Below are 55,341 nucleotides of genomic sequence, written 5' to 3' on the forward strand. Positions count from 1 at the left end.
CTCTGTCTGTGGCCTTCCCAGGCAGAAAATCCGCTATGCGTGACCACTGGTCATCGGTGAGCATTCGGCGATCCATGTCTTGTATCCAAAAGACAGGATGTAAACACAATTCCGCAAATGTGAACAGACCCTAGTGGCAGACCGCAGAATCGCGGGTACTTGAGCGACTCGAATCGACCCAGAGCGGTAGTTGGCGGGTTGGGGCAATCTGTCGTTCAGGAATGTTCGAGTTCAGGGGCGCGCGCCCTGCAACGAAGGGTCAGCCACCACGGCCGCTCCTTCCATCAAGAATTTCTCCCGGCTTGAATCGCTCACAGTAGACCTCGATCCCAAGCTTCATTAGAAGCGCGGTTGCGGGCACTGCTACGACCTTAGCAGCGAAGCCGATGTCTACGAGAGCAGCTGTAACGGCCATCGCATAGTATTTCTTGCTCAGGATGTGTGCCATCCCGTTTGTATACCATGCCTTGTATATTTCGCTCTGTGGGTCGCACAACGCCTTCCAAATGACCAGTTTTAACGATGCAAAGAAACTGCGACCGTGTTCAACCTTCTTTTCAATAGCAGCCGGCGATGGAAGAAAACGAACTTCTTTCATCGTAAGTTGCTTCCGGGCCGCGCGATCTACGCGATAGACGACCTCAATAACTTCTCTTGGAATCGCAGAGGCAATCTGGGTATAGAGTTCATCGTCGGATTTTGTCTTTACTGCTTCAATTGCAGCGGCATCGATTTCGTCAACGTCCAGTGACTCGTGAGCGAGATCGCGCACGGAGGATATATAGCTTTCGAGTTGATACCTGGCCGCAACGCTTTCAATGAAGTGACGTCGACGGTCGGCATCCTTGATGGCTTTGCCTTCGAGAACCTTGGCAATTAGAGGTTCTGCTTCAGAAACCTTTTGTTGTCGCAGAAGACAGACAGCAAGTAATGCAGTCGCTTCAAGGTGCACGCGGGTACTTACCGCTGTTTTGGAACGCACACCGCGAAACCCAAGCTCTGCTGTATTTAACTCACCAGCGTTTAAGGCTGCTTCAAACAGCCAGTTCTTTGAGCGCATAAGGCGCGTTTCGTGGCCTGTCGAACGAAGCAGAGATTGGATGTCGGTAGCAAAAGCTTTCGCACGTCGGTAGTCCGCAGCGTAAACGGCTGCTCTCAACGCCGGCTCCAGAACGGCTAACCGATTCTTCTGTGCTTGCGTCAGTGGTGGGGGCGTCGACATTTGTAGTGGTGGCTAGCAGTTATTCACGAGCAGAAACGTTCGGGTCATTGCTAATAATACGGACACGATTGGATCACTCGTAAGGTTCTGAATGACATCGAGATTATCTGATGCCGGTCTCCTTATCAATCAGCAATCATACGGACAGAGCCAACGTCCGCTATGCGACGCTTTCTTGAGAGACCGCTTCTGGCCGATTGCTACCAGCCGCCTCCTGGGCAACACGTCGATATCGTCTGGTCAGATGAAATGGGATTCCGTGGTCAAGGCAAGGCTGGCGGCGGTCGATGCCCAGACCTGGCGCCAGGCGCTGCGTCTGGCGGAAATGTTCCATACCCGGATTGGCGAATGCAGCAGCTTTCCCGCCCGTTTTTCTCCCTGCATCGTGGCGTTGCGCCGGCACATCGACGAGGCAAGCGCGCGCATCGCCCGTCTCACGGATTGGCCAGCGCGGCCAGGAAACGTTCGGCGGCAACGCTGGCCGGCCAGGGTTCCCAGGGTGTGCCGCCGTATTCGGCGAGCAGCGGGTCGGTGGCGAGCGGCCGGCTGGTAATACCGAGTACCGCGCGCACTTCTTCGGGCGACCAACCGGCGACGTGCACCGCTTCGCTGGCGGCGGCGAGGCGGTCGGCTTCCTTGTGGCGGCGCTTTTCCTCGTCGCTCCAGGCGGGCAGGCCGTAGCGCAGGAAGACCGCCTGCGTCAGGCGTTCGGTCAGCGCCGCGAAGGCGTCGCCGAGGATGGGTTTGAGCGGCGAGATGGGGTCGAAGCCGATCAAGCCTTCTTCGGCGTCGTGCAGCAGTTCGCGCAGGGCGACGGCGGGGGCGAGCGGTTCGGGCGACATCTGGCGGCGCAGCGTCAGGACCAGGATGCTGTGCTGGGCGACCGACAGGGGGCGCGGCCAGACCGAATGGCCGCCCCAGCGGAAGGTCCGCGCCAGGCCGATGGCCAGGTCGCGGTCGTCCCAGTCGAAGGGCGTGGGGTCGAGCAGGTCGAGCCGCTTTCCGGAGGGTTGGCGGACCCAGGCGCGGGGGGCTTGCTGACGGCTCATCTCGATGCGTACGGCGGGGCGGTTTTTACGTTGGAGCAGCGACTTTAACACCGGCCGCGCCGACTTCACCCTCGCTTCATGCTCTGCTCACCCGGCCGGTCGACAGTGGTGGCGTGTTCTTCAGGAGACCGCCATGAACCGCAACGCCAAGATTCTGCTGCTCAATCCGCCGCATACCGCCATCGGTAGCCGCGTTCCCGACGACCATCTGCCGCCGCTCGGCCTGCTCGCCATCGGCGGGCCGCTGATTGATGCCGGCTTTGCAGTCGAACTGCTCGATGCCGATTACGACCCGCTTTCGCCGGAAGAGATCGTCCGCCGCGTGCGGGCGGCGGCGCCGCGCATCGTCATGGTCGGCCACGCCGGCTCGTCGACCGCGCACGCGACCATTCTTGAACTGGCGACCCGCATCAAGGCGGCGCTGCCCGAGGTCTGCATCGTCTATGGCGGTGTCCATCCGACCTATCACTGGCGCGAGACGCTGACCCAGTGCCCGGCCATCGACCTGGTCGTGCGCGGCGAGGGCGAGCGCACGGCGCTGCTGCTGGCGCAGGCCATCGTCAGCCACGGCCTGGTCGCCACCGTGCCCGGCGTCGCTTTCCGCCAGGACGGGCGGGTGTGGGCGACGCGGCAGGCGAAGCCGATAGCGAATCTGGACGATTACCGCGTCGGCTGGGAGTTGATCGACTTTGCCCGCTATTCCTACTGGGGCGGCCGCCGGGCGGTGGTCGTACAGTTCTCGCGCGGCTGTCCCTACCTGTGCAGCTACTGCGGCCAGCGCGGCTTCTGGCGCAGCTGGCGGCATCGCGATCCGCTCCGTTTTGCCCGCGAACTGGCCTGGCTGCACCGCGAACACGGCGTCGAGGTGATCAACTTCGCCGACGAACTGCCGACCGCTTCGCGCGCCGCCTGGCAGGCCTTCCTCGAAGCGCTGATCGCCGAGAACGTCAATTTGACCCTGGTTGGCTCGACGCGCGCCGGCGACATCGTGCGCGATGCCGACATCCTGCATCTCTACCGCCGCGCCGGCGTCATCCGCTTCCTGCTCGGTATCGAGAGCTACGATCCGGCGACACTGGAAGCCATCCGCAAGGACGCGACGCCGCGCGAGGACACCGAGGCGATTCGCCTGCTGCGCCGGCACGGCATCGTTTCGATGGCGACCTACGTGGTCGGCTTCGGCGCCGAGACCGACCACGATTACTGGCAGTCGTTGAAACACCTGCTGCGCTACGACCCCGACCAGATCCAGTTGCTCTACGCGACGCCGCACCAATGGACGCGTTTCTTCGAGACGGTCGCCCAGCGCGAGGTGGTGCAGACCGATACGCGCCTGTGGGATTACAAGCATCAAGTGCTGGCGACGCCGGGCATGCCGCCCTGGCGCCTGCTGCTCTGGGTCAAGGGCATCGAGGTGGCGCTGCAGTTACGGCCGCGTGCCTTGCTGCGTACTTACTTCAGCCGCGACCCGGAGTTCCGCCACGCGATGCGCTGGTATGTGCAGATGGGGCGGCGCGTCTGGTTGCGCGAGGTCGGCGAATTCCTGTTCGGCAAGCGGCCGCGGCCGAGCGGTCTGAGTCTGGCCGAGTTTGCGCGGCAGCAGCGCGAATCGGTGCAAGGCTTGGCTCAGGGTTTGGCTCGGGCACCGGCGCAAGTGGTGCTGCCGGCAGCCGTGAGGGGGCGTTTGTCGGGTACTTGAACGGGGCCGCCCGTCGGTCTAGGCGCGCGGGAAACGGACGGGCTGCGGCCCGCGCGTTTTGGCTCGGACTACCACCGTACTCGCCAGCTTGTCGTGCCAGCCCTGTTTCCGGCTGTCGAAGCCGACCCAGAACAGGCCGAGTCCGAAGGGAATCGTCGAAACGAAATAGGCCAGGTAACGCCCGATGCTCTGGGCGAGCGACAGCGGGCTGCCGCTCTCGGCGTCGACCACGCGCAGCGCCAGCGCCGCCTTGCCTGGTGTGGCCTGGCGTTGCATCCAGAACCAGATCACGGCGACGGCCGGCAGCACCCAGGTGATCAGGAAGTCGGCCGGTCCGGCGAGCAGTTCTTCGGAATCGAAGTATTCCCAGCCGTAGAGGGAAACGAGCAAGGGGAAGGTGATGATCACGATCAATAGCGAGTCGATCAGGCTGGCGCCGACCCTGACCCAGAAACCCGCGTATTCGACATCCGATTCGTCCATGGCAACCCCCCTGAGATTGGCGACAGCGCCGCAATGGCTTTGTCATGGCGTGATCCTGCCCGCATTCGCCGGTCGCGGCAAGCCGCCCGCTGCCTTTGCGGCAGCGGGCGGTGGGGGGGGGAGGCTCAGCCCAGGTCGAAGCGGTCGGCGTTCATCACCTTGCTCCAGGCGGCGACGAAATCGCGCACGAACTTCTCGCGGTTGTCGTCCTGCGCGTAGTGCTCGGCGTAGGCGCGCAGCACCGAGTTGGAACCGAAGACGAGATCGACGCGGGTCGCAGTCCACTTGGTCGCGCCGCTCTGCCGGTCGACGATGGCGTAGCTGTTGCGGCCGGTCGGCTGCCAGGCGTAGGCCATGTCGGTCAGGTTGACGAAGAAGTCGTTGGAGAGGACGCCGACGCGCTCGGTGAATACGCCGTGCGCGCTGCCGCCGTGGTTGGTGCCGAGGACGCGCAGGCCGCCGATGAGCACGGTCATTTCGCGGGCGGTGAGGCGCATCAGCTGGGCGCGGTCGAGCAGCATTTCCTCCGGCGTGACGACGTAAGCCTGCTTCTGCCAGTTGCGGAAGCCGTCAGCCAGCGGTTCGAGGACTTCGAAAGATTCAACGTCGGTCATTTCCTGGCTGGCATCGCCGCGTCCCGGGGCAAAGGGCACCGCGATGTCGAGCCCGGCGGCCTTGATCGCCTGTTCGATGCCGAGGTTGCCGGCGAGCACGATGACGTCGGCGACGCTGGCGCCGGTTTCGCCGGCGATCCGCTCATAGACCGCCAGTACCTTGGCCAGCCGGGCCGGCTCGTTGCCTGCCCAGTCCTTTTGCGGGGCGAGGCGGATGCGGGCGCCGTTGGCGCCGCCGCGCTTGTCCGAACCGCGGAAGGTGCGGGCGCTGTCCCAGGCGGTGGCGACCATCTCGGCCAGCGGCAGGCCGCTGGCGGCGATCTGCGCCTTGACGGCGGCGACGTCGTAGTCGCTGCGGCCGGCCGGCACCGGGTCCTGCCAGATGAGGTCTTCGGCCGGCACGTCGGGGCCGATGTAGCGCGCCTTCGGGCCCATGTCGCGGTGCGTCAGCTTGAACCAGGCGCGGGCGAAGGTTTCCGAGAAGTAGGCCGGGTCGGCGCGGAAGCGTTCGGCGATCTTGCGGTACTCGGGGTCGAACTTGAGCGCCATGTCGGCGTCGGTCATGATCGGCTTGCGACGGATGCTCGGATCTTCGACGTCGACCGGCATGTCTTCCTCGGCGATGTTGATCGGTTCCCACTGGTGGGCGCCGGCCGGCGACTTCTGCAGCCACCAGTCGTACTTGAACAGCAGGTCGAAGTAGCCGTTGTCCCATTTTGTCGGGTGCGTCGTCCACGCGCCTTCGATGCCGCTGGTCACGGTGTCGCGGCCGATGCCGCGGCTCGTGTGGTTGTTCCAGCCGAGGCCCTGCTCGTCGACGTCGGCGGCTTCCGGCGCGGCGCCCAGGTTGGCGGCGCTGCCGTTGCCGTGCGCCTTGCCGACGGTGTGACCGCCGGCCGTGAGGGCGACGGTTTCCTCGTCGTCCATCGCCATGCGGGCGAAGGTGACGCGCATGTCCTGCGCCGTCTTCAGCGGGTCGGGCTGGCCGTCGACGCCTTCCGGGTTGACGTAGATGAGGCCCATCATCACCGCGGCGAGCGGGTTTTCCAGGTCGCGTTCGCCGGAATAGCGGCTGCCTTCGCTGCCGGTCGGGGCCAGCCACTGCTTTTCCGAACCCCAGTAGATGTCCTTTTCCGGATGCCAGATGTCCTCGCGGCCGAAGGCGAAGCCAAAGGTCTTCAGGCCCATCGACTCGTAGGCCACGTTGCCGGCGAGGATCATCAGGTCGGCCCAGCTGAGCTTGTTGCCGTATTTTTTCTTGATCGGCCACAGCAGGCGGCGCGCCTTGTCGAGGTTGACGTTATCCGGCCACGAGTTGAGCGGGGCGAAGCGCTGGTTGCCGGTGCCGCCGCCGCCGCGCCCGTCGGCGATGCGGTAGGTGCCGGCCGAGTGCCAGGCCATGCGGATCATCAGGCCGCCGTAGTGGCCCCAGTCGGCCGGCCACCAGGGCTGGCTGTCGGTCATCAGCGCCTTGAGGTCGGCCTTCAGGGCTTCGACGTCGAGCGTCTTCACTTCCTCGCGGTAGTTGAACCCGGCGCCCAGCGGGTCGGTCTTGCTGTCGTGCTGGTGCAGGATGTCGAGGTTGAGCGCCTGCGGCCACCAGGCCATGTTCGAATTGCCGCTGGCGGTGTTGCCGCCGTGCATTACCGGGCACTGGCCGGTGGATTTCGGGGAATTACCTTCCATGGTCGTCTCTCCTGTCAGGGTGAATTGTCGATCGCCGGTGGGTGTCGGCGATCTGCTGTGAACTCAGGTTAGCACCGGATTTGTTAATTGAAAGTTTTGTGGCAATGACTTTTCGCTATCGACTGTATTGGTTTTTCCCGCTTGCGCGTGTCGTCGCGCCGGGAGAACGCCCTTCGCCAGCCGGGAGTTTCGGGAAGTCGCTGCGTTTCGGGTAAAATCCGGTTTTTTCAGCAATTTGCCTCTGCCTACCATGACCCAGAATACCCCGCTTTCCTACCGCGACGCCGGTGTCGACATCGATGCCGGCGATGCGCTTGTCGACCGCATCAAGCCGCTGGCCAAGAAGACGCTGCGCGATGGCGTGCTCGGCGGCATCGGCGGTTTCGGCGCGCTGTTCGAAGTGCCGAAGCGCTACCAGGAACCGGTGCTGGTGTCCGGTACCGACGGCGTCGGCACCAAGCTCAAGCTGGCCTTCCAGCTGAACCGCCACGATACCGTCGGCCAGGATCTGGTGGCGATGAGCGTCAACGACATCCTGGTGCAGGGCGCCGAATCGCTGTTCTTCCTCGACTACTTCGCCTGCGGCAAGCTCGATGTCGACACTGCCGCGTCCGTCGTCGGCGGCATCGCCAGGGGTTGCGAACTGGCCGGCTGCGCGCTGATCGGCGGCGAAACCGCCGAGATGCCGGGCATGTACCCGGCCGGCGAATACGACCTGGCCGGTTTCGCGGTCGGCGTTGCCGAGAAGTCGAAGCTGATCGACGGCAAGTCGATTGGCGAAGGCGACGTGGTGCTCGGCCTGGCGTCGTCAGGCGCGCACTCCAATGGTTATTCGCTGGTGCGCAAGATCATCGAGCGCTCGAACCCGGACATGAACGCGCCGTTCGATGGCGAACGTAGCCTCGCCGACGTGGTCATGGCGCCGACCCGCATCTACGTCAAGCAGGTGCTGGCGACGATGCAGAAGGTGACGATCAAGGGCATGGCCCACATTACCGGCGGCGGTCTGCTGGAAAACGTGCCGCGCGTGCTGCCGGAGAACACCGTCGCCGAACTGCAGAAGGCCGCCTGGCCGCGGCCGAAGCTGTTCGACTGGATGCAGAAGGAAGGCCAGGTCGACGAGAAGGAAATGCACCGCACCTTCAACTGCGGCATCGGCATGGTCGTCATCGTCTCGGCCGCCGAGGCGGATGCCGCCGAGGCCGAACTGAAGGCACAGGGCGAGGCGGTTTACCGCATCGGCCGGATTCGGGCACGGCAGGGTGACGAAGCGCAGACCCTGGTGGTCTGAGCGCCTGCGCCAGGCCGCGCTGTTCGGCGCCGGCCTCGGCCTGGCGGGGGCGGCGCTGGCGCTCGAGTTGCCGGCGGCGAGCAGCAACTCGATCGTCGACGGCCTGGCCAGCTTCTACAGCAGCCGCTTCCACGGTCGCAAGACGGCGACCGGCGAACGTTTCGACAAGAAGCAGTTCACCGCCGCCAGCAACCATTTCCCGCTCGGCAGCCACGTCGCGGTGCTGCGGCCGGCAAGCGGGCTATGCGTCATCGTTCGCATCAACGACCGCATGCACCACCGGCAACGCGGCGGGCGGGTCATCGACCTGTCGGCCGCCGCCGCCGATTATCTCGAAATGTTGAAGGAAGGCATCGTCCAGGTGCGCCTGGCGCATTTGCCGGACAACTGGCGCGAACGCGGGCCGCAGGCTTGCGGCGAAGCTTTCACCGCCGCCAACCCGGCGCCGCGCGGCGAACCCGGTTTGCTGGAACAGCTCGAGAACGGCATTTCCCAAGGAATCACCCAACCATGAAGCAGATGAAGCGGCGCGGCATTGTCGCGCTTTCCCTGGCCGGCCTGATCGGGCTCGGCTACTTCGCCTGGTCGGCCAACCGCGCTGGGCAGGCGGTTGCCGCGCCGGAGCCGGCGGCCAAGGCGGCGCCGGCCGCCGGCCCGGCAAAGCCGGTGGCGGTCGAACTGGCCAAGGTAAAGGCGATCGATTTCGCCGACGAGACGAGCGCGGTCGGCACGCTGAAGGCGGCGGAATCGGTCGTGCTGCGCCCCGAAGTGAGCGGGCGCATCGCCCGCATCGGTTTCCGCGACGGCGCGCTGGTGCGGCGCGGCGACCTGCTGATCGGCCTCGACGCGACGATCCAGGAAGCCGAGCTGGCGCAGGCCAAGGCCAACGTCGAACTGGCACGGACGAGTTTCCGGCGCAACGAGGAACTGCTGGCCAAGAAATTCATCAGCCCGCAGGCGCTCGACGCCTCGGCGGCGACGCTCAAGGTGCAGGAAGCGGCGCTCCAGCTGGCCGTCGCCAAGGCCGCCAAGATGCGGTTGGTGGCGCCGTTTGCCGGCATCGTCGGGCTGCGCGACGTGAGCGTCGGCGGCTACGTCAAGGAAGGCGAGGAACTGGTCAATGTCGATGACATCTCCAGCCTGCGCGTCGATTTCCGGCTCGCCGAAGCCTATTTCGGTCGCCTGCGGCCGGGCCTGGCGCTCGAACTTTCGAGCGACGCGCTGCCCGGCCAGACCTTTACCGCGACGGTCGAGGCGATCGACCCGCAGCTCGATCCGGCGGCGCGCTCGATCGCCGTCCGCGCCCGTCTCGACAACCGCCAGGGCAAGCTGCGCCCGGGCATGTTCGTGCGCGTCCGCGTCGCCTTCGGCGAGCGCAAGGGCGTCTTGATGATTCCCGAGGAAGCGGTGCAACCGGGCGCCAAGCCGTCGGTGTTCCGCGTCGTCGACGGCAAGGCGGAGGTGGCGCCGGTCAGGCTCGGCCTGCGCCGCGACGCTCAGGTCGAGGTGGTCGAGGGACTGGCTGCCGGCGACCTGATCGTCACCGCCGGCCAGTTGAAGCTGCGCCCCGGCGCCCCGGTGAAGATGCCGCAAGCGGCACAACCATGAGAATTTCCGAAATCTGTATCGAGCGGCCGGTTTTCGCGACCGTGCTGTCGCTCGTCATCATGCTGCTCGGCATCGTTTCCTACGACCGGCTGTCGGTGCGCGAATACCCGAAGATCGACGAGCCGGTGGTCACCGTATCGACCGATTACCGGGGCGCTTCCGCCGACATCATCGAATCGCAGGTGACCAAGCCGCTGGAGGATTCGCTGGCCGGCATCGAGGGGGTCGAGGTCATCACCTCGATTTCGCGCGCCGAACGCAGCCAGATTTCGGTCCGCTTCAAGCTCGAACGCGAGCCCGATTCGGCCGCCGCCGATGTCCGCGACCGCGTTTCGCGGGTGCGCAACCGGCTCCCCGACGAGGTCGATGAGCCGGTCATCGCCAAGGTCGAGGCCGACGCCAACCCGGTCATCTGGCTGGCCTTTTCCTCCGACCAGCATTCGCCGCTGGAAGTCACCGACGTCGCCAACCGCTTCGTCAAGCCGCGCCTGCAGACGCTGCCCGGCGCCGCCGATGTGCGCGTCTTCGGCGAGCGCAAGTTCGCCATGCGCATCTGGCTCGACAAGCAGCGCCTAGCCGCCTACCGGGTTACCGCCGCCGACGTTGAGGACGCGCTGCGCAAGCAGAATGTCGAGGTGCCAGCCGGCCGCATCGAGAGCCGCGAGCGCGAATTCTCGGTGGTCGCCAGCACCGACCTGCAGACGCCGGCACAGTTCGCTGCGGTGGTTTTGCGCACCGTGGACGGTTACCCGGTGCGCCTGGGCGACGTCGCGCGGGTCGAAATCGGTGCCGCTGCCGAGCGTACCTCGGTGCGGTTCAAGGGGCGTTCTGCGGTGTCGCTTGGTGTCATCAAGCAGGCTACCGCCAACCCGCTCGAACTGTCCAAGGCCCTGCGCGCCGAGATGCCGCGTATCGCCAGCGAGTTGCCGGAAGGGATGAGCGTCAATATCTCCTACGATTCCTCTGTCTTCATCGACCGCTCGATCAAGTCGGTGTTTACCACCATCGGCGAGGCCATCGTGCTGGTCCTGGCGATCATCTTCTTCTTCCTGCGCAACCTGCGGGCGACGCTGATTCCGCTGGTGACCATCCCGGTCTCGCTGGTTGGCGCCTTCGCCATCATGTTCACGCTCGGCTTCTCGATCAACACGCTGACGCTGCTGGCGCTGGTGCTGGCCATCGGCCTTGTCGTCGACGACGCGATCGTCGTGCTGGAGAACATCTTCCGCCACATCGAGGAAGGCATGCCGCGCCGCGAGGCGGCGTTCAAGGGGGCGAAGGAAATCGGTTTTGCGGTGGTGGCGATGACGCTGACCCTGGCCGCCGTCTACGCGCCGGTTGCCTTCATGACCGGGCGCACCGGCAAGCTGTTCATCGAGTTCGCGCTGACCCTGGCCGGCGCCGTGCTGGTTTCCGGCTTCGTTGCGCTGACGCTGTCGCCGATGATGTGTTCGCTGCTTCTGCGCCATGAGGAAAAGCACTCGAAGGGCTTTGTCCTGGTCGAGAACTTCCTCAACTGGCTGAACGCCGGTTATCGGCGCGTGCTGAGCGCGGCCCTGCAGCGGCGCTGGGTCGTCTTCGCCGCCTTCATCGCCGTCGCCGTCGCCTGCGGCGTCCTGCTCAAGGCGCTGAAATCCGAGCTGGCTCCGGTCGAGGACCGCGGCGTCATCCTCGGCGTGTTCAACGGGCCGGACGGTGCGACGCTCGACTACACCGAAAAGTACGCCCGGCAGATCGAGGACATCTACAGCCAGACCCAGGACATCGAGCGCTATTTCGTCGTCTCGGGCAACCCGGTGGTCAACCAGGGGATCTCCTTCGTCGGCCTGACCGACTGGAGCGAGCGTCAGCGCAGTTCGTCCGACATCGCCAAGGAACTGTTCCCGAAATTCGGCGCCGTGCCCGGCGTCATGGCCTTCCCGGTGACGCCGCCGTCGCTTGGCCAGAGCCCGCGCGAGCGGCCGATCAATTTCGTCATCGTCACCAGCGCGCCCTACGCCGAACTGCAGAAGGTGACCCAGGAGTTCCTCGGCGAACTGGCCAGGAACCCCGGGCTGACCAACGTCGATACCGACCTCAAGCTGAACAAGCCGGAACTCTCGGTCGCCGTGCGCCGCGACAAGGCGGCCGACATCGGCGTGCCGGTCGAGACCATCGGCCGCACCCTGGAAACCTTCCTCGGCGGCCGCCAGGTCACCCGCTTCAAGCGCGACGGCGAGCAGTACGACGTGATCGTCCAGGTCGCCGACGCCGACCGCGCCAACCCGGCCGACATCCGCGACATCTACGTGCGTGGCGGCGACGGCAGCATGCTCTCGCTCGACAACCTGCTCGACGTCGGCGAAACCGTGGCGCCGCGCGAACTCAACCACTTCGGGCAGCGCCGGGCGGTCACCATCACCGCCAACCTGGCGCCCGGCTACACCATGGGCGAAGCGCTGACGGCGATGGACCAGCTCGCTGCGCAGGTCCTGAAGCCGGGCCACACCGTCGATTACAACGGCCAGTCGCGCGAGTTCCGGCAGTCGTCGGCGTCGCTGGCGCTGACCTTCGCGCTCGCCCTGGCCTTCATCTACCTGGTGCTGGCGGCGCAGTTCGAGAGCTTCCGCGATCCCTTCATCATCCTGCTCACCGTGCCGCTGTCGATGGCCGGCGCGCTGTTTGCGCTGTGGGCGACCAACGGCACGCTCAACGTCTACAGCCAGATCGGCCTGGTCACGCTGGTTGGCCTGATCACCAAGCACGGCATCCTGATCGTCGAATTCGCCAACCAGTTGCAGGAACAGGGGCGCGAACTGCACGCGGCGGTGATCGAGGCCGCCGAGCTGCGCCTGCGGCCGATCCTGATGACCACCGGCGCCATGGTGCTGGGCGCCGTACCGCTGGCGCTGGCCAGCGGTGCCGGCGCCGAGTCGCGGCAGCAGATCGGCTGGGTGATCGTCGGCGGCCTGCTGCTCGGCACCTTCCTGACGCTGTTCGTGGTGCCCGCCGTCTATACCCTGCTGGCGGCGCGCAAGGCCGCCTTGGCAAGCCCGGAGTAAGCATGGAAGAAAAACCGCTGGTCTTCATCGTCGACGACGATCAGGTCCTCCTCGACGTGGTCGATGCGGCGCTCGCCGACGACTTCCGCCGCGAATCCTTCAGCGCCGGCGAGGCCTGTCTGGCGCGGCTCGCCGAATGTCGGCCGGACATCGTCCTGCTCGATCTCAGCCTGCCCGGCATCGGCGGTTTCGAAATCTGCCAGCGCCTGAAGGGCGACTGGGAGAGCCGCGACATCCCGATCCTCTTCATTTCCGCCAGCGACGACATCGACACCCGGCTGCTCTGCTACGAAGCGGGCGGCGAGGATTTCATCACCAAGCCCTTCGATCCCGCCGAGCTGCTGCGCAAGGTGCGCGTCGCCGCCCGCATTCTCGACGAGAAGCGCGCTCTCCACGAACAGGCCGGTTACGCGCAACGCACGGCGATGTCGGCGATGGTCAGCATGGGCGAGCTGGGCGTCGTCCTGCAGTTTCTCAGCAAGTCCTTTGCCTGCGGCACCCAGGAAGAACTCGGCGCGGCGCTGCTCGACGCGCTGCGCCAGTACGAGCTGAACGCCGCGCTGCAGTTGCGCCTCGGCGACGGCGCGCTGACCGTCAGCGACAACGGCCGCGAATTGCCGCTCGAAGTCTCGGTGCTCAACCATGTTCGCCACGCCGGTCGCATTTTCCAGTTCCGCAGCCGCTGTGTTTTCAACTACGGTCGGGTGACGGTGCTGATCAACGACATGCCGCTGGCCGATCCCGATCGCTGCGGCCGCATCCGCGACAACGTCGCGCTGCTCGCCGAGGGGGCGGACGCCCGCATGCAGGCGATCGAGGCCGAGGAACTGGCGCGCCACCGCCGCGCCGGTATCGAGGCGGCGCTGCCGCGCGTGCAGTGCACGCTGGAATCGGTACAGGCCAACTACCGGCGCAATTCGCTGGAACTGACGCAATCGATGATCGAGTTCCAGGAAGCGCTCGGCAAATCCTTCATTTCGCTCGGTCTGAGCGAAGCACAGGAAAACTCGCTGACGACGCTGGCCGACGACTACATGCAGCGCATGGTTGCCAGCCAGGACGCCAGCCTGCAGACGATCGGCGAACTGCAGGCGCTCGCCGCCAGCCTGCAGGACGTGCTCAAGCGCTGAGGAAGCGGGCGACGCGGTCGACGACGCGTTCGCTCAGTTGCGGGGCGACGCAGTCGAGGCTTTCCGCGGCGAACGAGTTGCCGAGCCAGGTGATTTGCCGCTTGGCCAATTGGCGGGTGGCGAAGATGCCGCGGTCGCGCATCTCGCGGCGCGTGATCAGGCCGTCCTGGGCCTCCCAGACCTGGCGGTAGCCAACGCAACGCATCGACGGCAGGTCGGCGCTGAGCCGGTATTTGCGGCGTAGCGCGGCGAGTTCGTCGTCGAGACCGGCGAGCAGCATCTCGTCGAAACGGCGGGCGATGCGCTCGTGCAGCACGGCGCGCTCGGACGGCAGCAGCGCCAGTTGCAGGAAGTCGTAGGGCGGCGTTTCGGCGGCGCTCTCCTGCAGCAGTTCGGACATCGGCCGGCCGCTCGTCAGGCAGACTTCGAGCGCGCGCTGGATGCGCTGGCTGTCGTTCGGCGGCAGGCGGGCGGCGGTGACCGGGTCGAGCGCGGCGAGCCGGGCATGCATCGCCGGCCAGCCGGCACGCGCCGCCTCGGCGTCGAGTTCGGCGCGCAGCGCGGCGTCGGCCTGCGGCAGTTCGGCCAGGCCGTGGAGCAGGGCGCGGCAGTAGAGCATGGTGCCGCCGACCAGCACCGGCACGCGGCCGGCGGCGGTGATAGCGGCCATTGCGGCAAGCGCGTCGGCGCGGAAGCGGGCGGCGGAATAGCGTTCTTCCGGCGTGATCAGGTCGATCAGGCGGTGCGGGTAGCGGGCCAGCGTCGCGGCGTCCGGCTTGGCGGTGCCGATGTCCATGTCGATGAAGACCTGCGCCGAATCGACGCTGATCAGTTCGACCGGGAAGCGGTCGGCGAGCGCCATCGCGGCGGCGGTCTTGCCCGAGGCGGTCGGGCCCATGATCAGGATGGCGGGCGGCAGATTCATGGCGGCGAATGCTAGCACGGCAGAGGGCTATAATTCTTTGACCATGCCTTCTCATCTCTCCCGTCGCCGCCTGCTCGCCGGCGGTCTGCTCGCCCCGACGCTCTGCCTGCCCGCGCTGGCCGGGGCGACCGCGGCCGACCGCCTGCCCGGGCTGAGCGCCCGCCACGCCTACGTCGGCAGCCTCGACGACACGCTGCTGGCGATCGACGCCGAGCGTCCGGTACAGATTGCCTCGATCAGCAAGCTGATCACCGCCTGGGTCGTGCTCAGTGCCGAACTGCCGCTGGGCGAGAGCATCCGCATCGAGCAGGACGACGTCGTGCGTTCCGAATACACGCGCTCCAGCCTGGAGGTCGGGACGCGCTGGCGGCGTGAGCAACTGCTCGAATGGCTGGTGGTGACTTCCGACAACCGGGCGGCGGCGGCGCTGGCGCGCAGCTTTCCCGGCGGCTGGGAGGAGTTTCGTTACTCGATGCGGGCGCTGATGACGCAGATGCAGTTGTTCAGCTTCGATTTCGGCGACGCTGCCGGCCTCTCGTCGACCAACCGCGCCAGCGCCCGCGATCTCGGCGTGCTGCTGGTGACCCTGGCGCAGATTCCCTATTTCCAGGATTTGTCGCGCAAGACGGCGGTGGGCGGCAAGCTGAACGTCAACCGTTTCGCCCACGACCGTTCGGTGGCGCTGCTCGCCGGCAAGACCGGCTTCACCTCGGCGGCCGGCTTCTGCCTGGCCGAGGCCGAGCAGTTCGGCGGCCGGGTCGTCGCCCTGGTCGTCCTCAACGCGGCGGATCGCGAGGCGCGCGCCCGCGACATGGCTCGCCTGCGCAGTTACGCCCGGGAAAGACTGGGTACTGCCTGAATCAAGCCTGCTGCGCCATGCCGCGCAACAGGGCTTCGGCGCTGGCGGCGCTGGCCGGCTTGCCGAAATGGTAGCCCTGCATCAACTCGCAGCCGAGCTGCAGCAGGAATTCGCTCTGCGCTTCCTGTTCGACGCCTTCGGCAATGACTTCCTTCTGCAGGCTGGCGGCGATGGCGATGATGGCGCGGACGATGGCGACGTCGTCGCTGCCGTCCGGCAGATCGCGGACGAAGGACTGGTCGATCTTGATCCGGTCGAAGGGCAGGCGCTTCAGGTAGCCGAGGCTGGAATAGCCGGTGCCGAAGTCATCGACCGACAGCTTGATGCCGATCGCCCGCAACTGCTGGAGGACGTCGATGATGCGCTCGGTGTCGTGGATGAACGCGCTCTCGGTGATCTCCAGTTCCAGCCAGCGCGCGTCGAGGCCGGTTTCGGCAAGGATGCGGGCGACCCGCTGCGGCAGGTCGGGCAGGCGTAGCTGTACCGCCGACAGGTTGACGGCGACCACCACCGGCGGCAAGCCCAGGTCCTGCCAGTGGCGGTTCTGCTGGCAGGCTTCGCGCAGGACGCGCTCGCCGACCTGATAGATCAGGCTGCTTTCCTCGGCCACCGGGATGAAACGCGTCGGCGGAATGTTGCCGAGTTCGGGGTGCTGCCAGCGGACCAGAGCTTCGAAGCCGATCAGGCGGCCGTTGCGGACGTCGGTCTGGGGCTGGTAATGGACAAAGATCTCGTCGCCGTAGAGGGCGCGGCGCAGGTTGTTCTCCAGCGTCACCCGTTCCGAAATGCGCAGGTTCATTTCCGGCGTGAAGAAGCGGTAGGTGTTGCCGCCTGCCGCCTTGGCCTGGTACATCGCGGTGTCGGCGTTCTTCAGCAGGCTGCCGATGTCGTTGCCGTCGTGCGGGTAGGTGCAGATGCCGATGCTGGCGCCGACGCGCAATTCGTGACCGGCGACGACGAAGGGATGGCTGATGGCGTTGATCAGGCGCTGGGCGATCGTCGCCAGGCGCGCCGGCGCGCCGTGGCCACGGATCAGGATGGCGAATTCGTCGCCGCCCTGGCGGCTGATCGTGTCGCGTTCGTCGAGGCTGGCGCTGAGCCGCTGGGCGACCTGCAGCAGCAACTGGTCGCCGATGTCGTGGCCGAGCGTGTCGTTGATGTTCTTGAAATGGTCGAGGTCGAGGAACATCAGCGCCAGTTCGGCCTGGTTGCCGAGCGTTTCGGCCAGCGCGCTGGCCATGTGCTCGGTGAGCAGCACGCGGTTGGGCAGGTCGGTCAGCAGATCGTGTTCGGCGAGATGGCGGATGCGTTGCTGGTCTTCGCGCAACTGGGTGATGTCGCGGGCGACGCCGGCGACACCGGCAATCACCCCGCGATCGTCGAACACCGGGGTGGCGATGTATTCGTAGTGACGCTGGCCGTCCCGTTCGGATTGCAGGCTGCCGGTCCGCTTCTGTTGACACTGTTGCAGCAGCGCTTCGGCGGAAAGGGCGGCGAGCGCTTGACCAAGCGTGCTGGGCAGCCCGTTTTCCACCGGCTGGCCGAGGATGGCATCGACCGTCTTGCCGGACAGTGCGGCGTAGGCGTCGTTGACCGCGATCAGCAGGCCCTGGCGGTCGCTCAGCCAGGCCGGGTCGGGCAGGCTGTCGAGCAGGGCGCGGGTACGGCGGAAGGTGTTTTCGTAGGCCCGGGTCATGCCCTGGGCGATCTCCCGGGCGCGGTCGTAGGTACGCATCCAGACGACGATCCAGCCGGCGAGCACGGCGGCGAGCAGGGCAGCGCTCAGGCTCGCCCAGAAGACCTGCTGCCGCCAGTTGGTCAGGAAGTGCGCCGGCGCATGGCCGACGACGACATAGAAGGGGTAGTCGCCGACCCGGCGGGCGACGAAGAGGCGTTCGACGGCGTCGATCGCCGATGCCGTGGTGAAACTGGTGTGCTTGCCCTGGCGGCGGATCAGCTCGGTGATGCTGGGGTGGCTGACGACCTGGCCGATCTTTGCCGGTACCGCCGGGTAGCGGGCGATCAGGCGTTGCTGGTCGTCGAGCAGGGCGACGCTCTGACCGCTGCCGAGGTCGAGGTTGGCAAAGAAGTTCTGGAAATGGTCGGTGCGGATCGCCGCCTGGATCAGGCCGGCGAAATTGCCGTGGCTGTCCTCGATCCGCCGGCTCAGCGTGACCACCCAGTTGTGGGTGATGCGGGCGTACAGCGGTTCGGAAATCACCAGCTTGCCCGACGGGTCGTCGCGGTTGCGCTGGAAATAGGCGCGATCGTCGATGCGAGCCGGCGCCGTGCGGCCGCTGGCGTCGAAGATGAAACGGCCCTGGGCATCGGCGACGCGCAGGCTTTGCGATTCGCTGGCGATCAACTGGAGGTGGCGGGCCAGGCTGGCGTTGATGTCGATGCTGCCGTTCGCTTTGTTGCTGCGCAGGGCGGAGAGGTGGAGCTGGCCGGCGAGCAGGATGGTGTCGACCTTGTCGATCGTGTTGCGCGCGTGGTCTTCGAGGACGCGCGCGAGGTTGTCCAGGTTGCGCAGGGCGAAGTCGCTTTCGCGTTGATGAGCGATCAGCAGGCCGATCGTCAGCAGCGCGGCGTAGGTGATGAAGGCCAGCGTTCCTAGTCCCAGCAGGGCAAGGCGCCGCCAGTTGTCCTGCTGGTGCGAAACCAGATTGTGGATTCGCGAAATAAGAAACTTCATCGATGCTCCGGGCGTGATGAATCCGGATTATCGACCGCGAAGAAACAATTTGTCGAGTTCGTCGAGCGACAGCGCGGTCCAGGTCGGCCGGCCGTGGTTGCACTGGCCGGCGCGCTCGGTTTCCTCCATCTGGCGCAGCAGCGCGTTCATCTCGGGAATCGCCAGTTGGCGACGGGCGCGCACCGCGCCGTGGCAGGCCATGGTGGCGAGCAGTTCGTTGCGCCGGGCGGTCGCCAGCTGGCTGATGCCGTGCTCGCGCAGGTCGGCGATCAACGAGCGCGCCAGCGCCACCGGGTCGCCCGACTGGAGCAGAGCCGGCACGGCGCGCACGCCGAGCTGGCCGGGGCCGAGCGGGGCGATCCGGAAGCCGAGTTCGGCCAGCGCTTCCGCATGTTCCTCGACCGCCGCGACATCGAGCGGGTCGGCCGAGAACACGGCCGGGATGAGCAGGTTCTGGGTTGCCACCTGGCGGCTGTCGAAGGCAGTCTTCAGCTTTTCGTAGAGGATGCGCTCGTGCGCCGCGTGCATGTCGACGACGATCAGCCCGCCCGCGTTCTGCGCCAGGATGTAGATGCCGTGCAGTTGCGCCAGCGCGTAGCCGAGCGGCGGACCGTTGCGGTCGACCGGCACGTCCGGGCGGAATTGCGGCGCATCGGTGGCGCTGCTACTGCTCGGCGCCAGGCGCTGGGCGGCCTGGGCGAAGGCCAGGTAGGCCGTGGCAGCCGGTTCGGCAACGCCGAGGCTGGCCTGGTGGCGCAGCGGTGGCGGGAAGGCGGGGGCGGCCGGCCGCGGCCTGTGCTTCGTAATGAGCGTGGCCGGTCCCCGGTTTTCGCTGGTCGCGGCTGCCGGCGCCTGGATCGGCGTCGCCAAGGTGCGCTGGATGGCGTGGTAGACAAATTGGTGTACGGCGCGCGAGTCGCGGAAGCGGACTTCGGTCTTGGCCGGGTGGACGTTGACGTCGACCAGCCCGGGGTCGATCTCGAGGAACAGGCAGACGGCCGGCTGGCGGGCGCCGTGCAGGACGTCGCGGTAGGCCTCGCGCAGCGCGTGGCCGATGATCTTGTCGCGCACGAAGCGGCCGTTGACGAAGACGTTCTGGCCGTCCTTGGCTTCGCCGGCGCGGGTCGGGTCGATGGCGAAGCCGGTCAGCGCGATCGGCCCGGCAGCGGCGTCGACGGCGCGCGAGGCGGCGACGAAGTCGTCGCCGACCACTTCGGCGATGCGCCGGGCGCGGTCGGCCGGCGCCAGCTGGAACAGGCTGCGCCCGTTATGCGTCAGGCTGATGGCGACGTCCGGTCGGGTCAGCGCCAGACGACGGACGGCGTCGGCGCAGTGGGCGAATTCGGTGCTCTCCGACTTGAGGAATTTGCGCCGGGCCGGGGTGTTGTAATAGAGGTCGCGCATCTCGACCACGGTACCGGCCATCAGCGCCGCCGGTTCGGGTTCGGCACCGTTCTCGCCGCGCAGCTTCCAGGCGTGGCCGGCGCCTCTTTCACGGCTGGTGATGGCGAGCCGGGCGACGGCGGCGACCGAGGCCAGCGCCTCGCCGCGGAAGCCGAAGCTGGCGACGCGTTCAAGGTCGTCGAGGCTGGCGATCTTCGAGGTGGCGTGCCGGGTCAGCGCCAGCGCCAGTTCATCCCTGGCAATCCCGCAGCCGTCGTCGGTGATGCGGATCAGCTTGACGCCGCCTTCCTCCAGGTGCACCTGGATCGCCGTGCTGCCGGCGTCGAGGCTGTTTTCGAGCAGTTCCTTCAAGACCGAAGCGGGTCTTTCGACGACTTCGCCGGCGGCAATCTGGCTGATCAGGAGGTCGGGGAGGCGGGCGATGGATGGCATGCCCGGATTATAATGCCGCCTCGTTCAAAGACCGGCCCTGCGCATGGAACTGCTCACCCAATTCATCGACATCGTCCTCCACCTCGACGTTCACCTCGCCCTCCTGGTCCAGCAGTACGGCCTGTGGATCTACGCCATCCTGTTCTTCATCATCTTCGCCGAGACCGGTTTCGTCGTCTTTCCCTTTCTGCCTGGCGATTCGCTGCTCTTCGTCGCCGGCGCGCTGGCCGCGCTCGGCCAGGGCGGCATGGACATCACCACCCTGTGCGCCGTCCTGCTCGCCGCCGCGGTACTCGGCAACACGGTGAATTACCAGATCGGCCGCTTCCTCGGGCCGAAGGTCTTCCACTGGGAAAACTCGCGCATCTTCAACAAGGCGGCGCTGCAGAAAACGCACGCCTTCTACGAGTTGCACGGCGGCAAGACCCTGATCATCTCGCGCTTCCTGCCGCTGTTTCGCACCTTCGCCCCGTTCGTCGCCGGCATCGGCGCGATGTCCTGGGCCAGGTTCACCTTCTTTAACCTGATCGGTGCCGCCGCCTGGGTGCTGTCGCTGTGCCTGGCCGGCTACTGGCTGGGCAATCTGCCCTGGGTCAAGCAGAACCTGTCGCTGCTGATCCTCGCCATCATCGCCGTCTCGCTGCTGCCGGCGGCGATCGGCTACCTGCAGCACCGGCGGAGCGCCTGATGCGCTGGCTGATCGTCGTCGTCCTCGCGCTGTCGCAGCTCGCCTGCGCGACCAAGCTGGGGCGCGACGGTCGTACCGAGACGACGGTCAACGCGCGCTACCTGTTGAAGACCGAGGTCGACCGTATCACCGACACCAGTCGGCGCGAGGTCGTCGCCGGCCTGCTGACGATCGCCGACAAGCTGTACAAGCGCAACCCGCGCGAATGGAAGCAGTCCGGTGCAGCCAGCCGCGAGGCGGCGGTGCAGCGCCTGCGCCAGCGGGTCAGCGCCGACTGGCCGGAACTGCGCGGCCAGCGCGAACGCCTGGCGGCGAACCTGGCCTTTGCCGAGGAATTCGCCGGCGACCGCGTGGCGGCGCTGATGTTCGGGCTGCTGACCATGGTCGATGCGGCTTACGAGCACAAGGACGATTTCTACGTCCTCGACAGCCTGGACGAGACCAAGCTGCACAACGCCGCCCGTAATATGGAAATCGCCATCTGGAAGCTGGGCCACGACCACCGGGTCAGCGGCGAGTTCTTCCTCCTGTCCAACGAACTCGACCCCGGCAACCGCAACATCTCGTTCGAGCGCGAATTCGGCCGCATCATCGGCCTGCTCGACTTCATGGCGCAGATCGTCGCCGACCGCAACGGCCGCACGCTGTCGCGCGTCACCCAGTCGCTGGCGACCGCCATTTTTCTTCCCGTAGGTCTCTGAACATGAAAAAGATCGTCATCCTGATTTCCGGCCGCGGCAGCAACATGGAAGCGCTGATCGCCGAGCGCGACGGCGGCCGCCTGCCGGTCGACATCGCTGCCGTGATCAGCAACCGGCCGGCCGCCCAGGGGCTGGAAACCGCCGCCGCCGCCGGCATCGCCACCCGCTGCCTCGATCACAAGGCTTACGCCGGGCGCGACGAGTTCGATGCCGCGCTCGCCGCCTGCATCGACGAATTCGCGCCCGACCTGGTGATCCTCGCCGGCTTCATGCGCATCCTGACGCCGGACTTCGTGCGTCACTACGAAGGTCGCCTGCTCAACATCCATCCCTCGCTGCTGCCGTCCTTCCCCGGTCTGCACACGCACCAGCGGGCGCTCGACGAAGGGGTGCGCATCCACGGCTGCACGGTGCACTTCGTCACCGCCGAACTCGACCACGGGCCAGTCGTCATCCAGGCCGCGGTGCCGGTGGTCGACGGCGACGACGAAGCGAGCCTGGCGGCGCGCGTGCTGCGCCAGGAACACCGTATCTACCCGCAGGCCGTGCGCTGGCTCGCCGAGGGCCGGGCGCGCCTGGTCGACGGTCGGGTCGTGTGCGATGCCTCGCTGATTGACGACGCGGTATTGATCGCTCCCAGCCCGCGCTGATCAGGGATGCGCTACATCCTGGTCGTCGCCGTTGCCTTGTCCGTGCTGGTGCACGCCCTAGCCTTGTTCGGCTTCGACTTCGGGATGTTCGGCGAAGTGCCGGAAACGGCGCCGTTGCAGGCCGAGTTGCGACGCCCGCCGCCGCCTGCCCCGCCACCCGCGCAGCCGGCACCGCCGCCGCCCGCGGCGAAGAAACCCAAGCTGCCGACCCCGGCGCCGGCAAGCGCGCCGCCGCCGCTCGTGCCGCCCAGTAGCGCGCCGGAAGACGCCTTGACGCCGGGCGAACTGCTGCCGCCCGAGGTGGCATCGGCGCCGGAACCGCCGGCTCCTGCCGTAACACCGCCGGCGGCGCCGGTGCTGGCCGGCAGCGGCCGGCTGGCCTTCGTCGTTGTCAAGGATACGCTCGGCATGCAGATCGGCCGCGCCGAACACCGTTGGGAGTTTCCCGGCGACGGCACTTACCGTCTGCGGGCGATGATCGAGACCAGCGGTCTGGCCGCGCTGTTCAAGCCGCTACGCCAGGAGCACGAGAGCCGTGGCCGGCTGGGGCCGGGCGGTCTGCAACCGGAAAGTTTCCGCGTCCTGCGCAACGGCGTGTCGCGCGGCGAGGATGCCGATTTCGACTGGGCGACGCGCCAGGTCCGGCTGCAGCGCGATGGCAGCGTGCAGTCGGTGGCCAGCGGCAGCCAGGACCTGCTGTCGCTCAACTATCAGCTCGCCTATCTGGCGGCGCCGGAAAACGGCAGCACGATCGGCGTCGTCACCGGCCGCAAGTACCAGCCCTACAGCCTCGATGCCTTCGGGGAAGAAACCATAGAAACGCCGGCCGGCAGTTTCCGCACCCTGCACCTGCGGGCCGTCGGCGACACCATCACCGAAATCTGGATCGCCCTCGACCGCTGGCGACTCCCGGTTAAAATCCGCTTCACCGACAAGAAGGGCGACAGTTACGAATTGCGCGCCACCGAAATAGATATTACCGAGGCCGAACCGCAGTGACCACGAAAGCCCGTTTCACACCCGCCCTGTTTGCCCACGCCGAACACCTGCTCGGCCAGTTGCTGCGTTTCGACCACCCGGCCGACGCCGTCGTCTCGCATTATTTCCGCGAGCATCGCCAGCTCGGCCACGCCGACCGTGCCTTCGTCGCCGAGACGGTGTTCGCCTTCCTGCGCCGCCGGCGCAGCCTGGACGCGCGCTGCGGCGAACGTCCGGACAACCGGCAGCGCCTGCTGGCGACGCTGGCCGTCGCCCGCGGCTGGAGCCAGCGCGAGCTGGCGCCGGTGCTGAAGGCGAGTGAGGAGGCCTGGCTGGCCGGCGTCAAGGCGGTGCGCGACGACGACCTGCCGCCGGCGGTGCGCTGCGACTTGCCGGACTGGTTGTACGAGCGCCTGCTGGCGCAGTACAGTGACGAGGAAATCCGCGCCCTGGCCGCCGCCCTCAACCGGCCGGCGCCGCTCGACCTGCGCGTCAACACCCTGAAGACCGACCGCGAGCGCTTGCTCGCCCGGCTCGCCGGCGACGGCATCGGCGCCGCGCCCGGGCGCTTGTCGCCGCTGGCCGTGCGCCTGCGCGACAAGCCGGCGCTGGCGAAAAACCCGGCCTTCCTCGATGGCAGTTTCGAGGTCCAGGACGAGGGCAGCCAGTTGCTCGGCCTGCTGCTCGAAGCTCGGCGCGGCGAGATGGTCGTCGATTTCTGCGCCGGCGCCGGCGGCAAGACGCTGCTGCTCGGCGCGCAGATGAAGAATACCGGCCGTCTCTACGCCTTCGACGTTTCCGACAAGCGGCTCGCCAACCTGAAGCCGCGTCTGGCCCGCTCCGGCTTGTCGAACGTCCATCCGGTGCGCATAGAGCACGAGCGCGACCTCAAGGTCAAGCGCCTGGCCGGCAAGGCCGACCGCGTGCTGGTCGATGCGCCCTGTTCCGGGCTCGGCACGCTACGCCGCAATCCTGACCTGAAATGGCGTCAGGACGCCGGCGCGGTCGCCGAACTGACCGCCAAGCAGGCGGCCATCCTGGCCTCGGCGGCGACCCTGGTGCGGCCCGGCGGGCGCCTGGTGTACGCGACCTGCAGCCTGCTGCGCGAGGAAAATGCGGCGGTGGTCGAGGCCTTCCTCGCCGCTCATCCCGGCTTCGTCCTGGTGCCGGCGGACGGCGTGCTGGCCCGCTTCGGCTGCGAGTTGCCCGGTGCCATGCTGCAACTGTTGCCGCAGCAGCACGATACCGACGGCTTCTTCGCCGCCGTCCTGGAGCGCCTGGCATGAACGATTCCGGCGTCGCTTTCGGCAGGCTGGTCAGCCACCTGCTCGACGATTTCCACGAGCCCAGCTTCGTCTGGCAGGTAGTGGCCTTGCTGTGCGTGCTTGGCCTGGCCTGGAGCATTGCCCGCTGGTGGCGGGCGGCGCATCCGCCGGAAGCCGGCTGGCACCTGCGCCAGGTCGGCAGCCGGCTGGCCTTCCCGCTTTCCGGCATGTTGCTGACCGGCGCCGCAATGCTGATCCTCAAGCACTTCTTTCCGGTCACCCTGCTCAAGCTGGCGATGTCGCTGCTTGCTTCGATGGCGCTCGTGCGTGGCGTCGTCTTCGTCCTGCGCCAGGCCTTTCCCGGTGCCGGCTGGCTGGCCGCCTGGGAAAAGCTGATCGCGACGCTGGTCTGGGGCTGGCTGGCGCTCTACATCACCGATCTCGCGCCTTACGTGGTCGATGCGCTGGAGCAGGTCGATTTCAAGATCGGCAAGCAGCATCTCAACCTGTGGCTGATATTCAGCGGCATCGTCACCGTCTTCCTGACCGTCGTCTTCGCCTTGTGGATCGCCGGCGTCATCGAAGGGCGCCTGATGCGCATGCAGTCGGTCGACGGCAACCTGCGCATCGTCGGCGTGCGCGTCGCCAAGGCGGTGCTCACCGTGGTCGCCGTGCTCATCAGTCTGTCCTTGGTCGGCATCGACATGACGGCGCTCTCGGTATTCACCGGGGCGCTCGGCGTCGGCCTCGGCTTCGGCCTGCAGAAGATCGCCAGCAACTACGCTTCCGGTTTCATCATCCTGCTCGACCGCTCGATCCGCATCGGCAACATCGTCCAGGTTGGTACCGACAGCGGCACGGTCACCCAGATCACGACCCGCTACACGGTGCTGCGCCATCCCGGCGGTACCGAATTCATCGTTCCCAACGAAACCCTGATCGGCAGCACGGTACAGAACCAGACCTACTCCGACAACAGCATGCGTTTGTTCACCACGGTTGGCGTCGCCTACGACAGCGATCTCGAGCTGGCGATGCGCCTGATGGTCGAGTGCGCGCAGCGCCAGGAAAGGGTGCTCGCCGATCCGGCACCGAGCGTGCTGCTGACCCAGTTTGCCGACAGCAGCATCAATCTCGAGTTGGGCTTCTGGGTCGCCGACCCGGAGAACGGCAAGATGAACGTCGTCTCGGCGATCAATCTCGACATCTGGCGCAGCTTCCGCGACAACGGCGTGCAGATTCCCTTCCCGCAGCGCGAAGTCCGGCTGCTCGGCGGTGTTCCGCAGCAGCTTTCCTGATTCCCCTGGGTATGTCTTTGGGGTGAAATAATGTCGTTGACATTGCTGGTGGCGCGGCCTATTTTGCCTGGCTCTGAGAAGAGCTTGGCAGAAAGGCGGGGGGGCGATGAAGGCAGCAGGTTCACTGGTCGGCATTCTGCTGGTGCTGGCGGTATCGGCCGCGGCAGCGCAGCAGGAAGACGCCGCGGGCGGCGCGCTGCCGCTGGTTGAAATCGCCGAAGCGCGCTGGGCGACGGCGGTCGATCCCGGTTCGCGGCAGCCCGCCGCCGTGCTCAACGACGCCCGAGCCCGCCGGCCGCTGATGCTGTGGATGCGCCTGCGGGCGAGCGAGGCGGCGCTGGCCCGCCTGGAACAGGCGGGGCGTCTGCCGATCCGCCACCGCTGGTTCCGTGAGAGTTTTGCCGGCGTGCAGGCCGAGGGGCAGACCGAGATGACCGATTCGATCGCCCTCAGCGCCGGCAGTCGCGAACTGCTCGCCGCGCTGCGCCAGGAAGTCAGCGCGCGCGGCCATTTCGACTGGCGGACCTGGAGCGCCAAGGCGCGCCCCGGCCCTGGCCGGTGGAGCGTCGCCGTCGTCTATGCCGACCATACGCCGGTCCTGTGCGACGGTGGCAAGCCTTGTCGCTACTCGATCACGGTGAAATGACATGGAACCGACCCCGCACACCAACCCGGTATTGCGCCGCGCCATCGATGAGGCAGACCTGCTGTTGGCCTACGCCGCCGAAAACGGCATCGAACTCGACGACGGCGTCGTCGCCACCGTCGTCGCCGCCCGCCAGTTGCCGGCTGTGGCCGCCGATGCTGCGGCGGTGGCGGCGACGACGAAATTCTGGGAGGCTTATGGCAGCCTGGCCCGCGCCGTGCAGCCGGTAACCTCGGACAGCATCGAGGCGACGATGAGCCGCCAGGGACGGCGCGGCCTTGGCGGGCGACTGCTTGACCGCCTGCTCGGTCCCAAGCTGACGACGCTGGCAGAGCGCAGCATCTACCGTTTCTCGCTGGCGTCCTTTGTCGTGCTCGTGCTGTTGCTGGTGGTGCAGATGTACTGGGTGATCGGCAACCGGCTCGAAGCCCAGGCGGCGCAACTGGTCGCCGAGGCCGAGCGGGTCGGCGAACGGCTGGCGACGCTGAACAAGGCGCAGCTCGCCGATGACGATCGGGAACTCCTGAAGCTCGAGGCGGCCGGCGAGCAACTCAACCTCGATCTGGCGATCCGCGTCGCCGCCCTCGAACAGTGGAACGACATCTGGCGCGCGCTGGTGCCCGGCATCGCCCGCCGCGGCGCGGCGCTCGACGAGGCCGCCGGCAGTCCCAGTCCTTTCTCGACGATGCGCAAGGCCCGGCTGGAGGCTAGCCTGGCCAAGGAGTGCGTCGAACTCTACCTGCTGCCGCTGCTCTACGGCCTGCTCGGCAGCTGCCTGCATGTGCTGCGCACGCTGGCCGCCGGCATCGAGCGCCGCACCCACGTCGCCGGCCGCCTCTATCAGGTGCGCATCTACACTGGCGGGCTGACCGGGCTGGTGATCGCCTGGTTCGGCGTCGGCGGCGACGCGACCAGTCCGCTCGCCTCGCTGACCCCGTTCGCGCTGGCTTTCCTTGCCGGCTACAGCGTTGAACTGCTGTTCGCCTTCATGGACCGTCTGGTGTCGGCATTCGTCGGGCGCAGCGAGGCCCTGCCGGGGTCTGGTGGCGGCGCTGCGAAGTAGATCGTGGTTCGCAGTTTTTTACAATGTAAATGGATTGTGTTGTTAGTACCAACGGCATATACTCCCCGTAGCACATTGATCTATCTGGACTTTTTATGCTGGCTGGGACGATGAACAAATTTCTCTTCCGGATCAGGACGCGCAACGGCGTCGTCGTCGACCATCTTTCCTTTTACGGGCGTGATGAGGACGAGGCGCGCCGCAAGGTGGCGCAGATCTACAACCACTGCGAGGTGCTCGAATGCACGCAGCGGCGGGTCAGCATGAACGGCCGGCTGGGGACGGTGAACTACGAAAGTCTGGCGCTGCCGCTCAGCTTGTCGTGATCGGCAGGCAGCCGCGTTCGGCCAGTTCGGCGAGCAGGCTGCGGTAGTCGTGGGCGCCGGTGCTCGAGGCGTTGTGACGGAAGACGTCCTGCTGTAGCGACGGGCTTTCGGCCACGGTCACGTTTTCCGAAATCGCGACATCGAGGACATCGTCGCCGTAGCGTTCGCACAGGCGCTGGCGCACGTCTTCGCTCATTCGCCGGCGGCGGTCGAAACGGGTCAGCAGGTAGAGCCGGTTGACGCGGCGCTTCATCACCGGTTCGAGCACCTGCAGCGTGCGCGTGATGTGCTCGGCGGCCTGCAGCGACAGGTAGTCGGTAGACACCGGGATGAGCAGCGTGTCGCAGGCGAAGATGGCATTGAGCGCCAGGACGCCGATGTAGGGGCAGCAGTCGATCAGGCAGTGGCGGTCGGGATGGGCGGCTTCCAGCGCGTCGAGGCCGAGGCGCAGCTTGTTGAGGACGGCTGGTCCCTTGCCGAAGATCGAGTCCACCTTGATCAGTTGCTGGTGGGCGGGAATCAGTTGGCCAATGTGTTCCCACGCCACTTCGAGCGACTGCAGCGGCTGCTGGTCCTGGAAAAAAGCGAACAGGCTCTTGTCGGAGGCGAGCGGGATGTTGCCGTGAATACTGGAAAGATGGCCTTGCGGATCGAGATCGATGAGGAGTGGGGCGTTTCCCGAACGATGCAGGGCGGCCCCGAGGTTGAGCGCGGTGGTCGTTTTACCGACGCCGCCTTTCTGGTTGAATATGGCGATTCGCATGGTGTGGCCGTTCTATACAAGGCGCTATTTTTCACTTAACATTCAGCTTTCTGCAACTCTTTCCGGTTATTTTCGCCGGTCCGCGTTGCAATCGTTCCGGCGGCGATGGCCGCCGTTTTCGTTTTATGGGGTCTGCCTCATGTCGCATGTCATGAATACCTACGCCCGCCTGCCGGTGGCTTTCAGTCACGGCAAGGGTAGCCGGGTCACCGATACCGAGGGCCGCGAGTACCTGGACGCGCTCTCCGGGATCGCCGTCAACACCCTGGGCCACGCCCATCCCAAGCTGGTCGCGGCGATCGCCGAACAGGCCGGACGCCTGATCCACACTTCCAACCTCTACGGCGTCACCGGTCAGGACAAGCTGGCCGACCGGCTGTGCGCGCTGTCCGGCATGCAGGAAGTGTTCTTCTGCAATTCCGGTTGCGAAGCCAACGAGGCGGCGATCAAGCTGGCGCGTTTCTACGGCCACAAGAGGGGCATCGAGTTGCCGACCATCATCGTCATGGAAAAGTCCTTCCACGGGCGGACCATGGCGACCCTGTCGGCGACCGGCAACTACAAGGTGCAGGTTGGCTTCGAGCCGCTGGTCGCCGGCTTCGTCCGCGTTCCCTACGGCGATCTCGACGCCATCCGCGCGGTCGCCGAGCACAACCGCAACATCGTCGGCGTGATGCTGGAAGTGATCCAGGGCGAGGGCGGCATCCATCTGCGCGACGCGGCCTACTACCGCGGCGTGCGCGAAATCTGCGACGCCCACGAGTGGCTGATGATCTGCGACGAAGTGCAGTGCGGCATGGGCCGTACCGGCAAGTGGTTCGGCTACCAGCAGGTCGGCGTCCAGCCGGACGTCGCGACGCTGGCCAAGGGCCTCGGTTCCGGCGTGCCGATCGGCGCCTGCATGGCCGGCGGCCGCGCTGCCGGACTGTTCGGGCCGGGTAACCACGGCTCGACCTTCGGCGGCAACCCGCTCGCCTGCACGGCGGCGCTGACCACCCTCGACTGCATCGAGGAAGAAGGACTGCTGGCCAACGCCGAACGCATCGGCGCGCTGATCCGCCAGGGCTTTGCCGAAGGCCTGGCCGGCACTTCGGGCGTCGTCGATATCCGCGGCCACGGCCTGATGATCGGCGTCGAGCTCGACCGTCCGTGCGGCGCCCTGGTCGCCCAGGGGCTGGCGGCCGGCCTGCTGATCAACGTCACCGGCGACACCGTGATCCGCCTGCTGCCGCCGCTCAACTTCAGCGAGGCCGATGCCCGCGAACTGGTGGCCCGCATGCTGCCGTTGATCAAGGCCTTCCTGGCGGGGTGAGACGATGGCGATCAAGCATTTCCTGCAGTTCAAGGATTTCACCCGCGAAGAACACCAGTACGTCTTCGAGCGCACGCGCTGGATCAAGGACCAGTTCAAGTCCTACCAGAAGTACTGGCCGCTGACCGACCGCACGCTGGTGATGATCTTCGAGAAGGCGAGCACGCGCACCCGTCTGTCCTTCGAGGCCGGCGTGCAGCAGCTCGGCGGCTCGGCGATCTACCTGAACACCCGCGATTCCCAGCTCGGGCGCGGCGAGCCGGTTGAGGACGCGGCGCAGGTGATCTCGCGCATGAGCGACCTGGTGATGATCCGCACCTTCGAGCAGGACATCATCGAACGCTTCGCCGCCAACTCGCGCGTGCCGGTGATCAACGGCCTGACCAACGAATACCACCCCTGCCAGATCCTTGCCGACATCTTCACCTACATCGAGCATCGCGGCTGCATCGGCGGCAAGACGGTGGCCTGGGTCGGCGACGCCAACAACATGTGCAACACCTGGCTGCAGGCCGCCGAAGTGCTCGACTTCAAGGTCCATGTGTCGACGCCGCCCGGCTATGAATTGAATCCGGCGCTGATCGCCGGGGTCGACCCGTCGCGCTACGCGGTCTTCGCCGACCCGATGGACGCCTGCCGCGGCGCCGACCTGGTCACCACCGACGTGTGGACGTCGATGGGCTACGAGGCCGAGAACGAGGCGCGCATGAAGGCCTTCGCCGACTGGTGCGTGGACGCCGAGATGATGGGCGTCGCTGATGCGAAGGCGCTGTTCATGCACTGCCTGCCGGCGCATCGCGGCGAGGAAGTGACGGCGGACGTCATTGACGGCCCGCAGTCGGTGGTCTGGGACGAGGCCGAGAACCGACTGCACGTCCAGAAAGCCCTCATGGAATACCTGCTGCTCGGCCGTCTCAAGGTCTGATCGGCGCATTGTCAAAACGAAACTGGAAAAGCAAATGAGCGACGTCAAGAAAGTGGTTCTCGCCTATTCGGGCGGTCTGGATACCTCGGTCATCCTCAAGTGGCTGCAGGACACCTATCAATGCGAAGTGGTGACTTTTACCGCCGACCTCGGCCAGGGCGAAGAGCTCGAGCCGGCGCGCGCCAAGGCGCTGAAGTTCGGCATCAAGCCGGAAAACATCTTCATCGACGACCTGCGCGAAGAATTCGTGCGCGACTTCGTTTTCCCGATGTTCCGCTGCAACACCGTCTATGAAGGCGAATATCTGCTCGGCACGTCGATCGCCCGTCCGCTGATCGCCAAGCGCCTGATCGAGATCGCCAATGCCACCGGTGCCGACGCCATTTCGCACGGCGCCACCGGCAAGGGCAACGACCAGGTTCGCTTCGAACTCGGCGCCTACGCGCTGAAGCCGGGCGTCAAGGTCATCGCCCCATGGCGCGAATGGGACCTGCTGTCGCGCGAAAAGCTGCTCGCCTACGCCGAGCAGCACGGCATCCCGGTCGAAATGAAGCACAAGCAGGGCGGTTCACCGTACTCGATGGACGCCAACCTGCTGCACATCTCCTACGAAGGCCGTCACCTGGAAGACCCGGCGGCGGAAGCCGAGGAAAGCATGTGGCGGTGGACGGTGTCGCCGGAAGCGGCGCCCGATGCGGCCGAATACCTCGACATCGAATACGAGAAGGGCGACATCGTCGCCCTGAACGGCGAGCGCCTGAGCCCGGCGCAGGTGCTGACCAAACTCAACCAGCTTGGCGGCAAGCACGGCATCGGCCGCCTCGACCTGGTCGAGAACCGCTACGTCGGCATGAAGTCGCGCGGCTGCTACGAAACCCCGGGCGGCACGATCATGCTGCGCGCCCACCGCGCCATCGAGTCGGTCACCCTCGACCGCGAAGTCGCCCACCTCAAGGACGATCTGATGCCGCGCTACGCCAGTCTGGTGTACAACGGCTACTGGTGGAGCCCGGAGCGCGTCGCGCTGCAGACCCTGATCGACCACACCCAGCAGAACGTCAACGGCTTCGTCCGCGTCAAGCTGTACAAGGGCAACGTGATCGTCGTCGGCCGCGATTCGAAGACCGATTCGCTGTTCGACTCGACCATCGCCACCTTCGAGGACGACGCTGGTGCCTACGACCAGAAGGATGCCGGCGGCTTCATCAAGTTGAACGCGCTGCGCATGCGCATCGCCGCCAACCTGAAGGCGCGCAAGGGCGGTTGATCGGTGGAAGGCACCTTATTCGGCTTCAACGAGGAGCAGATCGCCGACTTCTTCTCGACCTGGGGAGTCGGTGCCTTCATCCTCTACATGCTGTTCATCATCGGCGAGATCGCCTGGCGGTCGAAGGCCGGCAAGACGGGGACCTTCGTCCTCTTCTTCGTCCTCTCCTTCGGCATGCTCGGCTTCATCGCCAAGTCCGTGATTCAAAAAATCTGGGGTATCTGAAATGTCGCAATACGACAACGTTTCCGTGGTCAAGCAGGCCAACGTTTATTTCGACGGCAAGTGCGTCAGCCACACCGTCATCCTCGCCGATGGCACGAAGAAGACGGTCGGCGTGATCCTGCCGGCCAGCCTGACCTTCAACACCGGCGCGCCGGAAATCATGGAAGGCGTCGGCGGTGCCTGCCGCGTCAAGCTGAAGGGCGAGAGCGAGTGGAAGACCTACGGCGCTGGCGAATCCTTCAACGTGCCGGGCAATTCCAGCTTCGAGATCGCCTGCGACGAGCCTTACCACTACGTCTGCCACTTTGGGTGAGCCATCATGCCGTCATTTGACTTCACCTCCGAAGCCGACATGGTGGCATTGAAGAATGCCGTCGATGTCGCATCGCGCCAGATCGAAAACCGCTACGACTTCAAGGGCACCTCGGCCAAGGTCGAGTTGAACGAGAAGGACAAAGTGATCACGCTGTGGGGCGATTCCGAGTTCCAGCTTGACCAGATCAAGGACCTGCTTTTCCCGGCCATGGAAAAGAAGGAAAAGGACAGCGTCAAGCGGCTCGACGTGCAGAAGATCCAGAGCGTTTCCGGCAACAAGTCGAAGCAGGAAATGAAGATCCGCGACGGCATCGACAGCGAACTGGCGAAGAAGATCGTCAAGCTGATCAAGGACGCCAAGCTCAAGGCGCAGGCCTCGATCCAGGGCGACGCGGTGCGCGTTTCCGGCAAGAAGATCGACGAGTTGCGCGAGGCGATCGCGCTGGTCCGCTCGAAGATCACCGACTTCCCGATCAAGGACGGCAACTACCGCGATTGACCGCCGGCAGCGGACCCGCCGGGCGGCCTTGGCCGCCCGCTTGCGTTTACCGGCGCAGGTTGGCGATCCAGGCGGTGTAAAGCTGGTCGGAGAGTGAGCGCATCGCCGGCAGGCGCGCGCCGACCTGGCCGTTCATCTCGTCCGGCGTCTGCACGCTCGGCTGATCGCCGACGGCCAGTGCCTCGTCGCCCCACTGGCTGGCCCAGGTGGCGATCATCTCCGGCGTCATCTCGACGTGGCACTGCATGCCCAGGTGCGGGCCGAGCACGTACATCTGGTTGGCGCAGTAGGCGTTGGCGAACAGCCGGCTGGCGCCGGGCGGAATGCTGAAGGTCTCGCCGTGCCACTGGAAAACGGTGTTCGCCCGGCCGGCGAAATCGCCCAGCCAGCGGCGGGCGATTTCATTGTCCTCGGCCAGCGCCTCGCCCCAGCCGATTTCCTTGACCGGGTTCTTCGTCACCTGGCCGCCGAGTGCCTTGCTGATCAACTGGCCGCCCAGGCAATGGCCGATTACCGGAATGTCGCGCGCGACGGCGTCGCGGATCAGGGCGCAGATCGAATCGATCCACGGCAGCGGATCATTGACGCTCATCGGCCCGCCCATGAAACAGAGGCCAGCGAAATCCTCGGCGCTCCCGGGCACCGCCGCGCCTTCGTCGACGGCGATCAATTCCCACGGAATCCCTTGTCGCTCAAGGAATATGGCAAAATAGCCCGGACCTTCGGTGGGGGAGTGACGAAAGATGGCAACGGGTTTCATGGCTGTACTCGCAAAGCGTTTCCGGATGCCGCATTCTACGCTGGCATGCCTGGCCTGTCTGAGCTCCGTCGCTCTGGCGCAGGAGGTTGGCCTGGCCGGTGTCATGGGTAGCAAGGCGCTGCTCATGATCAACGGCGCGCCGCCGCGGGCGGTGCCGGTCGGCAGCACGGTCGACGGGATCAAGGTGATTTCGGTGCAGGGCGATCAGGCGGTGATCGAGATCGGCGGCCGCAAGCGCCCCTTGCGCGTCGGCCAGCACGCGGTTGGCCTGGCCTCCGACGGTGCCGGCGAGAAGATCGTGCTGACCGCCGACGGCCAGGGGCATTTCGTCACCATTGGGACGATCAACGGCGCTTCCGTGCGTTTCCTGGTCGACACCGGAGCGAGCATGATTTCCCTCGGCGCCAGCGATGCGCGGCGCATGGGGCTGGATTTCAACCGTGGCCAGAAGGGGTTTTCGCAAACCGCCAACGGCCAGACCATGATCAGCGTGGTCAAGCTGGACAGCGTGCGCGTCGGCGGCGTCACGCTGCACCAGGTTGACGCGGCGATCCACCAACATGACCTGCCGATCGCCCTGCTCGGGATGAGTTTTCTCAACCGGATGGAAATGCAGCGCGACGGCAGTACGATGACGCTGAAAAAGCGCTATTAGGAGAGAGACCATGCCACAACAGGCAAACGAGATCGCGCTGCTGCGCGAGGAACTGGAAATGCTGATGGGCGAACGCCAGGCGCTGTTGCGCGTGGTCGGCGCCAGCGCCGCGCTGATCGCTTCGCTCGATAGCAAGCGCTTGCCGGTGGCCGCCGTCGAGGCGGCCGACGTCGTCGCCACCAGCATCAATGGCCTGAGCGAGGAAACCCTGCAGGATGCGCTGTCGGCGGTTCACGCCGAAATCGAGGAGGACTCGGCCGGCGCATGAGCATCGACCTGGAAAGCCTGCGCCGCAGCTTGCTGACCAATCCGCCGGCAGGCGAGGTGGTGGTCGAGGACGGTGCGACGAACGCCAACCTGACGCCTGCCGCCGTGCTGTTCCCGATCATCCGGCGCGCCGCCGGTCATACCGTGCTGCTCACGCAGCGTACCGCCCATCTGCGCGACCACGCCGGCCAGGTCAGCTTTCCCGGCGGGCGGGTCGAGGCGGCCGACGATTCGCCGCTGGCTACCGCGTTGCGTGAAACCGAGGAAGAAATTGGCCTTTCCCGGCGCCATGTCGAAGTCCTCGGCTACCTGCCGGAGTACCGTACCGGCACCGGGTTTTGCGTCGTGCCGGTGGTCGCCGCGGTGACCCCGCCTTTCGACCTGACGCCCGATCCTTTCGAGGTGGCCGAGATTTTCGAGGTGCCGCTCACCTTCCTGCTCGACCAGTCCAACCACCAGCGGCATTCGGTCCATCTGCGCGGCGCGCTGCGCCATTTTTATGCCATGCCCTATGCCGGACATTTCATCTGGGGGGCAACCGCCGGCATGATCCGTTCGCTGAGCGAAAGGCTTGTGGTATCTTGACTCCGATACGAAGAAACATGGCAGTTGATTGCCGCCTTGCCCCATGAGCCTCCTTTCGCTGATCGCCGTTTTCCTGATCGAGCAGTTCAAACCGCTGGACTACCGGCGCATCGTCGCGACGCCACTCGAGGCCTGGGCCGATTTCATCGAATCGCGCTTCAATGCCGGCGCCCACCACCACGGGATCGGCGCCTGGCTGGTCGCGGTTGCCCTGCCGGTCGTGCTGCTGGCCGGGTTCTACTACGCTTGCTACGCGGTGAGTCCGGCGCTTGCCTGGCTGCTCAATGTTGGTGTGCTCTACCTGACCATGGGCTTTCGGCAGTTCAGTCACCATTACACCGAAATCCAGCTCGCCTTGCGCCTTGGCGATCTTGAGCGCGCGCGCCAACTGCTCGGCGAATGGCAGGACCGGCCGACGCAAGGGTTGAGCGCGCGCGAAGTGGCGCGCTTGTCGATCGAGGGCGCGCTGGCCGCCTCGCACCGGCATGTTTTTGCCGTCCTGCTCTGGTTCGTGCTGCTGCCGGGGCCGTGCGGCGCGCTGCTCTATCGTCTGGCGCTGGTCATGCGCGAGCGTTGGACAGTGCTCGGCGGCGCGGCGCATAATGAGTTCGTAACATTCGCCCGGCAGGCTTTCGCCCTGATCGACTGGTTGCCGTTGCGGACGACGGCGTCGGCCTTCGCCGTCGTCGGCGATTTCGAGGATGCCGTGCATTGCTGGCGGACGCAGCCGGCGCTGTGGCCGGATCGCGATCTCGGCATCGTGCTGGCGAGTGGGGCAGGAGCGCTCGGCGTTCAGTTGGGCGGTTCGGTGGTGGACGAAGGCGAGGTTTCCGATCGGGCCGAACTCGGCCTCGGCGAACCGGCCGACGTCGATTTCATGCAGAGCGCCGTCGGTCTGGTCTGGCGGGCGACGGTGCTGTGGGTGTTGTTGCTCTTTTTGTTGGGGCTGGCCAATCTGGCGGGCTGAAAATAATTTTTAAGAGGAGTTCTACATGAGCAGAGAAGTTGTTGTCCTGAGCGCGGTCCGTTCCCCGATTGGCGCCTTCGGCGGTTCCCTGGCCGATTTCGATACCAGCGAACTGGCCGGCATCGTGATGAAGGAAGCGATCGCCCGTTCCGGCGTCGATCCGCAGCAGATCAACTACGTCACCGTCGGCACGACGATGCCGACCGACTCCCGTTATGCCTACGCCTCGCGCGTCGCCTCGATCCAGGCCGGCCTGCCGATGGAATCGGTCGCCATGCAGGTTTCCCGCCTGTGCGCCTCCGGCCTGCAGGGCATCGTCACCACCGCCCAGAACATCATGCTGAACGATGCCGACTACGGTATCGGCGGTGGCGTCGAAGTCATGTCGAAGGCTGCTTACCTGCTGCCGGCGCTGCGTTCCGGCGCGCGCATGGGTGACACCAAGGCGGTCGATTCGATGGTCGCCGTCCTCACCGACCCGTTCGGCGTTGGCCACATGGGCATTACCGCCGAAAACCTGGCGGAAAAGCATGGCATCACCCGTGAAGCGCAGGATGCCTTCGCCGTCGAGTCGCAGCGTCGTGCCGCCGCCGCCATCGACGCCGGCTACTTCAAGTCGCAGATCGTTCCCATCGTCAAGCAGACGCGCAAGGGCGAAGTTGTCTTCGATACCGACGAGCATCCGAAGCGCGGCACGACGATGGAAAGCCTGGCCAAGATGAAGCCGGCGTTCAAGAAGGACGGTACGGTTACCGCCGGTAACGCTTCCGGCATCAATGACGGCGCCGCCTTCTTCGTGCTCGCCGCCGCCGACGTCGCCGCCAAGGCTGGCTACAAGGCGCGTGCCCGCATCGCCGGTTACGCCGTTGCCGGTGTGCCGAACGACGTGATGGGCGAAGGCCCGATCCCGGCGACCAAGCTGGCGCTGAAGAAGGCTGGCCTGACGCTCGACCAGATGGACGTCATCGAATCCAACGAAGCCTTTGCCGCGCAGGCCCTGTCGGTGTCCAAGGTGCTCGGCCTCGATCCGGTCAAGACCAACCCGAACGGCGGTGCCATCGCCCTCGGCCACCCGGTTGGTTGTTCCGGTGCCTTCATCGCTACCAAGGCGCTGTACGAACTGGAACGCATCGGCGGCAAGTACGCGCTGGTCACCATGTGTATCGGCGGCGGCCAGGGGATTGCGGTCATTCTCGAACGCGCCTGACGCAAATATGTTCCAGCCTTGAAAATCGCCGGCAGCCGCCGGCGATTTTTTTTGCACCAGCTTGAATTGGTGCAGCACCAGATTGGGGCGGTGGTTTGCGTAGGGTTTTGCCAACTCACTGATTCGATGCCATTTTGGGGCGTGGCATGGATTCTGCTGAAAGATCTTCGAGAGCATCCTCAGTGACGAGTCCAACATGAACTTCTATAACGAGATGTATGACGCCAACGGCGGCGTCCGGGAGCACTACAAGGGATACGAAAACTGGCTGCGCGAGACGCCGCCGGAGCGCATCGAGCGCAAGCGGGCCGAAGCCGACCTGGCCTTTCACCGCGTCGGCATCACCTTCGCCGTCTATGGCGAGGAAGCCGGCAAGGAACGTCTGATTCCCTTCGACATCATTCCGCGCATCATCCCCGCTCAGGAATGGAAGGCGCTGGAACGTGGGATGCGCCAGCGGGTGCGGGCGCTCAACATGTTCCTGTGGGATATCTACCACGACCAGGAGATCCTCAAGGCGGGCAAGATTCCGGCTGAGCAGGTGCTGAACAACGCGCAGTACCGCGCCGTGATGCAGGGCGTCGATGTGCCTGCCGGCATCTACGCGCACATCGCCGGCGTCGACGTGGTGCGCGCCGGGGCTGGCGAGTTCTACGTGCTCGAAGACAATCTGCGGGTTCCTTCCGGCGTCTCCTACATGCTCGAGGACCGCAAGATGATGATGCGGCTCTTCCCCGAACTCTTCGCCCGGCACAAGGTGGCGCCGGTCCAGCATTACCCGGACATGCTGCTGGAAAAACTGCGCGCCGTCGCGCCGCAGGGCATCGCCGACCCGACGGTGGTGGTGCTGACGCCGGGCGCCTACAACAGCGCCTATTTCGAACACAGCTTCCTGGCCCAGCAGATGGGCGTCGAGCTGGTCGAGGGGCGCGACCTCTTCGTCAAGAACGACACGGTGTACATGCGCACGACGCAGGGGCCGCAGCGCGTCGATGTGATCTACCGGCGAATCGACGACGACTTCATGGACCCGCTCGCCTTCCGTGCCGATTCGGCGCTCGGTGTGCCCGGCATCCTGAAGGCCTACCAGGCCGGCAACGTCACCCTGTCGAACGCGATCGGCACCGGCGTCGCCGACGACAAGTCGATCTACCCCTACGTGCCGGAGATGATCCGCTTCTACCTCGGCGAGGAGCCGAGGTTGAACAACGTGCCGACCTACATGTGCCGCAAGAAGGACGATCTCGCCTACGTGCTCGACCACCTGGCCGAACTGGTGGTCAAGGAAGTGCATGGCGCCGGCGGCTACGGCATGCTGGTCGGCCCGGCCTCGACCAAGGAGCAGATCGAGAAGTTCCGCCAGCTACTGCTGGCCAAGCCGGACGGCTACATCGCCCAGCCGACGCTGGCGCTGTCCAACTGCCCGACCTTCGTCGAGGAAGGCATCGCGCCGCGCCACCTCGATTTGCGGCCCTTCGTGCTGTCCTCGGGCAAGTGCGTGAACATGGTGCCCGGCGGCCTGACCCGGGTCGCGCTGACCAAGGGCTCGCTCGTCGTCAATTCGTCGCAAGGCGGCGGCACCAAGGATACCTGGGTTCTGGAGGATGAATCATGCTGAGCCGCACTGCCGATCACCTGTTCTGGATGTCGCGCTACATCGAGCGCGCCGAGAATCTCGCCCGCCTGCTCGACGTCACCTGGCAGATGTCGCTGGTGCCGCAATCCGAAGAGGCGGCCAACCAGAGCTGGGCCGGGATCATTGCCCTGAACAGCCTGGAAGAAACCTATGCCGCCAAGTATTCGACGGTCAATGGCGAAAACGTGCTGCGCTTCATGGTCAGCGATCCCGACAATTTCTCGTCGATCCATAGCTGCCTGCGCCTGGCACGCGAGAACGCCCACGCCGTACGCGGCACGCTGACCACCGAGATGTGGGAAACGATGAACTCGACCTGGCTGGAAGCCCGCGAAAAGAGCTTCGAGCAGATCGTCAATGCCGGCATCGGCGACTACTGCGAGTGGGTCAAGATGCGTTCCTCGCTGTCGCGCGGGACGACGCTGGGCACCTTGTTGCAGGACGAGGCTTTCCACTTCATCCGTCTCGGCACCTTGCTCGAGCGCGCCGACAACACGGCGCGCATCCTCGACGTCAAATACCACGTGCTGCGCCCGCACGGCGAGGAAGAGGAAGCGACCGACTTCTACCAGTGGGGCGCCTTGCTCCGCTCGGTGTCCGGCTTCGAGGTCTACCGCAAGGTTTACCGCGACGTCATCACGCCGGAACGGGTTGCCGAACTGCTCATCCTCAACAGCGACATGCCGCGCTCCTTGCGCTTTTGCCTGAGCGGCGTGGTCAAGAACCTGGAACTGGTCGCCAACAGCCATTCCGGGGAGACGACGCGGCAGGCCGGGCAGCTCTACTCGCAACTGCGCTACGGCCGCATCGACGATCTGCTGGAAGGCGGCCTGCACGAGTGGCTGACCGACTTCATGGACCGCATCTACCTGATCGGCGACGGCATCAGCAAGGACTTCCTGGTGCCGATGGCCGAGGCCGCCTGAGTCTCAGCTAGCGTCCGCTGCCGCCTCGGCGGGCAGCGGGGTGAAGCCGGCGAGGGTGCTCGCCGCCTTGTGCGCCTGCTCGACCAGGCGGCGCAGCGCGCTGAAACCGCCAAGCAGTTGTTCCATGGCGTCGATCGACAGGCGGCCGCCAGCGCCGGCTTCGAGCAGCCTGGCCTTGAGGGCGTGGTAAGCCAGTTCGAAATCGGCCAGGGCGTTTTCGCCGAGTTGCGGTTTGCCAGACGGCTGCGGATCGAGCTGCACCAGCAGGTGCAGTGCTTGCGCGCTGAGCGCGCGCATTTCCTCGACCAAGGCGGCGTCGATTTGCGGCGGCAGGGCATGGATGTCGGCGAGTTCCGCGCACAGTTCATGGCAGGTGTCGTAATAGCGATGCACGCGCAGCAGCGCCGCCAGGTTGCGCGCCGTATCGGCCGGCATCGGGTGGCGATTGACCTCGGTGACGAAATCGACGATGGCGCGTGCCAGCGCCGGGAAGGGGTCGAGCGCCGGCCAGTCCGGGGCATCGCCGCTGGCTAGCGGCGTGCTGCGCTGGCGGGCCAGTTCGAGGACGATGTTGCCCAGGCGCGAGACTTCGCGATGCAGCGCATCGACTGCCAGCGCCGGCACCGCGCCGACGTTGCGGTCGATGTAGCGGGGGCGGCCGATCTCTTCCTCGCGCGTCCGGAAGCGGGTTTCCAGGAAACGGCTGAGGCGGGCGGTGAGCGGCCACATCAGGACGACGCCGAGCAGGTTGAAGACGCTGTGGAAGAGCGCCAGCGTGACGGCCGGCTGGGTTCCCAGTTCGAGCAGTTCGCGCAGGCGGGCGATCAGCGACAGCAAGAGCGGCAGAGCAAGCAGCGCGACGAGACCGGTCAGCAGGTTGAACAGCACATGCGCCAGCGCCGCCCGGCGGGCGTTCGGGGTGGCGCCGATGGAGGCCAGCAGGGCGGTTGCAGTGGTGCCGATGTTGGCACCGATGACCGCGCCGGCAGCTTCGCTCAGTGGCAGGACGCCGGCTTCGGCTAAAGTCAGGACGATGGCCAGGGTGGCGGCCGAGGCCTGCATCATCGCCGTCAGCACGGCACCGGCGAGGACGAAGGCGAGGATCGACCAGAGACCGTGACCGGACAACTGGCTGAGATCGATGGCGTTGCCGCCGCTAGCGAAAGCCTGTTGCAGGAAGCCGATGCCAAGGAAGAGGACGCCGAAGCCGGCCAGTGCATTGCCAATCGCGCCGCGCCGCGTTTCCTGGCCGGACAGGCGGAGCAGGACGCCGATGCCGATCAGCGGCAGCGCCGCCGCTTCCAGCTTGAGCTTGAAGCCGATCACGGCGACCAGCCAACCGGTGAAGGTGGTGCCGACGTTGGCGCCGAAGAAGACCCACAGCGACTGGCCGAGCGGCAACAGGCCGGCATTGACGAAGCCGATCGCCGCCACCGTGATGGCGCTCGACGACTGCACCAGCGCCGTCGCCACGATGCCGAACAGCAGGCCGCGCAGGCGGGTCGCCGTCCACCGGTGGAGCAGGCCGGAGAGCGAGGGGCCGACCGCCAGCTTGAGGCCGTCGGTCATCATCGTCATGCCGAGCAGGAAAAGGCCGACGCCACCGAGCATCGCCGCCAGATTGATTCCTTCCATAACTGCCCCTACGGTTTTCTGGTGGCCAGATTGCGGTGTCCGGCCGCCGCCGTCAAGCGCCGGTCAGCGCTTGAGCATGGCCAGCGCTAGGGCTTCCGCCACCTTGATCCCGTCCACCCCCGCCGACAGGATGCCGCCGGCGTAGCCGGCGCCTTCGCCGGCCGGGTAGAGGCCGCGCGTGTTGATGCTCTGGTAGTCGTCGCCGCGCTTGATGCGGATCGGCGACGAGGTGCGTGTCTCGACCCCGGTGAGCAGCGCATCGGCCATCGCGAAGCCCTTGATCTGCCGGTCGAAGGCGGGAATCGCCTCGCGCAGCGCGTCGATCACGAAAGCCGGCGCGCATTGCGCGAGGTCGGTCAGGTGCACGCCCGGCTGGTACGACGGTTCGACGCTGCCCAGTGCGGTCGACGGGCGGCCGGCGAGGAAATCGCCGACCCGCTGCGCCGGCGCGTCGTAGCTGCTGCCGCCGGCGATGAAGGCCTGGCTTTCCCAGTGGCGCTGGAAATCGATGCCGGCCAGCGGGTTCTGCCGGTAATCGCCGGGGAAATCCTCGGGTTCGACATTGACCACCAGCGCCGAGTTGGCGTTGCGTTCGGCGCGCGAATACTGGCTCATGCCGTTGGTGACGACGTGCCCCGGTTCCGATGTCGCGGCGACCACCTGGCCGCCCGGGCACATGCAGAAGCTGTAGGCGGCGCGGCCGTTGGCGCAGTGATGCACCAGCTTGTAGTCGGCGGCGCCGAGCAGTTCGTTGCCGGCGTTGGGGCCGAAACGGGCATGGTCGATCAAGGTCTGCGGATGCTCGATGCGGAAACCGATGGCGAAGGGCTTGGCTTCGACATAGACGCCCTCGGCGTGCAGCATCTCGAAGGTGTCGCGGGCGCTGTGGCCGATCGCCAGCACGACGTGGCGGCTGGCGATGCGTTCGCCGCCGGCCAGTTCGACGCCGGTGACCTGGCGGTTCTCGGTCAGCAGGCGCTCGACGCGGGCGCCGAAGCGGATCTCGCCGCCCAGCTCGCGGATCGTCGCGCGCATGTTCTCGACCATCTTGACCAGGCGGAAGGTGCCGATGTGCGGCTTGCTCAGGTAGAGGATTTCCTCCGGCGCGCCGGCCTTGACGAATTCGGTCATCACCTTGCGGCCAAGGAAGCGCGGGTCCTTGATCTGGCTGTACAGCTTGCCGTCGGAGAAAGTACCGGCGCCGCCCTCGCCGAACTGGACGTTGGATTCCGGGTCGAGCTGGTGCTTGCGCCACAGCCCCCAGGTGTCCTTGGTGCGCTCGCGCACCGCCTTGCCGCGTTCGAGGATGATCGGCCGGAAGCCCATCTGCGCCAGTACCAGCCCGGCCATCAGGCCGCAGGGGCCCATGCCGATGATCACCGGGCGCTCGCTCAGTCCCTCCGGGGCGTGGGCGACGAAGTGGTAATCCATGTCCGGCGCCGGCACGACGTGGCGGTCATCAGCCAGACGGGCGGCGACGGCGGCCTCGTCGCGCAGTTCGACATCGATCTGGTAGATGAGGACGATCGCCGACTTCTTGCGTGCGTCGTGGCTGCGCTTGACGATGCGGAAATCGACCAGCTCGTCGTCGCTGATCCCCAGGCGGGCGCACAGCGCCGGGCGCAGCGCTGCCGGCGGATGGTCGAGCGGCAGCTTGAGTTCGGTCAGGCGCAGCATGGTGTCAGCGCGTCTTGAACGGCTTGTGGCAATCCTGGCAACTGGCGTGCACCGCGTCGTAGGCGGCCTGGATGCGCGCCTGATCCTTGCTTCGCGCGGCAGCCAGCAGTTCGTCGGTGGCCTTCAGGAAGCTGTCGCGCTCGCGTGCGAAGCGCTCCGGCTCCTGCCAGACCAGCGGCGTCGCCTTGGTCGGCGGGTAATTGGTGTCGGGGCCGAAATGCGCCCAGGGGCCGTCGCGCTTCTCGTGCAGCGCGCTCGCCAGGCGCAGGAACTTCTCTTCCTCGTAGCGCTTTTCCCGCAGCATCACGCCCATCGGCTCGAAGACCTTGATGATCTCCTTGAACGCGGTCTGCCGGGTCTTGACCGGCTGGCCGGGGCGGGTGTCCTCGGCTTCGCCGCAGGCGGCGAGGAGAAGGGCGGAAAGCAGGGCGACGGTAAGGGGCCGGGAAAGACGCATGGCGGTACGGGGATGGCTTTGACGAAGGCCGGATTATACCCGCCGCCGGGCGTGCCGCCGGCCTACCAGGCGCGGGCGCCCTGCAGGTAGTTGCGCAGCGGCGCCGTGCGCGGCGTTGCCGGCTCGGCGGCGGTAGCCGGGGTCGCTGGGGCTGCGCTCGGCACGCTGGCTGCCGGCAGCAGCAGGTCGCGCAACTGCAGGAGCTGGACCAGGAGTTCCTCGTCCTCGGCCGCTTCCTCGATTTCGGCCAGCCGCTGCCGGGCATAGCCGGCGTCGCGGGTCAGGCGTTCGAGGTCGACGGTCTGGCCCAGCGTGCGCTTGACCTGCAGCTTGAAGCGGGCGAGTCGCTGCGCGGTTTCCATCGTCTTGTCCATGCGCTGTTCTCCTGTTCTGGTCTGGCTGTCCCGTTGGGGTCGGGGTAACTGGAGATTAGCGAGAATCGTGCCGGTTGCGGCGCTGCAGCATGGGTCCTGAAGAATCAGCGGCTTGCCGTCAAATCCATTGTCCAACAATGGTCTTGACGAGTCACTATGGTGCGGATCGGGGGCGATTTTGGCCGCTTTTGGTGCGCTGCGAAAAAGGCTCAGAGCATGCCGCGCTCGCGGATGAAGGCGATGATCGTCGCCAGTCCCTCGCCGGTCTTCAGGTTGCTGAAGACGAAGGGGCGCTCGCCGCGCTGCGCCTTCGCATCCTGCGCCATGACTTCGAGCGAGGCACCGACCAGCGGCGCCAGATCGATCTTGTTGATCACCAGCAGGTCGGACTTGGTGATGCCGGGGCCGCCCTTGCGCGGAATTTTCTCGCCGGCGGCGACGTCGATGACGTAGATGGTGAGGTCGGAGAGTTCCGGCGAGAAGGTCGCCGCCAGGTTGTCGCCGCCGGATTCGACGAGGATCAGTTCGACGCCGGGAAAGGCGCGTTGCAGGCGGTCGACCGCTTCGAGGTTGATCGAGGCGTCTTCGCGGATGGCGGTGTGCGGGCAGCCGCCGGTTTCGACGCCGATGATGCGTTCCGGCGCCAGCGCCGAGTGATTGACCAGGAACTTGGCGTCCTCGGCGGTGTAGATGTCGTTGGTGACCACGGCCATGTCGATCTGCTCGCGCAGAGCCTGGCACAGCGCCAGGGTCAGGGCGGTCTTGCCGGAACCGACGGGGCCGCCGATACCGACTCTGAGGGCTTGTTTGCTCATGTTTTTCCTAGGATCTGAAGAGACGGGAATACTGGGTTTCGTGACGCGCGCAGGCGATCGCGAAGGCCGGCGTGAAGTTCGACCAGGCGGCTTCGGGCAGCGTCAGTGCTGCCTCGGCGATCGCCGGCAGCCGGGCACCGAGATCGGCGAGCAGGCGCTGGCCGGCGGCCTGGCCGAGCGGTACCGCCTTCAGCGCGGCCATCACCTGGTTTTCCGCCCAGGCCCAAAGGTAGGCGGTCAGCGCCGCCGCCGGGGCCAGCTTCCAGGCGGCGGCGATGCCGGCCCAGACGGTGGGGAAGGCGACTTCGGGCTGCGCTTCGACGACGGCGCCAACGCCGGCCAGCGATTCGTCGCGCAGGTCGCGCAGCAGGCGGCGCAGCGAAAAGCCCATCTGCGCCGTTTCGGCGCGCAGCTCGGCGGTCTCGCGGCTGGCCAGGAAGTCGCCGTCGAGGCGCCGCACTTCGTCGGTGTCATCGTTTGTCCAGGCCTTGATCAGGGCCGCTACCAGCGGCGCCTCGTAGCGGCCGATGCCGTGCGCGAGCAGGTCGGAAATCCAGGCACCGGCACTGGCTTCGTCGCTGACGATGCCGGATTCGACCGCCCATTCGAGTCCCTGCGAATAGGTGTAGGCGCCGACCGGCAATGCCGGGCTGGCCAGTTGCAGCAGGCGGGCGAGCTGCAGCGAAGACGATGCGCGATTCATGGACGCATTGTCGCCCGGCAGGCGCCACCCGCCAATACGCAGTTGTGCGCAGGCGCCGGCGTCAGCGCAGGCAGACGAGGGCGGCGTTATGAAATTCCGGGATGCCGAGGTCGTTGTCGGTGGCGATCTCGCCGAGCGACAGGGCGCCGAGTTGCAGTGCCGTACCGGCGGATCGCTGCAATTCGGCCAGCTCTTCGCTGGCGCCAGGGCCGAAATGCATGCGGCGGCCGGCACAGTAGAAGGTCAACAAGGGATTGGCGTTCGTGCCCAGCTCCGCGATCAGCCGACCGATACAGGCACTGCTTTCGAGCGCCGGGGCGCGCAGCAGGCGCAGCATCGAATCGGGCGGCACCTCGCCGACACAGAAGATGGAGCCGTCCTCGTTGAAAGCAACGGGAATGCGAACCAGGATTTCCAGCGAGCCGACCAGCCCGAACGGGTAATGCACGGCGTAGTCGTAGAAATTGTCGTGCGTCAGGGCGATGCCGTAGTCGTCGGCGATGACCTGCTGATACACCGCCATTGCCGGTTTGCCGTCGATCCGGTCGATCCGGTTGCCCTGGGTGGACGTCGCCCGCATCAACGATTTGGCGACCGGATAAGCGTGTTCGACGCAGATTTTGCGGGTCGGTGGCAGGACGATGCCGAGGGCGCCGTGTCCCAGGCTGCGCTGGTTGTCGAACAGGCAGGCGATCGGCTGAAAGGTTTCGCTGCCGGCGCAGACCCCGCTGTAGCGGAAGCGGCGACCGAGTTCGCTGAAGAGATAGGTGAGCAGGCTGCTGGTGTTGGGTTGCATGCTGTCGAACACCAGAAACAGGTCCTTGGCGCCGTTGCCGTCGGCGGAATCGGCCGCAAGGGCGTTGGCAATATCTCTTGCGGCTGCAACCGGGTCACCAGCCAGATCGCCAACGAGAAAGTGATCGGTGGCTTCGGGGAGTGGCAAGAGAGCAACACCGTTGCTGCGGAAGGCTGCGCCATCGATCAGGGCCGGGAACACGGCGCCGAGCAGGGGAATGGAACGAGCGGCGCAGAGGGCCTGCAGTTCGCCGACGCGCGTTGCTTCGGCCTCCGGCAGCAGCGCAAAAAGCAGGGTTCCGGGGTGACTGGCGTGCAGTCGGTCAAGCCACTGGGCCAGCGTGACGGGCTCGAATTGTTGAAAGAGGCAGGGGGGCATCGAGGGCTCCGCGGAAAACTCACTTCTGCACCGCCGACCGAGGGGCGTCTGGCGGCGAGTTCAGGCAACGCTACACGGTGGTGGATTTTGAAGATTTTGTTGATTTTACGCGAAGTGCGCCGGTGCGTCAGCGTCCCAGAATACAAAGCCACCGACGGTTGATGCTCATGGCTTGAGAGCATTCGGAAAAAAATCGAACCTAGAATTATAAGTTGCTGTTTATAAAAATTAATGCGTCAATTTGTCGCATGTCGTGGTGCGACAATTTGTCACTTTTCCGGTCCTCTTCCTTTCCCCAGAATCCGCGTCGCGCCATCACGGCGTGATTTTTTCGAGTGACCGGATCGGCCCGCCAGAGGCCGAACGATCAGGGGTGTTGCTGAGGGTTTGCCAATGTCTTTGTTTTTCCCGCAAGGCCGGGGGGCTTCGGGCGGGATGCGGTCCGCGGGCGGCGTGGGCTCGGCCATCCTGGTCCACGGAATCCTGTTGTTGTTGATCGCCTTCGGGGCGACGCAAGGCGAGCGCATCGTCGAGGCGGCCAGGCCGATCGCCGTGCGCCTGCTCAGCGAGGCCGTGCCGACGCCACCGCAGCCCTTGCCGCCGGCGCAGCCCAAGGTCGTCCGGCGTACCGTCAAGTCGGTGGAGCAACCCGTGCTGGCCGCCGCCCCGGCGCCAGCCGCTACCAGCAGCTTTGTCGTCGCCGAACAACCGGTCGCTAGCCCGGCGCCGGTTGAGGCGCCGCCGGCACCGGCGGCCCCAGCCCTGCTTGCCGCCCGTTTCGACGCCGATTACCTGTCCAACCCGAAGCCGCCCTATCCGGCCGCGTCGCGCCGTCTGGGCGAGACCGGCACGGTGCATCTGCGCGTCCATGTCAGCGCCAGCGGCGAGGCGATCAAGGTCCAGCTCAAGCAGAGCAGCGGCTTCGAGCGTCTCGACAATTCGGCGCTGGAAACCGTCGCCCGCTGGCGCTTCGTTCCCGCCCGCCGGGGCGACGAGGCGGTTGCTGCCTGGGTCGTCGTGCCAATCGTATTTGAGCTTTCTTGAAGAAAAGGAGTCCTCGATGGGGATCATGCATTTCTGGAATCAGGGCGATTGGGTAACCCACGCGATCGCCATTCTGCTGGCGATTCTGTCTGTCCTTAGCTGGACGATCATCGGCCACCGCTTCTTTGCCCAGCTGCGTGTCAACCGCAGCATCGAACGGGCCTTCGACGCGTTCTGGGACGCGCCCAACCTGGCAGCCGGGGTGGACGCCATCCGCCAGCAGGACAAGAGCGACATCTTCGCCGGCATGGCGCAGACGGCGGCGCAGGTGATGGAAGTGCATGAGCGGCAGAAGGGACACAGCATCGGTGGTGGCGTCTCGAACAGCGAGACGCTGACCCGGGCGCTGCGCAACTACATGGTGCACGCCCAGGCGCGCAACGAATCGGGGCTGACGCTGCTCGCCTCGGTCGGTTCGACGGCGCCCTTCATCGGTCTGTTCGGCACGGTATGGGGCATCTACCATGCATTGGTCGGGCTGTCCGGCGCCACCCAGGTGGTGCTCGACAAGGTCGCCGGCCCGGTCGGCGAAGCGCTGATCATGACCGCTGCCGGCCTCTTCGTGGCGATTCCCGCGGTGCTTGCCTACAACGCGCTGAACCGCGCCAACCGGTTGGTCACCGCCTACCTCGACGGCTTCGCCCACGACCTGCACGCCTACCTGACCACCGGGGCCCGTTACACGCTGGCCCGGGTAGCCTGAGGAGGGCGCGATGTCCTTCGGTTCCTTCAACGAGGGCGGCAACGCCCCGATGGCCGACATCAACACCACGCCGCTGGTCGACGTCATGCTCGTCCTGCTGGTCATCTTCATCATCACCGCGCCGCTTTTCCACCAGGCGATTCCGATCGACCTGCCGCGGGTCAGCGCGACCAAGCTCGACGAGAAGCCCGAGGTCATCCAGCTGGCGATCAACGCCGACGGGATTGCCTACTGGAATGGCGAAGCGGTCCACCGCGCCATGCTCGATGCCCGTTTCGCCGAAGCCAGCGCGCGGCAACCCGAACTGCACCTGCGCGCCGACCGTCAGGTGCGCTACGAGGCCGTCGCCGACGTGATGGCGGCGGCGCAGCGCAACGGCATCGTCAAGATCGCCTTCGTCACCCAACCCAAGGGCGAGACGGACTGATTCACACCAACAATACAACAGGGGGTATGCAATGAAATTCGGGCGCAGCCTGATAGCCGTCGCCGTGGCGACGCTGATCGTCACACCGGTCGTCCAAGCCGACGACACGGAAAAGGTCCTGACCCCGGTCAAGACCACCGCCGATCTTGAAGCCGCCGAGGTCCAGGCGCGTACCGAACTGGGCCGCCTTAACGAATTCACGCCGATGGCCGGCAGCGTGCTCGAGCGCGAGGAAATCGAAGCGGTGCATTTCGTCGATTCGCTGCACGAACTGCTGCCGCGCGTGCCCGGCATCAGCATGAGCCGCAACCTGCGCTTCACCGACGGCGGCAAAAACTACACCGAGAATCGCATCGACGGCATGCGTGCCCGCAACACCGGTACCTACGGTTTCGTCGACCAGGTCAATGCCGGCGATATCGAGCGCATCGAGTTCATCCGTGGGCCGGGCTCTGTACTGAGCGGCAGCAACGCGATCGGCGGCACGATCAACGTGATCACCCGCGATCCCCCGGCCAAGCGCGAATACAAGGTGACCGGCGAAGCCTTCGAGGACGGCGGCTACCGCAGCGGGCTGACCGGCGGCGGCCGGCTGAACGACGACATCGGCTACTTCTTCAACGTCAATTACCTGGACAAGGACGGCTGGCGCGACCACAGCGAAGAACAGAAGACCTCGCTGAGCACGAAGTGGGTCTGGCGGCCGGACAGCAGTTCCCGGCTGGCTTTCCGCCTCGAACACATCGACGACGACTACCAGAGCCCGGGCACGCTCGACGAAGCGCAGTTCCATGACGACTGGCAACAGGCCGAGCCTGGCACCTTCTACCGGACCGACGTCAAATATACGACGCCGTCGCTGCACTACCGCAAACTGTTCGGCGAGACGGGCGAACTCAACCTGTACGGCCAGCGGCGCTATACCGATCAGACCTCGCGCACGTCGGGCTTCGGTTCCGGCGGCGCGTCGCTGGGCGATACCGATTCGGTGGAGAGCAATTTCCAGCTCATCTACAAGCACAATTTCCGCTTCGCCAAGACCTCGATTACCGGCGGTTTCGACTATCTCGATACCGCGAGCCGGAGCAAGAAGTTCGCCGATCTGGCACCGAACAGCTTCAGCTTCGTTCGTGGCGCCGTGACCAGCGATTCGAAAACCTACGAAAGCAACAAATCGCCATTCCTGCAGGTCGAGTTCTCGCCGCTCGATCCATTGCGCCTGACCTTCGGCGTGCGCCGCGACAACATCGAGTACCGGATCAACGACCAGCTCAACGACAACAAGGACGGCAGCGCCGAGTACAAGAAGACGGTGCGCAAGTTCGGCGCCCTTTACGAGTTGTCGCCGAAGACGCGCATCTGGGCCAACATCGCCGAAGGCTTCCTCGGCCCCGGCGTCAGCACGCTGCTCGGCAGCGGTACGCCGACCCCGGCGACGCCGCTGGCCGCCTGGAATTCGCGCTACGTGCCGACCAACATGGACCTCAAGCCGGAAGAATCGCTGACGCGCGAAATCGGCATCCGCGGCGAGTTCGATTTCGGCCTGCGCTACGACACCGGTTACTACGAAACCGATTTCAAGGACCTGATCGTCTCCCAGGCCTGCATCAAGGGTGTCGACTACTGCCGCACGCGCAACGTCAACGCCGCCAAGGCGACGGCGCACGGCTTCGAGACCTCGCTGGAATACGACGTCAACAAGTACCTGGAAATCGGCCTGACGCACACCTATGCCCGCTATCGCTATCTGGATTACGTCACTTCGAGTAGCGATTACTCCGGGACCCGCCGCTACTACACGCCGCGCAACCACTACAACCTGCGCTTCGTGGTCAAGCCGGCCGCAGGCTGGCGGGTCGAACTGGAAGGCGACTACATCGACAGCTACTACACCAACCAGGCCAATACCGACCGTTACAGCCGTCCGGATCTCTACAACCTGCGCGCCAGCTACCACGCCAAGGCGTGGAGCGCCTGGCTGCATGTACTCAACCTGATGGACACCAAGTACGCGGAACGGGTCGGTTCGACCGACGCAGCGGTGCGCGAGTCCTTTACCGACGGCTACACGCCGCGTCTGGTCCGGGTTGGCCTTTCCTACCAGTTCTGAGCGACTGCCCCATGCGCAAATCGATTCCCCTCCTGCTCGCCGTTCTCTGCTGGAACAGTCTGACGCCGCTCCTCGCCCAGGATGCCGGCGAGCGGCCCGGGCCGCCGCCCGGCGTCAGTCGCGGCGATTACGCCGGGCCGCGGCCGCCGGCCGATGCTTCCGACGAAGAAAAACGGGCCTTCTGGCGGGCGCGGGCGGCCGAGCGGCGCCAGGCCGAGGTGGCGACGCCGGTGGCTGCGGAAGCCGCCGCGCCAGCGGCCGAAAAGGCGCCGCCGGCGGCTGATGCTCGCCCAGGCAAGCCGGCAGCCGGCGAGGCACCGGCCGCTCGCGCCCAGGCGGTCGATCCGCATGCCGGGCACATGATGGCGATGGCCGCACCGCCGGCGCCGGCCGCCGCCGCCTCGGGCCGGCCGCGCGGCATGCGCGGCGGCGGCGACGGCGTGCTCTGGTTGAGCGACCAGGCGCCGCGCCGCGACGGCGGCGGGCGACCCGGTGGCGCCCGTGGCGGCAATCCGATGGCGGCTATGGGAGGCGCGGGCGGCATGGACGACATGGGCATGGGCGGCGCGCCCGGCCGTATCCCGAACAAGCGCCTGTGGCTGCGCAGCGGCAGCAACCCGCAGACGGCGGGCAGCGTGCCGGCGAGCGAACCGGTATTGCTGCTCGATGCACAGCAGCAGGCCTCATCCATCGACGTCGAAGCGCATGGCGGTCCCTACAACGTAACCTTCCCGATGCCCGAGCCGGGCGTCTACAACGCCTATTTCGTGCGCCGCGCGGTTGACCGCGAAACGCTCGCGGTGACCGTTGCCAAGGCCGAGGTGATGCGTTCGGCCGGGCATGCGAAGGTCGAAGGCGAGGACCAACTGATGGTGCCGCGCACCGACGCCCGCGTGCCGGTCGAGATCGTCCGCGAGCGCAAGGAAAAGGAAGGGCTGTTTACCCGCATCAACTACGGCGACGTGCTCGCCTTCCAGGTGCTGCGCGACGGCAAACCGGTGCAGAACGCCCGCGTCACCTTCACCAGCGGCCAGGGCTGGAGCAACAGCGTGCAGTCCGACGAGGACGGCCGTGCCAGCTTCGTCGTCATCCGCGATTATTTCCCCGAGTGGCGCGAGTTCGACCGCCGTCACCGCGAGACCTTCGTGGTCAGCGCCAGCTTCCCGCTCGATCAGGCCGGCGAATGGCAGGGCACGCCCTACCGCGACGTGCGCTACACGACGACGCTGGCCGGTGCCTACTATCCGGCGATCGAGGATTACGAGTCCTACGCCTGGGGGCTGGGCATTGCCGTCGTCGCGCTGCTCTTCTCGGGTACGGCGATCTACCTCTACCGCCGGCGCCGGGTGCGGCCCTACCGCGAGGTGAGCTTCGATGAGTAAGTTGCGCGCCGCGGTCAACAACGTCGACCTGAAGCGTTTCCGTTTCTGGTTCCAGCTCGCCGCCTTCCTCCTCTTCGTCTATGGCGGCTACCTGGCAATCAACCTCGGCAACAACCTGCCGATGTTCGGCTGCGGCTACATCCGCGACGGTCGCGCCGGCGTCTGCTACCTGCTGCCGCTGCAGCACCAGCTGGCGCGCCCCTGGGGTCAGTTGTTCGGTTACGCGGGAATCGCCGTGCTCACCGGTTTCGCCATCTTTGCGCTGTGGTTCATCGTCCTCAACAAGGGCTGGTGCGGCTTCGTCTGCCCGCTCGGCACCTTGCAGGACTGGCTGACCAGCCTGCGCCAGAAGCTCGGCATCCGCCAGTCGGGCTATACGCACGAACAGTTCCGCCGGCTGACCTGGATCAAGTACGTGCTGCTCGCCTTGATGTTGCTGATTCCGCTCGGCATCGGCGGCGGCCTGTGGTCGCACGAGGTCGGCGCGCCGTTCTGCCAGATCTGCCCGGGGCGGATGGTGCTGCCGCTGTTCGTCGGCGACTTCTCGCAATGGACGATCGACTTCTCCAGCCCCGGCAAGATCGTCCTCACCGCGCTGGGCATGGGCATCACCGGCCTGTTCATCGTCGGCGCCTTCGTCAAGAAGCGCTTCTTCTGCTTCTTCTGCCCGATGAGCGCGCTGCATTACCTGCTTTCCAAGCCGGCGCTGCTGCGTCTGCGCAAGGACGGCAGCAAATGCACCCGTTGCGGCGACTGCTACACCGCCTGCGACATGGAAATCCGCGAGATCGCCGACGACGTCGAACGCAAGGAAATCATGACCGACGACTGCACGCTGTGTTTGAAGTGCGTTGCCGCCTGCCCGGAAAAGGGCGCGCTGAAGGTCGATTTCGCCAACATCACCTTCTTCGAATCGACCGAGGAAGGCTTCATCAAGCGCATGAACAAGGGAATCCGCAAGTGAGTGAAATCCGCGAAGTGCCGCTCAAGCCGGCATTCAACCAGAGCCGCCAGGCGCGCGAAGCCGAGGTCATGCTCAACCACATCGTCGACGATTTCATCGACAACCCGGCGGCGATGACTTACTTCTACGACCTCTTCCGCCACGCCTTCATCGAAGGTGCGCCGCTCGACCGCGACGGGCCGGGCATCGGCACCACCTGCATCCAGGTGCCGGAAGAGCTGATCTACGCCGTCGGCGCGACGCCGGTCCGCCTGTGCAACGGTGCCTACCATTACGACCAGGTCGGCGCCGACTTCATGCCGGCCAAGTCCTGCTCGCTGGTCAAGGCAACGCTCGGCCGCCTGCATTCGGAAAAGGCCGTGCCCGACGTCGGCAAGCTGGCGCTGATCGTCAATCCGACGACCTGCGACCAGAAGAAGAAAGCCGCCCAGATGATGGAAGGCATGGGCTACGAGGTCTACGACATGGACCTGCCGAGCGCCAAGGACAACGAGGCGGCGCGCGAATACTGGCGGCGGGTGGTCAAGCAACTGGCGGCAAGGCTGCAGAAAGTCACCGGCAAGAAGCTGACCCGGCAGCGCCTGCGTGAGGCGATGGCCAAGACTTCGCGCGCCCAGGCCGCCTTCCGCACCCTGCACAACTTCCGCCGCAAGGCGCCGTCGCTGATCCTCGGCAAGGACGTCTTTCTCGTCACCAACGCCTATTTCTTCGACGACATCGAGCGCTGGAGCGCCGCCGTCGAAGCGCTCAACGCCGAACTGGCGCAGCGCGAGGCCGAAGCGTTCAGCGCCGTGCAGAAGAAGGCGCCGCGCATCGTGTTCACCGGCTCGCCGCCGATCTTTCCCAACGTCAAGCTGCCGCTGCTGATCGAAGAGGCGGGCGGCGTCGTCGTCGCCGACGAGACCTGCTCGGCCAATCGCATGCTCTACGACATGACGGCGGTCGACGAATGGCTGGTCAGCCACATGATCGAGAGCATCGCCGACAAGTACCTGAAGCCCTGCACCTGTCCGATCTTCACCCGCAACGACGACCGCATCCGGCGCCTGCTCGACCTTGTCTCCACCTTCAACGCCGACGGCGTCGTCTACCAGTCCTTCGCCGGCTGCCAGGTGTACGAGATGGAGCAGCGCAGCGTCGCCGAGGCGCTGAACAAGGCCGGCATCCCGATGCTCTACATCGAAACCGACTACAGCCCGGACGACATGGGCCAGCTGTCGACCCGCGTCGAGGCCTTCCTCGAATCCATCAAGACCCGTAAAAGACAGGCTCGCGCATGACCTACTTCGCAGGCATCGACATCGGCTCCACCGCCATCAAGACCGTACTGATCAACGCGGGCGGCGAGATTGTCGGCATCCACGTCACCGACTCCGGCAGCCTCTTCCACAAGAACGCCAAGGAAGCGCTGCGCGTTTTATTGGAAAAGTCGGGGGTGGACCGGGCGCAACTGAAATATCTGATCGCCACCGGCTACGGCCGCAAGCTGTTCAAGGAAGCCGACGATTCGATTTCCGAGATCACCGCCAACGCCATCGGCGCCCACGAGACCGGCAAGGCCTACGGCGGCGTGCGCACCATCATCAACATCGGCGGCCAGGATTCGAAGGCGATCCAGATCGACGACAGCGGCAACGTCAGCAACTTCGTGATGAACGACAAGTGCGCCGCCGGCACCGGCCGCTTCCTCGACGTCGCCGCGCGCAACCTCGACCTCGACCTGGAAGACCTCGGCGACATCCACTTCACCGGCAGCGGCGCGCCGCTGTCGATCAACAGTACCTGCACCGTCTTCGCCGAATCCGAGATCATCG

At 65.9% G+C, this 55,341-nt stretch carries 54 protein-coding genes (1 of these 54 only partly in view); 37 read left to right on the top strand and 17 right to left on the bottom strand.

Annotated elements, in window-relative coordinates:
• Positions 1–259: 259 nt before the first annotated feature.
• From ACLIIZ_RS17075 to ACLIIZ_RS17085, 3 genes are all read right to left on the bottom strand, one after another.
• Positions 260–1,159 carry a hypothetical protein gene (locus tag ACLIIZ_RS17075; RefSeq protein ID WP_416694007.1) on the bottom strand — a complete coding sequence of 300 codons (900 nt, stop codon included), beginning with the start codon at positions 1,157–1,159 and terminating at the stop codon, positions 260–262.
• A 303-nt stretch (positions 1,160–1,462) separates the two neighbouring features.
• Positions 1,463–1,648 (bottom strand): hypothetical protein, encoded by a 186-nt coding sequence (locus tag ACLIIZ_RS17080; protein WP_416694009.1) that lies wholly within the window; start codon positions 1,646–1,648, stop codon positions 1,463–1,465.
• A gap of 8 nt (positions 1,649–1,656) precedes the next feature.
• On the bottom strand, positions 1,657–2,271 hold the full coding sequence (locus ACLIIZ_RS17085; protein ID WP_416694011.1) for a phosphohydrolase: 615 nt from the start codon (positions 2,269–2,271) through the stop codon (positions 1,657–1,659).
• Positions 2,272–2,404: 133 nt separating this feature from the next.
• Between ACLIIZ_RS17085 and bchE the strand changes: the two genes are divergently transcribed.
• Positions 2,405–3,970 carry a magnesium-protoporphyrin IX monomethyl ester anaerobic oxidative cyclase gene (gene bchE / locus ACLIIZ_RS17090; RefSeq protein WP_416694013.1) on the top strand — a complete coding sequence of 522 codons (1,566 nt, stop codon included), beginning with the start codon at positions 2,405–2,407 and terminating at the stop codon, positions 3,968–3,970.
• An 18-nt stretch (positions 3,971–3,988) separates the two neighbouring features.
• Here bchE and ACLIIZ_RS17095 read toward each other — a convergent pair whose 3' ends face one another.
• On the bottom strand, positions 3,989–4,453 hold the full coding sequence (locus ACLIIZ_RS17095; RefSeq protein WP_416694015.1) for an RDD family protein: 465 nt from the start codon (positions 4,451–4,453) through the stop codon (positions 3,989–3,991).
• A 125-nt stretch (positions 4,454–4,578) separates the two neighbouring features.
• Positions 4,579–6,753, bottom strand: coding sequence for a catalase/peroxidase HPI (gene katG, locus ACLIIZ_RS17100; protein WP_416694017.1), 2,175 nt, complete (start codon positions 6,751–6,753; stop codon positions 4,579–4,581).
• A gap of 250 nt (positions 6,754–7,003) precedes the next feature.
• On the opposite strand from katG, the gene purM reads away from it, so the two are divergent.
• The 5 genes from purM to ACLIIZ_RS17125 are packed head-to-tail and all read left to right on the top strand — an operon-like array spanning position 7,004 to position 13,823.
• Entirely contained in the window at positions 7,004–8,044 is a 1,041-nt protein-coding gene (gene purM, locus ACLIIZ_RS17105; protein WP_416694019.1) for a phosphoribosylformylglycinamidine cyclo-ligase, read from the top strand.
• Positions 8,016–8,558 (top strand): septal ring lytic transglycosylase RlpA family protein, encoded by a 543-nt coding sequence (locus ACLIIZ_RS17110; protein ID WP_416694021.1) that lies wholly within the window; start codon positions 8,016–8,018, stop codon positions 8,556–8,558. The genes purM and ACLIIZ_RS17110 overlap by 29 nt, the downstream gene beginning before the upstream one ends.
• Complete coding sequence (locus tag ACLIIZ_RS17115) at positions 8,555–9,652, top strand: efflux RND transporter periplasmic adaptor subunit (RefSeq protein ID WP_416694023.1); 1,098 nt, start codon at positions 8,555–8,557, stop codon at positions 9,650–9,652. The genes ACLIIZ_RS17110 and ACLIIZ_RS17115 overlap by 4 nt, the downstream gene beginning before the upstream one ends.
• Entirely contained in the window at positions 9,649–12,693 is a 3,045-nt protein-coding gene (locus ACLIIZ_RS17120; protein WP_416694025.1) for an efflux RND transporter permease subunit, read from the top strand. The genes ACLIIZ_RS17115 and ACLIIZ_RS17120 overlap by 4 nt, the downstream gene beginning before the upstream one ends.
• A gap of 2 nt (positions 12,694–12,695) precedes the next feature.
• Positions 12,696–13,823: a response regulator gene (locus ACLIIZ_RS17125; RefSeq protein WP_416694027.1), complete on the top strand. Its 1,128-nt coding sequence runs from the start codon at positions 12,696–12,698 to the stop codon at positions 13,821–13,823.
• Here ACLIIZ_RS17125 and miaA read toward each other — a convergent pair.
• Positions 13,813–14,748 (bottom strand): tRNA (adenosine(37)-N6)-dimethylallyltransferase MiaA, encoded by a 936-nt coding sequence (gene miaA / locus ACLIIZ_RS17130; protein ID WP_416694029.1) that lies wholly within the window; start codon positions 14,746–14,748, stop codon positions 13,813–13,815. The genes ACLIIZ_RS17125 and miaA overlap by 11 nt on opposite strands.
• 43 nt (positions 14,749–14,791) lie before the next feature.
• Here miaA and ACLIIZ_RS17135 point away from each other — a divergent pair, with 43 nt between their 5' ends.
• Positions 14,792–15,607 carry a D-alanyl-D-alanine carboxypeptidase family protein gene (locus ACLIIZ_RS17135; RefSeq protein ID WP_416694031.1) on the top strand — a complete coding sequence of 272 codons (816 nt, stop codon included), beginning with the start codon at positions 14,792–14,794 and terminating at the stop codon, positions 15,605–15,607.
• A gap of 1 nt (position 15,608) precedes the next feature.
• Here the strand turns inward: ACLIIZ_RS17135 and ACLIIZ_RS17140 are convergent, their stop codons facing one another.
• The gene (locus ACLIIZ_RS17140; RefSeq protein ID WP_416694033.1) at positions 15,609–18,302 is read right to left on the bottom strand and encodes a bifunctional diguanylate cyclase/phosphodiesterase; all 2,694 of its coding nucleotides are present in this window, start codon (positions 18,300–18,302) and stop codon (positions 15,609–15,611) included.
• Between the two features lie 27 nt (positions 18,303–18,329).
• Positions 18,330–20,138 (bottom strand): DNA mismatch repair endonuclease MutL, encoded by a 1,809-nt coding sequence (gene mutL, locus ACLIIZ_RS17145; protein WP_416694035.1) that lies wholly within the window; start codon positions 20,136–20,138, stop codon positions 18,330–18,332.
• Positions 20,139–20,181: 43 nt separating this feature from the next.
• On the opposite strand from mutL, the gene ACLIIZ_RS17150 reads away from it, so the two are divergent.
• From ACLIIZ_RS17150 to ACLIIZ_RS17190, 9 genes are all read left to right on the top strand, one after another.
• Complete coding sequence (locus tag ACLIIZ_RS17150; protein ID WP_416694037.1) at positions 20,182–20,826, top strand: DedA family protein; 645 nt, start codon at positions 20,182–20,184, stop codon at positions 20,824–20,826.
• The gene (locus ACLIIZ_RS17155; protein ID WP_416694039.1) at positions 20,826–21,527 is read left to right on the top strand and encodes a hypothetical protein; all 702 of its coding nucleotides are present in this window, start codon (positions 20,826–20,828) and stop codon (positions 21,525–21,527) included. Before ACLIIZ_RS17150 ends, ACLIIZ_RS17155 begins: the two co-directional genes overlap by 1 nt.
• Positions 21,528–21,529: 2 nt before the next feature.
• On the top strand, positions 21,530–22,177 hold the full coding sequence (purN, locus tag ACLIIZ_RS17160; RefSeq protein ID WP_416694041.1) for a phosphoribosylglycinamide formyltransferase: 648 nt from the start codon (positions 21,530–21,532) through the stop codon (positions 22,175–22,177).
• Positions 22,178–22,183: 6 nt separating this feature from the next.
• Complete coding sequence (locus ACLIIZ_RS17165; protein ID WP_416694043.1) at positions 22,184–23,176, top strand: DUF3108 domain-containing protein; 993 nt, start codon at positions 22,184–22,186, stop codon at positions 23,174–23,176.
• On the top strand, positions 23,173–24,441 hold the full coding sequence (locus ACLIIZ_RS17170) for an RsmB/NOP family class I SAM-dependent RNA methyltransferase (protein WP_416694045.1): 1,269 nt from the start codon (positions 23,173–23,175) through the stop codon (positions 24,439–24,441). Before ACLIIZ_RS17165 ends, ACLIIZ_RS17170 begins: the two co-directional genes overlap by 4 nt.
• On the top strand, positions 24,438–25,718 hold the full coding sequence (locus tag ACLIIZ_RS17175) for a mechanosensitive ion channel family protein (RefSeq protein WP_416694047.1): 1,281 nt from the start codon (positions 24,438–24,440) through the stop codon (positions 25,716–25,718). The genes ACLIIZ_RS17170 and ACLIIZ_RS17175 overlap by 4 nt, the downstream gene beginning before the upstream one ends.
• A 106-nt stretch (positions 25,719–25,824) precedes the next feature.
• Positions 25,825–26,364, top strand: a complete 540-nt coding sequence (locus tag ACLIIZ_RS17180; RefSeq protein ID WP_416694049.1) for a hypothetical protein — start codon at positions 25,825–25,827, stop codon at positions 26,362–26,364.
• 1 nt (position 26,365) lies between these two features.
• The gene (locus ACLIIZ_RS17185) at positions 26,366–27,427 is read left to right on the top strand and encodes a hypothetical protein (RefSeq protein ID WP_416694051.1); all 1,062 of its coding nucleotides are present in this window, start codon (positions 26,366–26,368) and stop codon (positions 27,425–27,427) included.
• 110 nt (positions 27,428–27,537) lie between these two features.
• Positions 27,538–27,753 (top strand): hypothetical protein, encoded by a 216-nt coding sequence (locus ACLIIZ_RS17190; protein ID WP_416694053.1) that lies wholly within the window; start codon positions 27,538–27,540, stop codon positions 27,751–27,753.
• Here the strand turns inward: ACLIIZ_RS17190 and ACLIIZ_RS17195 are convergent.
• On the bottom strand, positions 27,740–28,516 hold the full coding sequence (locus ACLIIZ_RS17195; protein ID WP_416694055.1) for a ParA family protein: 777 nt from the start codon (positions 28,514–28,516) through the stop codon (positions 27,740–27,742). The genes ACLIIZ_RS17190 and ACLIIZ_RS17195 overlap by 14 nt on opposite strands.
• 139 nt (positions 28,517–28,655) lie before the next feature.
• Between ACLIIZ_RS17195 and ACLIIZ_RS17200 the strand changes: the two genes are divergently transcribed.
• Genes ACLIIZ_RS17200 through ACLIIZ_RS17225 form a run of 6 tightly spaced genes read left to right on the top strand, consistent with a single transcriptional unit; the run spans position 28,656 to position 33,059 of the window.
• Complete coding sequence (locus ACLIIZ_RS17200) at positions 28,656–29,828, top strand: aspartate aminotransferase family protein (RefSeq protein ID WP_416694057.1); 1,173 nt, start codon at positions 28,656–28,658, stop codon at positions 29,826–29,828.
• A gap of 4 nt (positions 29,829–29,832) precedes the next feature.
• Positions 29,833–30,753, top strand: a complete 921-nt coding sequence (gene argF / locus ACLIIZ_RS17205) for an ornithine carbamoyltransferase (RefSeq protein WP_416694059.1) — start codon at positions 29,833–29,835, stop codon at positions 30,751–30,753.
• Between the two features lie 34 nt (positions 30,754–30,787).
• Positions 30,788–32,020 carry an argininosuccinate synthase gene (locus ACLIIZ_RS17210; RefSeq protein WP_416694061.1) on the top strand — a complete coding sequence of 411 codons (1,233 nt, stop codon included), beginning with the start codon at positions 30,788–30,790 and terminating at the stop codon, positions 32,018–32,020.
• A 3-nt stretch (positions 32,021–32,023) separates the two neighbouring features.
• Entirely contained in the window at positions 32,024–32,245 is a 222-nt protein-coding gene (locus tag ACLIIZ_RS17215) for a DUF2788 domain-containing protein (RefSeq protein ID WP_416694063.1), read from the top strand.
• A 1-nt stretch (position 32,246) separates the two neighbouring features.
• A complete protein-coding gene (gene ppnP, locus ACLIIZ_RS17220; RefSeq protein ID WP_416694065.1) occupies positions 32,247–32,558 on the top strand; it encodes a pyrimidine/purine nucleoside phosphorylase in 312 nt (103 codons plus the stop codon).
• Between the two features lie 6 nt (positions 32,559–32,564).
• Positions 32,565–33,059 (top strand): YajQ family cyclic di-GMP-binding protein, encoded by a 495-nt coding sequence (locus ACLIIZ_RS17225; RefSeq protein ID WP_416694067.1) that lies wholly within the window; start codon positions 32,565–32,567, stop codon positions 33,057–33,059.
• Positions 33,060–33,105: 46 nt separating this feature from the next.
• Here ACLIIZ_RS17225 and ACLIIZ_RS17230 read toward each other — a convergent pair whose 3' ends face one another.
• Positions 33,106–33,819, bottom strand: a complete 714-nt coding sequence (locus tag ACLIIZ_RS17230; protein WP_416694069.1) for a type 1 glutamine amidotransferase — start codon at positions 33,817–33,819, stop codon at positions 33,106–33,108.
• Between ACLIIZ_RS17230 and ACLIIZ_RS17235 the strand changes: the two genes are divergently transcribed.
• The 7 genes from ACLIIZ_RS17235 to ACLIIZ_RS17265 all read left to right on the top strand — a co-directional run bounded on the left by ACLIIZ_RS17235 (position 33,818) and on the right by ACLIIZ_RS17265 (position 40,062).
• Complete coding sequence (locus ACLIIZ_RS17235) at positions 33,818–34,474, top strand: retropepsin-like aspartic protease family protein (RefSeq protein ID WP_416694071.1); 657 nt, start codon at positions 33,818–33,820, stop codon at positions 34,472–34,474. The two genes, ACLIIZ_RS17230 and ACLIIZ_RS17235, sit on opposite strands and share 2 nt — an antisense overlap.
• A 10-nt stretch (positions 34,475–34,484) precedes the next feature.
• Positions 34,485–34,742 carry a hypothetical protein gene (locus tag ACLIIZ_RS17240; RefSeq protein WP_374328073.1) on the top strand — a complete coding sequence of 86 codons (258 nt, stop codon included), beginning with the start codon at positions 34,485–34,487 and terminating at the stop codon, positions 34,740–34,742.
• On the top strand, positions 34,739–35,326 hold the full coding sequence (locus ACLIIZ_RS17245; RefSeq protein ID WP_416694074.1) for a CoA pyrophosphatase: 588 nt from the start codon (positions 34,739–34,741) through the stop codon (positions 35,324–35,326). Before ACLIIZ_RS17240 ends, ACLIIZ_RS17245 begins: the two co-directional genes overlap by 4 nt.
• 43 nt (positions 35,327–35,369) lie before the next feature.
• Positions 35,370–36,293, top strand: coding sequence for a CobD/CbiB family protein (locus ACLIIZ_RS17250; RefSeq protein ID WP_416694076.1), 924 nt, complete (start codon positions 35,370–35,372; stop codon positions 36,291–36,293).
• Positions 36,294–36,318: 25 nt separating this feature from the next.
• Entirely contained in the window at positions 36,319–37,500 is a 1,182-nt protein-coding gene (locus ACLIIZ_RS17255) for an acetyl-CoA C-acyltransferase family protein (protein ID WP_416694078.1), read from the top strand.
• 196 nt (positions 37,501–37,696) lie between these two features.
• Positions 37,697–39,118, top strand: coding sequence for a circularly permuted type 2 ATP-grasp protein (locus ACLIIZ_RS17260; protein WP_416694080.1), 1,422 nt, complete (start codon positions 37,697–37,699; stop codon positions 39,116–39,118).
• Positions 39,112–40,062, top strand: coding sequence for an alpha-E domain-containing protein (locus ACLIIZ_RS17265; protein WP_416694082.1), 951 nt, complete (start codon positions 39,112–39,114; stop codon positions 40,060–40,062). Before ACLIIZ_RS17260 ends, ACLIIZ_RS17265 begins: the two co-directional genes overlap by 7 nt.
• A 3-nt stretch (positions 40,063–40,065) precedes the next feature.
• Here ACLIIZ_RS17265 and ACLIIZ_RS17270 read toward each other — a convergent pair whose 3' ends face one another.
• The 7 genes from ACLIIZ_RS17270 to ACLIIZ_RS17300 form a co-directional block, all read right to left on the bottom strand.
• Positions 40,066–41,697, bottom strand: coding sequence for a Na/Pi cotransporter family protein (locus ACLIIZ_RS17270; RefSeq protein WP_416694084.1), 1,632 nt, complete (start codon positions 41,695–41,697; stop codon positions 40,066–40,068).
• Between the two features lie 63 nt (positions 41,698–41,760).
• On the bottom strand, positions 41,761–43,374 hold the full coding sequence (locus ACLIIZ_RS17275) for an NAD(P)/FAD-dependent oxidoreductase (protein ID WP_416694086.1): 1,614 nt from the start codon (positions 43,372–43,374) through the stop codon (positions 41,761–41,763).
• 4 nt (positions 43,375–43,378) lie between these two features.
• Entirely contained in the window at positions 43,379–43,831 is a 453-nt protein-coding gene (locus ACLIIZ_RS17280; RefSeq protein ID WP_416694088.1) for a c-type cytochrome, read from the bottom strand.
• A 62-nt stretch (positions 43,832–43,893) separates the two neighbouring features.
• Entirely contained in the window at positions 43,894–44,205 is a 312-nt protein-coding gene (locus ACLIIZ_RS17285; protein ID WP_416694090.1) for a hypothetical protein, read from the bottom strand.
• A 209-nt stretch (positions 44,206–44,414) separates the two neighbouring features.
• A complete protein-coding gene (gene ureG, locus ACLIIZ_RS17290; protein ID WP_416694092.1) occupies positions 44,415–45,020 on the bottom strand; it encodes an urease accessory protein UreG in 606 nt (201 codons plus the stop codon).
• Between the two features lie 7 nt (positions 45,021–45,027).
• A complete protein-coding gene (locus ACLIIZ_RS17295) occupies positions 45,028–45,723 on the bottom strand; it encodes an urease accessory protein UreF (protein WP_416694094.1) in 696 nt (231 codons plus the stop codon).
• Positions 45,724–45,784: 61 nt separating this feature from the next.
• Positions 45,785–46,897, bottom strand: coding sequence for an FIST signal transduction protein (locus ACLIIZ_RS17300; RefSeq protein WP_416694096.1), 1,113 nt, complete (start codon positions 46,895–46,897; stop codon positions 45,785–45,787).
• Positions 46,898–47,386: 489 nt separating this feature from the next.
• On the opposite strand from ACLIIZ_RS17300, the gene ACLIIZ_RS17305 reads away from it, so the two are divergent.
• The 8 genes in view from ACLIIZ_RS17305 to ACLIIZ_RS17340 are tightly spaced (at most 31 nt apart) and all read left to right on the top strand, a layout consistent with a single transcriptional unit that may run on beyond the window.
• The gene (locus ACLIIZ_RS17305) at positions 47,387–47,941 is read left to right on the top strand and encodes an energy transducer TonB (RefSeq protein ID WP_416694098.1); all 555 of its coding nucleotides are present in this window, start codon (positions 47,387–47,389) and stop codon (positions 47,939–47,941) included.
• Positions 47,942–47,957: 16 nt separating this feature from the next.
• Entirely contained in the window at positions 47,958–48,644 is a 687-nt protein-coding gene (locus ACLIIZ_RS17310; protein WP_416694100.1) for a MotA/TolQ/ExbB proton channel family protein, read from the top strand.
• A 10-nt stretch (positions 48,645–48,654) separates the two neighbouring features.
• Entirely contained in the window at positions 48,655–49,071 is a 417-nt protein-coding gene (locus ACLIIZ_RS17315; RefSeq protein ID WP_416694102.1) for an ExbD/TolR family protein, read from the top strand.
• Between the two features lie 31 nt (positions 49,072–49,102).
• On the top strand, positions 49,103–51,181 hold the full coding sequence (locus ACLIIZ_RS17320; RefSeq protein ID WP_416694104.1) for a TonB-dependent receptor: 2,079 nt from the start codon (positions 49,103–49,105) through the stop codon (positions 51,179–51,181).
• Positions 51,182–51,192: 11 nt separating this feature from the next.
• Positions 51,193–52,563 (top strand): hypothetical protein, encoded by a 1,371-nt coding sequence (locus ACLIIZ_RS17325; RefSeq protein ID WP_416694106.1) that lies wholly within the window; start codon positions 51,193–51,195, stop codon positions 52,561–52,563.
• Complete coding sequence (locus tag ACLIIZ_RS17330) at positions 52,556–53,527, top strand: 4Fe-4S binding protein (RefSeq protein WP_416694108.1); 972 nt, start codon at positions 52,556–52,558, stop codon at positions 53,525–53,527. The genes ACLIIZ_RS17325 and ACLIIZ_RS17330 overlap by 8 nt, the downstream gene beginning before the upstream one ends.
• On the top strand, positions 53,524–54,807 hold the full coding sequence (locus tag ACLIIZ_RS17335; RefSeq protein ID WP_416694110.1) for a double-cubane-cluster-containing anaerobic reductase: 1,284 nt from the start codon (positions 53,524–53,526) through the stop codon (positions 54,805–54,807). Before ACLIIZ_RS17330 ends, ACLIIZ_RS17335 begins: the two co-directional genes overlap by 4 nt.
• Positions 54,804–55,341: the 5' portion of an acyl-CoA dehydratase activase gene (locus ACLIIZ_RS17340; RefSeq protein WP_416694112.1), read on the top strand. It continues 275 nt past the right edge of the window; only the first 538 of its 813 coding nucleotides appear in the window; the start codon lies at positions 54,804–54,806; the stop codon falls past the right edge of the window. Before ACLIIZ_RS17335 ends, ACLIIZ_RS17340 begins: the two co-directional genes overlap by 4 nt.

This window comes from Azonexus caeni (assembly GCF_048146105.1).
GTDB lineage: Bacteria > Pseudomonadota > Gammaproteobacteria > Burkholderiales > Rhodocyclaceae > Azonexus > Azonexus aromaticus_B.

Excerpts from the sequence above, each read along its gene's own strand:
- ACLIIZ_RS17315 (WP_416694102.1), top strand. The coding sequence starts at position 48,655 with ATGTCCTTCGGTTCCTTCAACGAGGGCGGCAACGCCCCGATGGCCGAC.
- ACLIIZ_RS17250 (WP_416694076.1), top strand. The coding sequence starts at position 35,370 with ATGAGCCTCCTTTCGCTGATCGCCGTTTTCCTGATCGAGCAGTTCAAA.
- ACLIIZ_RS17195 (WP_416694055.1), bottom strand. The coding sequence starts at position 28,516 with ATGCGAATCGCCATATTCAACCAGAAAGGCGGCGTCGGTAAAACGACC.
- ACLIIZ_RS17255 (WP_416694078.1), top strand. The coding sequence starts at position 36,319 with ATGAGCAGAGAAGTTGTTGTCCTGAGCGCGGTCCGTTCCCCGATTGGC.
- ACLIIZ_RS17225 (WP_416694067.1), top strand. The coding sequence starts at position 32,565 with ATGCCGTCATTTGACTTCACCTCCGAAGCCGACATGGTGGCATTGAAG.
- ACLIIZ_RS17095 (WP_416694015.1), bottom strand. The coding sequence starts at position 4,453 with ATGGACGAATCGGATGTCGAATACGCGGGTTTCTGGGTCAGGGTCGGC.
- ACLIIZ_RS17200 (WP_416694057.1), top strand. The coding sequence starts at position 28,656 with ATGTCGCATGTCATGAATACCTACGCCCGCCTGCCGGTGGCTTTCAGT.
- ACLIIZ_RS17330 (WP_416694108.1), top strand. The coding sequence starts at position 52,556 with ATGAGTAAGTTGCGCGCCGCGGTCAACAACGTCGACCTGAAGCGTTTC.
- mutL (WP_416694035.1), bottom strand. The coding sequence starts at position 20,138 with ATGCCATCCATCGCCCGCCTCCCCGACCTCCTGATCAGCCAGATTGCC.
- ACLIIZ_RS17155 (WP_416694039.1), top strand. The coding sequence starts at position 20,826 with ATGCGCTGGCTGATCGTCGTCGTCCTCGCGCTGTCGCAGCTCGCCTGC.
- ACLIIZ_RS17320 (WP_416694104.1), top strand. The coding sequence starts at position 49,103 with ATGAAATTCGGGCGCAGCCTGATAGCCGTCGCCGTGGCGACGCTGATC.
- ACLIIZ_RS17230 (WP_416694069.1), bottom strand. The coding sequence starts at position 33,819 with ATGAAACCCGTTGCCATCTTTCGTCACTCCCCCACCGAAGGTCCGGGC.
- ACLIIZ_RS17150 (WP_416694037.1), top strand. The coding sequence starts at position 20,182 with ATGGAACTGCTCACCCAATTCATCGACATCGTCCTCCACCTCGACGTT.
- ACLIIZ_RS17085 (WP_416694011.1), bottom strand. The coding sequence starts at position 2,271 with ATGAGCCGTCAGCAAGCCCCCCGCGCCTGGGTCCGCCAACCCTCCGGA.
- purM (WP_416694019.1), top strand. The coding sequence starts at position 7,004 with ATGACCCAGAATACCCCGCTTTCCTACCGCGACGCCGGTGTCGACATC.
- ACLIIZ_RS17140 (WP_416694033.1), bottom strand. The coding sequence starts at position 18,302 with ATGAAGTTTCTTATTTCGCGAATCCACAATCTGGTTTCGCACCAGCAG.
- ACLIIZ_RS17245 (WP_416694074.1), top strand. The coding sequence starts at position 34,739 with ATGAGCATCGACCTGGAAAGCCTGCGCCGCAGCTTGCTGACCAATCCG.
- ACLIIZ_RS17285 (WP_416694090.1), bottom strand. The coding sequence starts at position 44,205 with ATGGACAAGACGATGGAAACCGCGCAGCGACTCGCCCGCTTCAAGCTG.
- katG (WP_416694017.1), bottom strand. The coding sequence starts at position 6,753 with ATGGAAGGTAATTCCCCGAAATCCACCGGCCAGTGCCCGGTAATGCAC.
- ACLIIZ_RS17210 (WP_416694061.1), top strand. The coding sequence starts at position 30,788 with ATGAGCGACGTCAAGAAAGTGGTTCTCGCCTATTCGGGCGGTCTGGAT.
- ACLIIZ_RS17165 (WP_416694043.1), top strand. The coding sequence starts at position 22,184 with ATGCGCTACATCCTGGTCGTCGCCGTTGCCTTGTCCGTGCTGGTGCAC.
- ACLIIZ_RS17310 (WP_416694100.1), top strand. The coding sequence starts at position 47,958 with ATGGGGATCATGCATTTCTGGAATCAGGGCGATTGGGTAACCCACGCG.
- argF (WP_416694059.1), top strand. The coding sequence starts at position 29,833 with ATGGCGATCAAGCATTTCCTGCAGTTCAAGGATTTCACCCGCGAAGAA.
- ACLIIZ_RS17265 (WP_416694082.1), top strand. The coding sequence starts at position 39,112 with ATGCTGAGCCGCACTGCCGATCACCTGTTCTGGATGTCGCGCTACATC.
- ACLIIZ_RS17175 (WP_416694047.1), top strand. The coding sequence starts at position 24,438 with ATGAACGATTCCGGCGTCGCTTTCGGCAGGCTGGTCAGCCACCTGCTC.
- ACLIIZ_RS17270 (WP_416694084.1), bottom strand. The coding sequence starts at position 41,697 with ATGGAAGGAATCAATCTGGCGGCGATGCTCGGTGGCGTCGGCCTTTTC.
- ACLIIZ_RS17235 (WP_416694071.1), top strand. The coding sequence starts at position 33,818 with ATGGCTGTACTCGCAAAGCGTTTCCGGATGCCGCATTCTACGCTGGCA.
- ACLIIZ_RS17120 (WP_416694025.1), top strand. The coding sequence starts at position 9,649 with ATGAGAATTTCCGAAATCTGTATCGAGCGGCCGGTTTTCGCGACCGTG.
- ACLIIZ_RS17190 (WP_416694053.1), top strand. The coding sequence starts at position 27,538 with ATGAACAAATTTCTCTTCCGGATCAGGACGCGCAACGGCGTCGTCGTC.
- miaA (WP_416694029.1), bottom strand. The coding sequence starts at position 14,748 with ATGAATCTGCCGCCCGCCATCCTGATCATGGGCCCGACCGCCTCGGGC.
- ACLIIZ_RS17115 (WP_416694023.1), top strand. The coding sequence starts at position 8,555 with ATGAAGCAGATGAAGCGGCGCGGCATTGTCGCGCTTTCCCTGGCCGGC.
- ureG (WP_416694092.1), bottom strand. The coding sequence starts at position 45,020 with ATGAGCAAACAAGCCCTCAGAGTCGGTATCGGCGGCCCCGTCGGTTCC.
- ACLIIZ_RS17300 (WP_416694096.1), bottom strand. The coding sequence starts at position 46,897 with ATGCCCCCCTGCCTCTTTCAACAATTCGAGCCCGTCACGCTGGCCCAG.
- ppnP (WP_416694065.1), top strand. The coding sequence starts at position 32,247 with ATGTCGCAATACGACAACGTTTCCGTGGTCAAGCAGGCCAACGTTTAT.
- ACLIIZ_RS17280 (WP_416694088.1), bottom strand. The coding sequence starts at position 43,831 with ATGCGTCTTTCCCGGCCCCTTACCGTCGCCCTGCTTTCCGCCCTTCTC.
- purN (WP_416694041.1), top strand. The coding sequence starts at position 21,530 with ATGAAAAAGATCGTCATCCTGATTTCCGGCCGCGGCAGCAACATGGAA.
- ACLIIZ_RS17080 (WP_416694009.1), bottom strand. The coding sequence starts at position 1,648 with ATGCGCGCGCTTGCCTCGTCGATGTGCCGGCGCAACGCCACGATGCAG.
- ACLIIZ_RS17125 (WP_416694027.1), top strand. The coding sequence starts at position 12,696 with ATGGAAGAAAAACCGCTGGTCTTCATCGTCGACGACGATCAGGTCCTC.
- ACLIIZ_RS17135 (WP_416694031.1), top strand. The coding sequence starts at position 14,792 with ATGCCTTCTCATCTCTCCCGTCGCCGCCTGCTCGCCGGCGGTCTGCTC.
- ACLIIZ_RS17275 (WP_416694086.1), bottom strand. The coding sequence starts at position 43,374 with ATGCTGCGCCTGACCGAACTCAAGCTGCCGCTCGACCATCCGCCGGCA.
- ACLIIZ_RS17185 (WP_416694051.1), top strand. The coding sequence starts at position 26,366 with ATGGAACCGACCCCGCACACCAACCCGGTATTGCGCCGCGCCATCGAT.
- ACLIIZ_RS17260 (WP_416694080.1), top strand. The coding sequence starts at position 37,697 with ATGAACTTCTATAACGAGATGTATGACGCCAACGGCGGCGTCCGGGAG.
- ACLIIZ_RS17325 (WP_416694106.1), top strand. The coding sequence starts at position 51,193 with ATGCGCAAATCGATTCCCCTCCTGCTCGCCGTTCTCTGCTGGAACAGT.
- ACLIIZ_RS17295 (WP_416694094.1), bottom strand. The coding sequence starts at position 45,723 with ATGAATCGCGCATCGTCTTCGCTGCAGCTCGCCCGCCTGCTGCAACTG.
- bchE (WP_416694013.1), top strand. The coding sequence starts at position 2,405 with ATGAACCGCAACGCCAAGATTCTGCTGCTCAATCCGCCGCATACCGCC.
- ACLIIZ_RS17240 (WP_374328073.1), top strand. The coding sequence starts at position 34,485 with ATGCCACAACAGGCAAACGAGATCGCGCTGCTGCGCGAGGAACTGGAA.
- ACLIIZ_RS17180 (WP_416694049.1), top strand. The coding sequence starts at position 25,825 with ATGAAGGCAGCAGGTTCACTGGTCGGCATTCTGCTGGTGCTGGCGGTA.